This window comes from Streptomyces sp. NPDC048420 (assembly GCF_040651535.1).
Classification (GTDB): Bacteria; Actinomycetota; Actinomycetes; order Streptomycetales; family Streptomycetaceae; genus Streptomyces.
Genome location: NZ_JBEZKG010000033.1, coordinates 1 through 57,671, shown reverse-complemented (window position 1 = coordinate 57,671; position 57,671 = coordinate 1). Strand labels below are relative to the sequence as shown.

Here is a 57,671-nt window from a genome sequence, read left to right as displayed (position 1 = left end):
CGGACCAGTAGTCCTGCCAGCGGACCAGATGGTCGGCCCGCCAGGACAGTCCGAGGAGTTCACCGAGCGCCTTGGAGCCGGCGGCGAGCGCCTTGGTGGCGTTCTTGTTGGCGGTCAGGATCTGGTTGCGCGGGGTGGCCTGCGCGGCGATCTCCTGCTGCCACTCGGCGGAGGCTGCGGCGACCTCCTTGCCGAGCACCCTGTTCGGGTCGACCGGGGTGCGCCAGGCGCAGGACGCGAACCGGGACTTCAGATCCTCTACGGCGATGCGGTACTCGACGCTGCCCGGCTCGGGCGCGGTGCGCGGGAAGCCGCCGTAGGACAGGAAGAGCCGGGCGTTGTCGGCGGCCGTCGGCTCCATCGACCAGTTCACCAGGTGGTCGTAGGCCTGGTGTTCCTCGTACTCCTGATTCCAGTCGGGCGCCTTCGGGTCGGGGTCGCCCCCGTACAGCGGGTCACCCAGGTCCTTGACCGCCTTGACGGTGGCCTCGTCGGCCTCGGGGGTCAGGTCGCGGTAGAAGTCGCCCTCCGACTTCCAGAACTGCTCCCAGATCCACTTGGAGATGCCGGTCTGCTGGAAGAAGTTCGGGCGGTCGTCACCGCTCGTACCGGGTGGCCATTCGAAGTCGGCGACCGACTTGAAGCCACCAGGCGTGGGCAGCCCGGAGATCTCGAAGTCCCGGATGTGGTCGTAGAGCACGGTGCCCTCCTTGTCGGCGGCGTCCCTGTCCTGCTCGAACGCCGTCGACAGCGGAGTGTCGTTCCAGTACTCCCGGTTCGCCGCGGTGTGCAGCTTGTCCGGCGTCTGGTTCAGCCCGCCCTGCGCGACGCCGAACATGGCGGGTCCGCCCATCCGCAGCACCTCGCCCAACAGGCACTGGTCCTGCCGGAGTTGCTCGGCGGCCTTGGCATCGAAACCGTCGTAGCTGTCGGCGCTGTCGGCGCTGTCGGCCACGGAAGCCATGTCGTCGGCCGCATACCGGCTGATCAGGTCCGGCTGTACGGCGGCCGACCCGATCAGGGCCACGGCGACGGCGGATGTCAGCAGTGGTGTGAGCAGCCCGGATCTCGTTCGGGCATGCGTGAAGAGCCGAGGTCTCGGCATGGTGGTGTCCTCCCCCTGGCGCCCTGGGTCGGAGTGGTCGGCTCCGCACGGCGCGGCGCTCACCTTAGACATAGGCGTCGGGTACAGGACAAGAGTTTCCTGGGTTACATGTGAGCAACATGTGAAAGCCGGGGCATGACGAAGGCCCCGCTGCCATCAAGCAGCGGGGCCTTCGCCCACATGGGGTTGTCCCCGAGGGGACGAGTGGAGATGGCGGGAATCGAACCCGCGTCCAACGGTGCAGAATCAGGGCTTCTCCGTGTGCAGTTCGCTGCGATTTTCTCGGCCCCGGCGATCACGCGAACAAGTCGCCGACGGGCCCAGTCACTGTTTGGTTTCCCATCGAACCCCGTGACCGGGCTCGATGGTTTAGTCCCCTAGATTATGCCAGGGTCCGGGTCGGGAACACCCCCGGGCTGACACCCGTTAGGGCCTTCGCTCACTGCTTATTAGGCAGCGAGGGCGAAGACGCGGGAATCGCTCTTGGAATTGGCGATTATTGGTTGCGACATATGGTTAACGAGATCATTGCCGCTTCCTCGACACGCTTCCCCTGCTTCAACAGCCGCTGTCGAAACCGATCATCCCCATGTTGTTTTATCAAGGCACATCGGCCAGTGGCCGGTGTTGACACCATCGTACGTGACCAACGCACGTCGATGCCACCGTATTCCCCGGGGCTACACGCCCCGCTGCTTCCGCTTCGCCGCGGCGATCGCGCGGTCCGACTCCCGCCGGTCCTGCTTCTCGCGCAGCGTTTGCCGCTTGTCGTACTCCTTCTTGCCTCGCGCGAGCGCGATCTCGGCCTTGGCCCGGCCGTTGATGAAGTACAGAGAGAGGGGCACGATCGTGTGACCCGTCTCCTGGGCCTTCGTCTCCAGCTTGTCGATCTCCTCGCGGTGCAGCAGCAGCTTGCGCTTGCGGCGCGCGGAGTGGTTGGTCCAGCTGCCCTGGTGGTACTCCGGGATGTGCGCGTTGTGCAGCCACGCCTCACCCCGGTCGATCTGGACGAAGCCGTCGGTCAGCGAGGTCCGGCCCTCACGCAGCGACTTGACCTCGGTGCCGGTGAGCACGAGCCCGGCCTCGTAGGTGTCGACGATCGCGTAGTCGTGCCGCGCCTTCTTGTTCTGGGCGACAAGCTTCCGCTTGCCCCCCTTCTCCCCGTCCCGGGCCTTACCGCCCCCGCCACCCTGCTTCGGCTGGGACTCCTTCGGTACGTACATTCCCTTGCTCATAGTGCTGCCCATTTTCGCACTAGTGAGGGGGTCCGAGGCCAGCCCTTAATCAAGCGGCGAGGAGACCCACCTATAGGGGCGCGGGGAACTGCGCGACAAGCCACGACGCTGCCGCACCCGACAGCCGACCGCTCCCGGCACTTCCCTAGTCGCCCAACCCCCCAAGCACCGTCTCGGCCTGCCGAAGAGCCCCCTCGTCGGCCTCCAGGTCAGGCGTGATCCCCCGCCCGTCGACCCCCCGCCCCGACGGAGTCCGGTAGTGCCCCACAGTCAGTTCAGCCACAGACCCGTCCGGCAGCCGGCTGGGCATCTGCACGGAGCCCTTGCCGAAGGTCCGGGATCCCACGACCACGGCTCGCCCACGGTCCTGGAGAGCCCCGGTGAGCAGCTCCGCCGCGCTCATCGTCCCCCCGTCGACAAGAGCGACCAACGCCCGGGTCGTATCCCCACCGGGCTCCGCGTGCAACGCCTGCTGCGACCCGTCCACGTCGTACGTCGCCACCAGCCCCCCGTCGAGGAAGACGGATGCCGTGGTGACGGCCTCGGTGACCAGCCCACCGGAGTTCCCGCGCAGGTCGAGGACGATCCCCCCGCCGGCCGGAGCCTCGCGCACGGCGTCCCGCACCTCGTCCCCGACTCCCTTGGTGAACGAGTCGATCTTGATGACGGTGATCCCGCCGGCGAGTTCTCGAACGGTGACCGAGTCCGTGGACAGCCGCGCACGCCGTACGGTCTCCGTCCACGCGCGCGTGCCCCGCTGCAGGCCCAGCTTCACCGCCGTACCGGCGGCCGCGTCCGTGGCGTCACCGCGCAGTAAGGAGACGACCTCGGTGACGGGCCGCCCGTCGGCGGAGGTGCCGTCGACACTGCGCAGCAGATCGCCGCGGCGGATCCCGGCGGCGGCCGCGGGCGAGTCCGAGCTCACCTTGGTCACTTCGATACGGCCGTCCCGCTCGCGCCGCGCCCACAGGCCGACGCCGGTGTACTGGCCGTCAAGGGCCTCCTCGAACTCCTCGTACTCGCCTTGGGAGTAGACGGCCCCCCAGCGGTCCCCGCTGCGGCTGACGGCACGCTCGGCGGCCTCCATGGGGGACTGGCCCTGGGCCATGGCCTCCTCGGCGGCCTTGGCCACGTCCTCGTGGTGATCCGCGGAAAGGGCCGAACGGGCCTGCTCCGACGAGGACTTCCGGTCGGTGCCGTCGGCCTCGGGGAAGGAGCCGGTGGCCGCGCCGGCCACCAGGACGCTCGCGAACACCAATGTCAGGGCCGCCCCGCGGCGGATGCGGCGGGGCTGACAAAACAGGTCTCGGCCTGACATGCCGGTGAGTCTAGGACAACGCAAGAGGGCCGCACGGCCGGTTGACCGTACGGCCCTCTTGGCATGCGTCACACCTTCAGGTACTTGCGCAGCGCGAAGAACGCGGCCAACGCGGGCATCAGCACGCTCGCGGCCAGGATGAGCGGCAGCTTCGTCAGTACGGCGTCCCAGCCCACGAAGTTGATGAGGTTGAGCTTCGTGGCCAGGGCCATGCCGTGGTCGACGGTGAAGTACCGGCCGACGACCAGGAAGACACAGGCGAGCCCGCCGCCGATCGCCCCGGCGACGGCGGCCTCCATGATGAACGGCGCCTGGATGTAGAAACCGGAGGCGCCCACCAGCCGCATGATCCCGGTCTCCCGCCGACGGCTGAACGCCGAGACACGCACCGTGTTGACGATCAGCAGCAGGGCGACGATCAGCATGAGCGCCATCACGCCGAGCGCGGCCCGGTTCATCAGGTTCAGCATCGTGAAGAGGTTGTCCAGAATGCCCTTCTGGTCCTGCACGGACTGCACCCCGTCACGCCCGTTGAACGCGGTCGCGATGACCTGGTACTTCTCCGGGTCCTTCAGCTTGATCCGGTACGACTCCTGCATCTGGTCCGGCGTGAGGGAGGCGGCCAGCGGGGAGTCGCCGAACTGCTCCTTGTAGTGCTTGTAGGCCTCGTCCTGGGACTCGTGGACGACCGTCTCGACGACCGACATCTTCTTCAGGTCGGAGAGGATGTCCTTCTTCTGGTCCTCGGTGACCGCGCCCTTGGCGCAGTTGGGGTCCGACTCGGCGTCGCTCTTGTTGCAGAGGAAGATCGAGACGTTGACCTTGTCGTACCAGTAGCCCTTCATGGCACCGACCTGGTCGCTCATCAGGAGCGACCCGCCGAACAGGGCGAGCGACAGGGCGACGGAGACGATGACGGCGAACGTCATCGTCAGGTTGCGACGGAGACCGACACCGATCTCGGAGAGTACGAACTGGGCGCGCATGGCGTCTTCTTCAGGCCTTTCCGGGGACTCTACGAACGGCGGTCAGTGCTGGTAGCCGTAGACGCCGCGTGCCTGGTCGCGGACGAGGCGGCCCTTCTCCAGCTCGATGACGCGCTTGCGCATCTGGTCCACGATGTTCTGGTCGTGCGTCGCCATCAGCACGGTCGTGCCCGTCCGGTTGATCCGGTCGAGCAGCTTCATGATGCCGACGGAGGTCTGCGGGTCGAGGTTGCCGGTGGGCTCGTCGGCGATCAGCAGCTTGGGCCGGTTCACGAAGGCCCGCGCGATGGCCACACGCTGCTGCTCACCGCCGGACAGCTCGCCGGGCATCCGCTCCTCCTTGCCGCCGAGCCCGACGAGGTCGAGCACCTGCGGCACGGACTTGCGGATCTCGCCGCGCGACTTGCCGATGACCTCCTGCGCGAAGGCCACGTTCTCGGCGACGGTCTTGTTCGGCAGCAGCCGGAAGTCCTGGAACACTGTCCCCAGCTGGCGGCGCATCTGCGGCACCTTCCAGTTGGACAGGCGCGCGAGGTCCTTGCCCAGAACGTGCACCTGCCCCTGGCTGGTCCGCTCCTCGCGGAGCACCAGTCGCAGGAAGGTGGACTTTCCGGAGCCGGAGGACCCCACGAGGAACACGAACTCGCCCTTCTCCACTTCCAGGGAGACATCCCTGAGTGCGGGGCGGGTCTGCTTGGGGTAGACCTTGGATACGTTGTCGAATCGGATCACGGATGCACCACGGTAGGCCGGGGGTAGATGAGCGTGACCATACGCGAACCGGGTGCGCGAGCGCAGGCGTCGGTTCGGGTTGTGTATCGGATGGGCGGTTTTGTACCCACCTGGCAAACCCCCCTTCGGCAGCGCACAGGCGGCCCTCAGAGGAACCTGGCACAGTAGGGAAGGGAACGTTCTGCTGTCCGGGAGCGTTCTCCAGTACGGAACCGTCGGCAAGAAGGGTGACGCGCATGACGTACGACCGCCTGGTGTGCGCAAACTGTGCGGCGCCCGTGAGCGAGGGCCGGTGCCCCGTGTGCCGCGCGAACCGCCAGCGCCTGCAGCAGGAGAACCTCTTCGCGGGCCTGAACCCGATGACCCTGATCGCCCTGCTCGCCGTCCTGATCGCGGCGGTGGCTCTGCTGGCGCACCAGACCGCGTAGGCGGCACCCCGAGGGCCGCGAGGGCCGCGAGGGCCCCTGCGAGCACCCCAAGGACACAGGAAGGGCCCGGAGCGAACCCGCTCCGGGCCCTTCGCCGTACGGCATGCGCACGTTAAGCAGATGTGCGACTACCGGGAGTCACCTAGGCGGCAGCGCCACCACGGCCGCCCGCGAGGCGCGGCAGGATACGGAAGCCGATGCCACCGGCGATCATCGTCGCGGCACCGATCACCAGGAAGGCGGTCTGCCCGGCACCGGTCTCGGCGAGCTGCGCGCCACCCGTGCCCTGGGCGGCGGTGTCGGACGTGGTGTCCGCGCCGCTCTCGGTGAGGGCCGAGGAGCCCTCCTCCTGGGTGGAGGTGTTGGAGCCGCCGTCGGGGCTGGTGTTGCTGTTGCCGCCCCCGGCGTTGCCGTTCCCGTTGCCATTCCCGTTGCCGTTGCCATTCCCGTTCCCGGTGCCCGGGTCGGTCGGGTCCTCGGGCTCGGTGGGCTCCTGGGTGGGAGGCTCCTCCGGGTCCGTCGGCTCCTCGGTGACCGGCGGCGTCTCCGGGTCGGTCGGGATGCCGGGGTCGGTCGGGGTCCCCGGGTCGGTGGGCTCGTTGGGCTCGGTCGGGATGCCGCCGCCCGGGTCACCGGGGTTGCCCGGGTCACCGGGGTCGCCGGGGTTGCCCGGGTCGTCGTCACCGAGGCCGGTGTCGACGTTCACGCCGACCCCGCTCTCGCCGACGCTCACACCGATCTCCAGCGCGGAAGCGGCGCCGGCAGCGGTCAGCGAGGCACCGGCCGCGATCACGGCACCGGCGGCTATGCGCGCGATCCGGATCCGCGTCTTCTTCGTCATGTGGTTGCTACCCCCAGTAGCTCATCGTCAATGAGGCGGCGCTCGGGGCCGTGATCGACGGAGGAAGGTAGCTGTACTCAAATCCCCCGGTTCACATGCGCCCCAGAGATACGCATGCCGCGCTTTACCTTTCCCATTTTTCAAAGCATCGTCAAGGGCGTTGCGGGCGCGATGTCCGGGTTGGCGCTCTTTGCCGGGGAAAGCGGTCTGTGAGTGTGATGTAAAACCCAGACATAAAGCAAACTGCCGCCCGAGGGCGGCAGTTGCGAAGGGGTTGTCAAGTCGACAAAGTTACTTCTCCTGCTGCTTGCGCCAGCGAATTCCGGCTTCGATGAAGCCGTCGATCTCGCCGTTGAACACAGCCTCGGGGTTGCCGACCTCGAACTCGGTGCGCAGGTCCTTGACCATCTGGTACGGGTGCAGGACGTACGAACGCATCTGGTTGCCCCAGGAGCTGCCGCCGTCCTTGAGGGCGTCCATCTTGGCCCGCTCCTCCTGGCGCTGCCGCTCCAGCAGCTTCGCCTGGAGGACGTTCATCGCGGTCGCCTTGTTCTGGATCTGCGACCGCTCGTTCTGACAGGAGACGACGATGCCGGTGGGGAGGTGGGTCAACCGCACCGCGGAGTCGGTGGTGTTGACACCCTGTCCGCCGGGCCCGGACGAGCGGTACACGTCCACGCGCAACTCGGACTCGTCGATCTCGATGTGGTCGGTCTGCTCGACCACGGGCAGGATCTCGACACCCGCGAAGGAGGTCTGACGGCGGCCCTGGTTGTCGAACGGCGAGATCCGGACGAGCCGGTGGGTGCCCTGCTCGACGGAGAGCGTCCCGTAGGCGTACGGCGCCTGCACGGCGAAGGTGGTCGACTTGATGCCGGCCTCTTCGGCGTACGACGTCTCGATGAGCTCGGTCTTGTAGCCCTTCTGCTCCGCCCAGCGCAGGTACATCCGCTGCAGCTTCTCCGCGAAGTCGGCGGCGTCGACGCCACCGGCCTCGGCACGGATGTTGACCAGCGCCTCACGGGAGTCGTACTCGCCGGACAGGAGGGTCCGCACCTCCATCTCGTCGAGCGCCTTCTTGACGGCGGTGAGTTCGGACTCGGCCTCGGTACGGGTGTCCGGGTCGTCCTCCTCCTCGGCCATCTCGAAGAGCACGGCGAGATCGTCGATCCGCCCGCGCAGAGCCTCGGCCTTGCGCACCTCCGCCTGGAGGTGGGACAGCTTGCTGGTGATCTTCTGCGCCTCGTCCGGGTTGTCCCACAGGGACGGCGCGGCCGCCTGCTCCTCGAGCACGGCGATGTCTGCCCTCAGCTTGTCGAGGTCCAGAACGGCCTCGATCGACTCCATGGTCGAGGAGAGGGACTTGAGCTCTTCGGATACATCGACGACTGCCACGCCCTCCAGCCTAACGGCTGTGGCAACCGAGCTCGCCCGCCAGGCCACGTGATCCGTTCAGCCCCTCCGGCGTTTGAGGAGCGGGGGTCGAAGGGGGCAGCACCCCCTGGGAACGGGACGGGTAGGGGCGGCGGGGGCGAAACACCCGGGCGGTCACCCCCACCCACCCCGCCTCACGGCGAAACCGGCGCCGAATTCTTCGTGTCCTGAGGAGACGCCCCCGCATCGTCCCCCGACGTCGCCGCCCACACCCCGGCCCCCGCCGCGGCGACCAGCAGAACCGCCGCCACCCCCACCACCAGCCGACGCCGCCGCGTGGTAGCCCGATGCCGGGCGGACCCCGGCCGAGGCGCCCCGGCGGGCCGAGGCACCCGAGCAGTCCCCCGCGCACCCCCGGCCAGCTCGTCCGGCCCCGGCACCCTCATCGACGTATGCGTGTCCCGATTGGAGTCGGCGGGCTTGGCCCCCGGCACCAACGGCACAGCTCCCCGCCGCACCGGCCGCCCGGAGGCAACGGGCTCCGCGGAGGCGTCCGCGGCCGCGTCCTCCGCGCCCTGCTCCTCCGCCGGCTCCGCATCCGGCTCGTCCACGTCCAACGGCGGCATCCCGGCCAGCAACGGCAACAGCTCCCGCAACCGCGCGCCCAGCTCGGAGGCGCGCAACCGGGACGCCGGCGCCTTCGCCAGACACTGCACGATCAGCTGCCACAGCTCGTCGGGGATGCCCGGCAGCGGCACCACCGTCTCCGTCACATGCCGGCGCAGCACCGCCCCCGGATGTCCGCCCCCGAACGGCGTGAACCCGGCCAGCAGTTCGTACAGCACGGTCGCGAGGGCGTAGATGTCCACGGACGCGCGCGGCGGCAGCCCCTCGACGATCTCGGGCGCCAGATAGTCCGGCGTCCCGATGATCTTCGTGGCCTTGGTCCGCCGCGGCGAGTCGATGAGCTTGGCCACACCGAAGTCGGTCAGCAGTGCCGGATGGGACCCACCGGGCCCCAGTGGCCCCTGCATGTCCAGCAGGATGTTCTCCGGCTTCACGTCCCGGTGCACGACCCCCTTCGCGTGCGCCGCGGCCAGCCCGTCCGCGACGTCCGCCACGATCGCCGCCGCCGCCTCGGGCGCGAGCCGCTTCTCCCGGTCGAGCCGGGTGCGCAGATCGGTGCCCCGGACCAGGTCCATGACGAGCGCGAGGTCGTTGCCGTCGACCACGAGGTCGCGAACGGAGACCACGTGGGGGTGCTCCAGGCCGAGCAGCGCCGTCCGCTCCTGCACGAAGCGCCCGACGAGCTCCTGGTCGGACGCGAGGTCCTCACGCAGCAGCTTGACGGCGACGGGCCCCTCGGGACCCTCACCCAGCCACACCGTGCCGGCGCTGCCCCGCCCCAGGATCTGGTTGGCGGTGTACCGGCTGCCGATCTTCCGTGCCAAGACTGCTCCTACAGACGCGTGTGCCGATGCTGCGCCATCTGGGGGACGACCCCCAGACCCCCAGCCGATAAAACTACGCGTCGGAAGAGCCAACCTTCACCACGGAGACGGAAATCACCCGCCGGGTGTCGACAAATCCCCAGAGTCGCTACTGCCCCGAGGAGTTACCGCCCAGATCACTGATCCACCCGCTCACCGTGTCGATCATGTCGCCGAGTTGCTGCCAGTAGCTCTTGCCGGTGCCGATCCAGTCCTGGAGCGGGCTCAGCTCCCAGATCAGCCAGCTCGCGACGAACAGGATGACGATCGTGAACAGACAGCCCTTGAGGCAGCCGAGCCCGGGGATCTTCATCGGGTTGGCGCTGCGCTGCCGCGGCTGCCGGGGCTCGCGCGCGGGCCTCTGGGGCTCCTGCGGGGGCGCGTACCGCTGCGGCTGGGGCTGCTGCTGACGGCCGTAACCGCCCTGCGGCGGACGCTGTTGGGGCCGCTGCTGCTGAGGCTGCTGCTGTTGGGGCCGCTGCTGCTGCGGCCTTGCGACCTGCCGCTGGGGGCGGCGGCGCAGCGGGTCCTCGTTGGGGTCGAGGTACTGGACCTGCGTCTGTTCGTTGCGGTCCCGGGCCGCGCGCAGCTGGTTCTGCCAGGGGTGCGGGTCCTCGGGCCCGCCGGGCTGCTGCCCGTGCTGGCCGGGCTGGCCCTGCTGCCCGTACTGCCCCTGCCCCGGCTGCCCGGGCGGCATCGGCGGCATGACGGCCGTCGGGTCGGCCGCGCCGCGGTTCGTCGGGAGTACGGCGGTGGGGTCGGCGGCGCCGACGGGGCTGCCGGGGCCGGTGTGCGGGAGGAAGCTCGTCGCGGCGTTCGGGTCGAAGGCGCCCGCGGCGCCCGCGCCGTGCGGCAGCACCTGCGTCGGGTCGGCGGCACCGGGCGCGTCCGGGACGGCCGCCGGGGCCGGGTCGGGCAGCAGTAGCGCGCCGACGTTCTCCGCCGCGGCGATCTGCGCGGAACTCGCGTGCACACCGATGCCCTCGGCGACGACACGCAGCCCGCGCGCGAGGTTCTCGGCGCTGGGGCGCCGGTCCGGGTTCTTGCTCAGGCAGCGCTCTATGACCGTCCACAGCGGGTCGGGGACCGTGGAGGGGCGGCGCGGTTCGGCGCTCAGGTGCTGGTGCAGGACTTCGAGCGCGGAACCGCCGGCGAACGGCGGTCGGCCGGTGACCAGCTCGTACAGCAGGATGCCGGCGCCGTAGATGTCCACGGCGGAGGTCTGCGGGCGGCCCTCGGCGGACTCGGGAGCGACGTACGCGGGCGTGCCGACGAATTCCTGGGTCCGGGTCAGGCCCGGGGAGTCCGCGAGACGCGCGATGCCGAAGTCGGTCAGGAGCGGGTGCATCTGGCCGCCGTACTGCCGCAGCAGCACGTTGGCCGGCTTGAGGTCGCGGTGGACCACCCCGTCGGCGTGGCTGGCGGCGAGCGCGTCGGCGATCTGGGCGGTGATCAGGGCGGCGCCGACCGGGCTGAAGGGGCCGTTCTCGCGCAGGTAGCGGTGCAGGTCGGGACCCTCGACGAGGTCCATGACCAGGGCGAGCAGATCGCCCTCGACGACCAGGTCACGCACCCGCACGATGTTCGGATGGGTCAGCCTGAGGAGCACGGACCGCTCGCGCAGGAACCGCATCACGATGTCCGGGTCGCTCGCGAGCTCCTCCTTGAGGACCTTGATCGCGACGGTCTCGCCGGGCTGTCCCGGTACGGCGGCCTCGGCGCCCGCGGTCTCCCGCTGGCGGGCCCGCCACACGGTCCCCGTGGCACCGCGTCCGAGCGGCTCCTCGAGGAAGTACTTGCTGCCTACCGGCCGCACGTCTGCACTCCCTGCTGCTTGCTGTCGTTCCGACCCACTGTAGTGCCGCTCCTCCAGGCACTACGTAAGCGTTGCCAAGCATGTTCGAAGGAAAGACGCTCCGCCCGGGTCTTCCGGTTGCCGGAGGTTGACGTGACCGATCTCAAGTGATCGTCGGCGCTGCACTGGTCAGGCACTTTTGGGGGCAGAGCTGACCAATCAAGATCACTTGCCCTCGGGCGGCGGGCGCGTTGTCAGTGGCAGGTGCGAGGATGCCTACCGTCAAGGCCGACGAACTTGGGCGCGTGCTTTTCCGCGAACTCGTCCGCGCAGAAGGGACCGCTGACGGCGATGCAGATCCGGCTGACCGTCGTAGACCCGCTGGGCCCGCCCGACCGGGCCCCGGGCCGCGCCGCGAGCTGCGACGTGCTGGTCACAGCTCCCGTCGGCACAGCGCTGGCCGCGGTGGCGACGGCCCTCGCCTCGGCGGTCGCCGGTGAGGGGGGCGGCTCCCGCGCGGGCGAGACCGAGCGCGGCGGCGGCGCGGTCGTGCTGTACGCGGACGGGGAGCGGCTCGACACCCAGCGCTCCACCTTGGGCGAGCCCCCGCTGGTCGACGGCGCGATCCTGTCCCTGGGGGCCCCGGCGGCCCCCGAACCGCACCCCGAGCTCGACGAGGCCCCCACCCAGCTCCATGTGGTCGCGGGACCCGACGCCGGCGGCGTCCACCTGTTGCACGGCGGCCAGATCCACATCGGCCGCTCCGCCGACGCCGACGTCCCCCTGGACGACCCCGACGTCTCCCGGCTGCACTGCGCGGTCACGGTCGGCGCCGACGGCCGCGTCTCGGTCGCCGACCTCGACTCCACGAACGGCACGACGCTGGACGGCACTCGGGTCGGCACCCGGCCGGTGCGGTTCCCTCCGGGGGCGCTCCTGAGGATCGGCGAGTCGGTCCTCCGGCTGGCCCCGAGCGGCGGCCGGCGGCTGGGGACGGAACCGGACGGGGAGGGGCATGTGCGGGTGGCGCCCGGGGATGCCTCGTCCCTGCCGGACGCGGGCCCGGAGGGCGTGACGCCGGGCGGTGTCGGCCCGGGGCGCGTGGCGCCGGGAGGCTCGGCGGAGACCGGTGCCGCCGCGTATGCGTCGGGCGGCGAAGGGCCGGGGCGTCCGGGACGCATGGCGCAGGGAAGCGCGAGGGAGCGCGGAGGGGCCGCGTACGCGCCTGGCGGCGAGCAGTCGGGCGGCAGAGGCGAGCCCGGCGACACCGCGCATGTGCCGGGCGCGAGCCGCGGGCGCAGGGTCTCGGGGCGTGCCGCAGGTGTCGAGGTCGGCAAAGCCGCGTCGGGCTCGGGCACCGGCCCCGCCTCGGACGCGGCCGACGGTTCGGCACGCGCGCGCGTGGACCGTGACGGCGGCGGCACCCAGGCCCGGCAGCCCACCGACCGGACCCACCACACCTACGGTTCCGCCGGCTGGGGCGCGTCCGGCGGGGCTCCCGCCGGAATGGGGGCGCAGGGCCACGACCCTGTCGAACCGCCGGTCGTCGTACCGGGGCAGGGCGGCGCACCGCGGATCGAGACCCGGGGGGCCGGTGGCGACACCGGCGGCAGGCGTGCGGACAGCGGCCGCGGCACAGGCGCAAGCCCCGGCTCCGGCTCCGGCGGGGACACCCACGCCGGCCCGTTCGGGGTCGGTTCCTTCGACGCGCCTCGCACCGCCGACACCCCCTCGCCGCCCCGGGCCGTACCGCCCGCTCCCACCGACTCCGACGCCCAGGGAACCGGCGGCCGCAAAGGCACCCCCCTGCGCGGGACCGACGTACCCCAGGGTGTGCGGCGGCGTGGCGGGCTCTCCGCGTGGGCCCGGCGCCTGACCGGTGGCCGGGGTGAGCAGGAGGCGGCCGGGCGCGAGCCCTACGACGAGAGGCCGGCGCCCGCTGCCGCGGTCCCGTCGGCCGCGGCGGCCCAGGTGCCCGAGGTCTGGCCGGACCCGGCGGCCCTGCTGCTGACGGCGCTGGGCCCGGGTGCCCGCCTGTGGGAGCGCGGGCCGGGGCATCCGGAGGCCCTCACCGTGCGGCTCGGCACCGCCGACCGGGCGGCGCCCGACGGGTCGGGGCTGTTGCCGGCCGTTCCGGTCACCGCGGATCTGCGCGAGGCCGGGGCGCTCGGGCTCGCCGGTCCGCGCGCGCGGCTGGCCGGGCTGGCCCGCGCGGTGCTGGCGCAGCTCGCCGCCCTGCACGCGCCCGAGACCCTGGAGATCGTCCTGATCAGCGCGGACCGCTCCCGGCCCGCGAAGGAGCGCACCGCCGAGTGGTCGTGGCTCGGCTGGCTGCCCCATGTCCGCCCGGGACACGGCCAGGACTGCCGCCTGCTCCTGGCCCACGACCGCGAACAGGCCGCGGCCCGCACCGACGAACTCCTCCGGCGCCTGGACGACCACCTGACCGACGCGCAGACGGCCCCGGCCGGCAGGGCGATCCCGGCGGCCCGTTCGGCCACCTCGCCGGACCGCCCGAAGAGCCCCCGACGGCCCTCCTGGGCCCGGGACGACGCGGAGGACGAATCGCGCGGCGGTTTCCCCGGGCCGTACACCGTGGTCGTCGTGGACGGCGATCCCGGCGGCGCCGACCTGCGCAAGGCGGTGGCCCGACTCGCCGCGGAGGGCCCCCAGGCCGGCATCCATGTGGTGTGCCTGGCCGAGACGGCCCCGGCCTCCCCCGCGTCCCCGGTGACGGACACCTACGAGGCCGCGTGCGCGGCGGCCCCGACGTTCCGCGAGTGCGGCGCGGTCGGCCTGCTCAGCGGGGACGTGGCGACCGCGTTGCGGCTGATGCGGGTGGCACGGGCGGGAATTCCGGCGGGCGCGGGCAGTCCGGCGGGCGCGGGTGGCAGCGGGCCGGCGGGCGCGGGTGACAGCGGGCCGACGGGTGCGGGCAAGGAAGCCGGGCCCTTCGGGAGCGGACCTGACGTGAAAGCCCCCCGCCCCGCGACTGACGCGGCGCACACAGATCCGGCGGACGCTCACGCCCTCCACCCCACCACCGAGACCGGCCGGCCCACCCCCGTGGGCCACGGCACGGTCGCCGCCGTGGACGCCGTCTCCGCCGCCTGGGCGGAGCGGTTCGCGCGGGCGCTGGCGCCCTTGCGGACGGACGGGGCCGTCGGCGGGCGGCACGCGCGCGTGTCCTCGCCGTTGCCCCAGGCGGCGCGGCTGCTGGACGAACTGGGGCTGGCGAGGGCCACCCCGCCGTCGCTGATGACGCGCTGGGCGGACGCGGCGGACGACCAGGAGTCCCTCGGTGGACGGGCCTGGGCGGTGCTCGGGGCGGGTCCGCGCGGCCCGGTCTGCGCCGACCTGGTCGCCGAGGGCCCGCATCTGCTGATCGAGGGCCCGCCGGGCAGCGGCCGTACGGAACTGCTGCGGGCCGTGGTCGCCTCGCTGGCCGCGGCCGAGCGTCCCGACCGCCTCAGCGTCGTCCTGGTGGACGGCCGGGACAGCGTCGGCGGCGGCGGCCACGGCGAGGGCCTGCGCGTGTGCACCGACGTACCGCATGTGACCACCCACCTCACCGCCAACGACCCGGTACGGATGCGGGAGTTCGCCCAGTCCCTGAGCGCCGAGCTGAAGCGGCGCGCGGAGCTGCTCGGCCGCTCCGACTTCGCGGAGTGGCACACCGGACGGGAGCTGTCGGGCCGTATGGTCAGGCAGCGCACGGCGGCGCCCCGAGGCACGTCGGGCACGCCCGCGGGCAGCCACGGCGCCGACCCGGCAGACGCAGACCTGGACTCCCCGCCCAGCTCCACGATCCGGCTGCGCCCCGCCGCGGCCCGCCGGCAGACGGAGACGGCGCCCCCGCTCCCCCGCCTCGTCGTGATCGTGGACGACCTGGACGCCCTGGTCTCCCCGCCCCTCGGCTCCCCGGGCAGACCGGCCGCCGGCTCGGTCATACGCGCGCTGGAGGCGGTGGCCCGGGAGGGCGAGCGTCTGGGCGTCCACCTGGTGGCCGCGGCCGGTCCGGGCGGCCGTACGGCGGAGTCGGAACCGGCCCGCCGGGCCACCCTCCGCGTCACCCTGGACACCCCGGCCGCGGGCCCGGACGAACCGGCCCCCGGCCGAGGCCGTCTGACCTGGTCGGACGGCCGGGTGACCGCCTTCCAGGCCGGCCGGGTCACCGGCCGCATCCCCCGTACGGCGACCCTGCGTCCCACGGTCGTCCCGCTGGAATGGGAACGCATGGGCGATCCCCCGACCCGCCGCCCGGTCCGGGAACTGGGCAACGGCCCGACGGACCTGGCCCTGCTGGCCAGCGCATTGGAACGGGCTGCGAGGGAAGTCGCAGCGACAGAGGTGCCGTCGCTGCTTTAGCCCAACGGGGCCGCATCTCTTCAGCGGCGTGCCACAACGCGCCCGTACTGGTCACGAGGCAGCAACGATCGTCCGCTTGACAGCCGACGCGCTCTTGCCGACCCCGTTCTCCCGGCGTAGACCAGTTCGCACGGGACACCCTCAACGTTCGACGAGGAACGAGGAACGGGGACGTGATGCGCAGCATGAGCAGCACAAACCGAAAGCCCAGGGCAGCGAAAACCGCGGCCGCCGCCCTCGCGGCCGCCCTCGCCCTCTCGCTCACCGCCTGTGGCGGGGACGACGACAAGAGCAGCGACACCGGCGCGACGGGCGCCAAGGAGACCGGCACCAGCGTCACCCTTCCCAAGCTGAACGGCGAGAGCCTGGAGGTCGCCGCCGTCTGGAGCGGCGCGGAGCAGGCCAACTTCAAGAAGGTCCTCGCGGAGTTCGAGAAGCGCACCGGCGCGAAGGTCTCGTTCGTGCCCGCGCAGGACCCGATCATCAACTTCCTCGGCTCGAAGGTCGCGGGCGGACAGCCGCCGGACATCGCGATGCTGCCGCAGCCCGGCGCGATCAAGCAGGCCGTGGACAAGAAGTGGGCGAAGCCCCTTGGCGCGGAGGCCAAGGCCGAGCTCGCGAAGAACTACTCGCAGGGCTGGCAGGACATCGGCAAGGTGGGCGGCGAGCAGTACGGCGTCTACTACAAGGCCGCCAACAAGTCCCTGATCTGGTACAACGCCAAGGTCTTCGAGAACGCGGGCGCCACCGAGCCGAAGACCTGGGACGAACTGCTGACCACCGCGCAGACGGTCTACGACTCGGGCGTGACCCCGTTCTCGGTGGGCGGCGCCGAGGGCTGGACCCTGACGGACTGGTTCGAGAACATCTACCTCTCCCAGGCGGGCCCGGAGAAGTACGACCAACTGGCCAAGCACGAGATCAAGTGGACGGACCCGTCCGTGAAGGACGCGCTGACCACGCTGGCCCAGGTCTGGGGCAAGAAGGACTACATCGCGACCGGCGCCCTGCAGACGGACTTCCCGGCCTCGGTGACCCAGACCTTCACCGGCGGTGACCAGCCCAAGGCGGCGATGGTCTACGAGGGCGACTTCGCGCAGGTCAACATCCAGACGGCCAAGGCGAAGGTCGGTACCGACGCGAAGGTGTTCCCGTTCCCGAAGGTCGGTGACACCGCTCCCGTGGTCTCCGGCGGCGACGCGGCCGTGATCCTGAAGGACTCCAAGGCGGCGCAGGCCCTTGCGACCTTCCTGGCCTCCCCGGACGCGGCGACGATCCAGGCCAAGCTGGGCGGCTATCTCTCGCCGAACAAGAGCGTCGAGCTCTCGGCGTATCCGAACGCGGTGCAGCAGAAGATCGCCAAGGCCCTGATCGACTCGGGCGACGACTTCCGCTTCGACATGTCCGACCAGGCCCCGCAGGCCTTCGGCGGCACGCCCGGCAAGGGTGAGTGGAAGGCGCTCCAGGACTTCCTGACCAACCCGAAGGACATCGCGGGCACGCAGGCCAAGCTGGAGGCCGACGCGGCGGCCGCCTTCGGGAACTGACGCGATGACGTCGGCCACGGCGGCAGGAGGCCCTCCGGCCCCTGCCGCTCCCAAGTCGCGCAAGAGCGTGACCGGCACACGCAGGACCGTGGCAGTGCTGTTCCTGCTGCCCGCCCTCGTGCTGCTGGGCGCGCTCGTGGTCTACCCGATCGGGTACTCGCTGGTCCGCAGCTTCTACGACCAGTCCGGCGACGGGTTCGCCGGAATCGACAACTACAAGGCGCTGTTCACCGACGACGGCATCCGTACGGCACTGAAGAACAACATCATCTGGGTGGTGTTCGCGCCGACGATCGCCACCGCGCTCGGTCTGATCTTCGCGGTGCTGACCGAACGGGTGCGCTGGGGAACGGCGTTCAAGCTGGTCGTCTTCATGCCGATGGCGATCTCGATGCTGGCGGCGGGCATCATCTTCCGCCTGGTCTACGACCAGGACCCGGACAAGGGGTTCGCGAACGCGGTGTGGGTGGGCGTGCACGACACGTTCGCGCAGGCCTCGGCATTCCCGAAGGCCCACCCGGGCCGGGATTCGCCGCTGGTGGCCCAAGGGGGCGGTTTCGTCACCAAGGCGACCGTCCACACCGGGGGCACGGTCACCCTGCCCCTGGTGGGCGTCGCCCCGGACCAGATGCCGGGCGACGCCAAGAAGGCCGTGGCGCCGCAGGCGGACCCGGGCCGGATCACCGGGACGACCTGGCAGGACTTCACGCGCGGCAAGGGCGTCGGCAAGCTCGGCGGGGTCGACCCGTCCGAACTCGGCTACCCCGGCATGAAGATCGAGGCGGTCAAGGACGGCAAGGTCGTCGAGACGGCGAAGGCCGGCGACGACGGCACGTTCTCCTTCTCCGAGAAGGCCGACGGGGCCCGACTGCGGCTCCCGGCGAGCAACTTCAAGGAGGCCTACAACGGGCTCGACTGGCTCGGCCCGTCGCTGGTGACTCCGGCGATCATCGGGTCGTACATCTGGATGTGGGCCGGTTTCGCGATGGTGCTGATCGCGGCCGGGCTCGCGGGCATCCCCCGCGAACTCCTGGAGGCGGCCCGGGTCGACGGCGCGAGCGAGTGGCAGGTCTTCCGCAGGGTCACGGTGCCCCTCCTCGCGCCCGTCCTCGCGGTCGTCGCCGTGACCCTGATGATCAACGTCCTGAAGATCTTCGACCTGGTCTTCATCATCGCCCCGGGCTCCTCGCAGGACGACGCGAACGTCCTCGCGCTTGAGCTGTACCGCAAGGGCTTCGCCGAGGACCAGCCGGGCATCGCGAGCGCCATCTCGGTGTTCCTGCTGCTGCTGGTGATCCCGGTGATGTGGTTCAACATTCGTCGGCTCAGGCGGGAGGTACGGCGATGACCACGCAGGCCGAAAGGTTTCCGGAGACGGCACCGGCCGACGGGACGAAGGTGAAGCAGTCGCTCGGTTCACGGCTCGTCGAGCGGGTCAGCGGCGGCGTGATCAGCGTTTTCCTCGTGGTCGTCGGTCTGTTCTGGCTGGTGCCGACGATCGGGCTGCTGATCTCCTCGTTGCGCACCCCCGAGGACCTCACCGCGAGCGGCTGGTGGAAGGTCTTCAGCAAGCCCTCTCAGCTCACCTTCGACAGCTACGACAAGCTGCTCCAGAACAGCGACATCACCAGCTCCATCGTCAACACCGTGCTGATCACGGTCCCGGCGACGCTGCTCGTTATCGTCATCGGCGCGCTCGCGGGCTACGCGTTCGCGTGGATGGAGTTCCCGGGCCGCGACTGGTGGTTCATGGGCGTGGTCGGTCTGCTGGTGGTGCCGGTGCAGGTGGCGCTGATCCCGATCGCCGAACTCTTCGGCAAGATCGGCCTGTTCGGCAACATCTTCGGGGTGATCCTCTTCCATGTGGGCTTCGGCCTGCCGTTCGCGGTGTTCCTGCTGCGGAACTTCTTCGCGGAGATCCCCCGTGAACTCCTGGAGGCGGCCAGGCTCGACGGCGCGGGTGAACTGCGCCTGTTCACACGGGTGGTGATGCCGCTCGGCGGGCCCGCGATCGCGAGCCTGGGCATCTTCCAGTTCCTGTGGGTGTGGAACGACATGCTGATCGCCCTGGTGTTCACGGACGCCGACAGCCAGCCGATCACGGTCGCCCTGCAGACCCAGATGCGTGCCTTCGCCGACAATGTCGACGTCCTGGCCCCGGGCGCTTTCATCTCCATGGTGATCCCGCTGATCGTGTTCTTCGCGTTCCAGCGGCAGTTCGTGTCCGGCGTGATGGCGGGCGCGGTCAAGTAGCCCGCACGGAAGCCGACTTGAGGGGGCGGGCCGGCACCGGCCCGCCTCTTCGCGTTCGCCCGAATGCCGTACGGAACGTAACCAAGCGCCTTCTTGGGGCGTTCCCGGGCAGACCGCCCGCGCCGACCCTTGGATGTGCCGTGCCCAGGTTCAGTGTCATCGTCCCCGCGTACAAGGTCCAGGCGTACCTGACCGCCTGCCTGGAATCGGTGCTGTCACAGTCGTACGAGGATCTGGAGCTGATCGCGGTCGACGACCGCTCCCCGGACGCGTGCGGGGCGATCGCCGACGAGTGCGCGGCCCGCGATCCGCGTGTCCGGGTGCTCCACCTGGCGCGGAACCAGGGCCTCGGCCCCGCCCGCAACGCGGGGATCGCCGAGGCGACGGGCGACTACCTGGTGTTCCTCGACGGCGACGACACCCTCGCCCCGCACGCGCTGCGGGCGATCGCCGACCGGCTGAAGGAGACGGGCGAGCCGGACGTCCTGGTCTACGGTCACGCGCTCGCCCACTGGTCGGGCGGGACGGCCGGCGACACCTCGGCGGGAGTGCTCACCGAGCAGGGCCAGGCACCGTTCCGCCTGGAGGACCGCCCGGGGCTGCTGCGGGCGCCGACGGCGGCCTGGAACAAGGCGCACCGCAGGGAGTTCGTCGAACGCGAGGGCCTCACCTTCCCGTCCGGCCACTACGCGGACACGTCCTGGACCCACCCCGCCCTGATGACCGCCGAGTCGATCGCCACCCTGGACCGGGTCTGCGTCCACCACCGGCAGCGGCGGCGGCGCGGGATGCTCGGCGCGGTCGGCCACTTCGATGTCTTCGACCAGTACGACAGGGTCTTCGCGTACGTCGACTCGCGCCCCGAACTCGCCCAGTGGCGGCCGGTGTTGTTCCGCCGGATGGTCGACCATCTCTGGACGGTGTTCACCGAGCCGGACCGGCTCGCGCGCGGCAACCGCGCCGAGTTCCTGCGGCGGGCCCGCGACCACTACCGCGCCCACCGCACCCCGGGCCACCCGGTCCCGGTGCGCTCCCGGCTGCGTCACACGGTGATCCGGCTGGCGCTGTACCGCACCCACCGTTTCATGGCACTGGCCCAGCGGATCGGCCACCGCACCACCAGGCCGGTCGTCCACTTCGCGAAGTCCCTACACACAGCCGCGCTGCGGCTGCACTACCGCGTCCAGCTCCGCCTCCCCCTGCGTGAGGACCGCGCCGCGTTCGCCGCGTACGGGGGCCGCGGGCACGGCTGCAACCCGGGCGCGCTGGAGGAGGCGTTCCGCACCCTCGCCCCGCACATCCGCACCGCGTGGATCGCCCACCCCGAGCACCACCACACCGTCCCGACCGCGACCCGCCGGCTGCGCCCGGGCACGGCCGCCTACTGGACGGCGCTCGCCCGCTCCAAGTACCTCGTGAACAACACCGACTTCGACCGCCGTCTGGTCAAGCGCCCCGGCCAGGTCCTCGTCCAGACCCAACACGGCACGCCCCTCAAGCACATGGGCCTGGACCTCCAGGAACGCCCGGCGGCGGCACGGGACTTGGACTTCGAGCAGATGCTGAGCGGTGTCGACCAGTGGGACTACCTGCTGTCCCCCAACCGCCACACCACCCTGACCTGGGAGCGGGTCTACCCCGGCGACTACACGGTCCTCCCCTACGGCTACCCCCGCAACGACGTGTTCCAGCGGGCGACTTCGGAGGACGTACGGCGACTGCGGGAGTCCCTCGGCATCCCGGAGGGCACGGTCGCGATCCTGTACGCGCCCACCCACCGCGACTACCGCCGCACCCAGCGCCCCACGCTCGACTTCGACCGCTTCCTGCGCCGTCTGGGCCCCCGCTTCGTCGTCCTGGCCCGCGCCCACCACCGGTACGGCGGCCCCCTGGCCTCCCCCGCGACGGCCCGGGTCATCGACGTCACCGACCATCCGAGCGTCGAGTCCCTGTGCCTGGCGTCGGACGCCCTGGTCACCGACTACTCGTCCCTGATGTTCGACTACGCCAACCTGGACCGGCCGATCGTGATCTACGCCGACGACCGGGAGGCGTACGAGGCGGCCCGCGGCACCTACTTCGACCTGCGGTCCTTCGCGCCGGGTGCGGTCGCGCGCAGCGAGGACGAACTGACCGACATCTTCGCCACCGGCCACTGGCGCGGCTCCCGCTCCGCCCAGCTGCGCTCGGCGTTCCGCGAGCGCTTCTGCCCGTACGACGACGGCCGCGCCGCGGAGCGGGTCGTACGCCATGTCGTCCTGGGCGAGACGGGGTTGCCGCCGGTGGTGCCACTGACGGAGCGTCACCCGGTGCCGTCGGCGGCGGCTGCGCTCGACCGGCCACCGCTGCCGACGGTGCCCCGCCCCGCGACGAACACGCCGATCACCGAAACCCTCTAGGGGTCCCGCATGCCGTCCAGCCCGTCGCATCCCACCCCGACCCGGCCGTCCACGTGGCGCCCAACGGGACGCCCGCGCCCTTAGAGGGGCGCGGGCAGTGAGTTGGCTTTTCGGACTGCCGAGTTGGCTTTCCGGACCTACTCGATGACGAGCTCGACCTCGATGTTGCCGCGGGTGGCGTTGGAGTAGGGGCAGACCTGGTGGGCCGACTCGACGAGCTTGCGGCCGGTCTCGGCGTCCACGGTGTCGGGCAGCTCGACGCGGAGGGCGACCTTGAGAGCGAAGCCCTCGCCCTGCTTGCCTATGCCGACCTCGGCGGTGACGGCGGCGTCACTGACATCCACCTTGGCCTGGCGGCCGACGACACCGAGGGCACTGCCGAAACAGGCGGCGTAACCGGCGGCGAACAGCTGCTCCGGGTTAGTGCCCTCTCCGTTGCCGCCCATCTCCACCGGTATGGAGAGGGCCACGTCGATCTTGCCGTCATTGGTGACGGCACGTCCCTCGCGTCCGTGGGTGGCGGTGGCGACTGCGGTGTAGAGCGCGTCCATGGAAATCCATCCCTCTGGGGTGCTGGGGTCAGTCCTGTCGTTGCCACAAGTAGAGCACACAATTCAATTGTGCACAACTAAATCGCGAGTAAGAGTTACCCTTGGGGACATGACCACGCCCGCGACGGACTGGCTCCGGCTCGACCAGCAGATCTGCTTCTCCCTCCACGCCGCGTCCCGCGCCTTCAACGGCGTCTACCGCGGGATCCTCAAGGACCTGGGGCTCACCTACCCCCAGTACCTGGTGATGCTCGTCCTGTGGGAGCACGGCGATCTGCCGGTGAAGACGCTCGGCGAACATCTGCGCCTCGACTCCGGCACCCTGTCCCCCCTGCTCAAACGGCTGGAGGCGGCCGGCCTGGTCCGCCGCGAGCGCAGCACCCGCGACGAGCGCTCGGTCGAGGTGCGGCTGACCGACGAGGGGACGGCACTGCGGGAGAACGCCCTTCAGGTGCCCCGCCGCATCGCCGCCGCGACCGGCTTCGACGTCGACGAGATCCGCGACCTGCGCGCCCGGCTGGACCAGCTCACCTCGATGCTGGACACGGCGGCGCGGATCGAAGCCGCGGGCAACCACTGACGCTTACCGAAAACCAGCGCCGCTTTAGGGCTGCTTCAGGGCTTCCACGGCATATACCCCTCTACGATCCGCCCTGATGACACATCCACGTGCCGCCCTCGCCGCCGCCTGGCTCGCCACCCGCGCCCTGATGCTGTGGCTGCTCACCTATCGCGGGTGGGACGTCGTCGGACGCGAGGTGTGGCAGCTCTACCACCACTGGTACGGCGTCCTCGCGCACGGCGCCTTCCCCGTGCACGACACGCTCTGGCAGTACCCGCCGGGCGCCGGCCCGCTCCTGCTCTCCCCCGGGCTGCTGCCGGGCCTGACGTACTTCCAGGCCTTCGTCGCACTCACCCTCGCCGCCGACGCGGTGGTCGCCCTGGCACTCACCCGCGCGGGCAGCCGCCCCGGCCGCACCCTGCTCGGCGCCACCGTCTGGGTCGGCGGCCTCCCGCTCCTCCTGCACCTCCCGCTCGCCCGCTACGACGTCCAGGTCACCGCCCTCGCGGTGCTCTCCCTCCTGGCCTCCGCGCGCTCCACGCGTGTGTGCGGAACGCTCGCCGCGCTCGGCGCCCTGGTGAAGGTGTGGCCTGTCCTGCTGCTGACAGGCCTCCCGAAGGGCCGGGCGACCAGATCGGCGTGGACCGCGGCCGCGGTGACGGGCACGACGTCCCTGGCCCTCCTCTGCACCCTCTTCGACCACCCCTTCGCCTTCCTGCGCCAACAGGGCGGCAGGGGCGTGCAGATCGAGTCGTTCGGCGGCACGGCACTCGCCCTGGCGCGGCACGCCGGCTGGCCGGGGAAGGTGCGCTACCAGTACGGGGCGCTGGAGTACACGGGACCGTACGTCCCGACGGTCGCGCACGTCTCGCTCGCGCTGAGTGCCGTGTCCCTGGGCCTTCTGCTGCTGTGGCGGGTACGGGCCCGGCTCTGGGGTGAAGCCACGCCCTATGACACAGCGCTCAGCGCCGTGCTGTTGTTCACCGTCACCAGCCGGGTGATCAGCCCCCAGTACATGATCTGGCTGCTGGGCCTGGCCGCCGTGTGCCTGACCTCCCGGCACACCACCCAACGCCCGGTGGCCGCGCTGGTCGTGGCGGCGACGGCGGTGAGCACCCTGGTCTATCCGGTCCTCTACGACGAGGTCATGGACGCCACCTGGACGGGCGTCGCGCTGATGCTGGTGCGCAACGGCCTCCTGGGCGCGGCCGCCGTGCTCTCCTTCACGCGCGTGTGGCGCTCGACGGTTATACCTCCGAAATCGCACATGTCACCCGGTTCACGCGCCGCCACCCCGGTGGCACCCGCGGGTCCCGCCCGCCTGGTTCACTGATACGCGGCCAAGGGCCGACGAACGACACGGGTCAACCGACGAGGGGACGGCCGTACATGACCTGGCTGATCACCGGCGGCGCCGGCTACATCGGGGCGCACGTCGTGAGGGCGATGACCGACGCGGGCGAACAGGCGGTCGTGTACGACGACCTGTCCACCGGCATCGCCGCGCGCGTGCCGGCCGACGTGCCCCTGGTGACGGGCTCCACGCTGGACGCCGAGCGGGTCGCACACACCCTGGCCGACCACGAGGTCACCGGCGTGGTCCACCTGGCGGCGAAGAAGCAGGTCGGCGAGTCGGTGGACCGGCCGCTGCACTACTACCGGGAGAACGTCGAGGGCCTGCGCGTCCTCCTGGAAGCGGTCACGGCGGCCGGGGTCCCCTCCTTCGTCTTCTCCTCCTCCGCGGCGGTGTACGGCATGCCGGACGTCCCGCTCGTGACCGAGGAAACCCCCTGTGTGCCGATGTCCCCGTACGGCGAGACGAAGCTGGCCGGCGAGTGGCTGGTCCGCGCCACGGGCCACGCGACGGGCATCTCCACAGCCTGCCTGCGCTACTTCAACGTGGCCGGCGCGGCGAGCCCCGAGCTGGCCGACACCGGCGTCTACAACCTCATCCCGATGGTCTTCGAGAAGCTCACGGAGAACGCCGCCCCACGCATCTTCGGCGACGACTACGACACCCCCGACGGCACCTGCGTCCGCGACTACATCCACGTCGCCGACCTGGCCGAGGCACACGTGTCGGCCGCCCGCGCCCTCCAGTCCTCCCCCGGCCGCGACCTCACGGTCAACATCGGCCGCGGCGAGGGCGTCTCCGTCCGCGAGATGATCGACCGCATCAACGCCCTCACCGGTTACAACCGCCCCCCGACAGTCACCCCCCGCCGCCCCGGCGACCCGGCCCGCGTCGTCGCCTCCGCCGACCTGGCCGCCACAGAACTGGCCTGGAAGGCGAAGCGCGACGTCCAGGACATGATCGTGTCGGCGTGGGAAGGGTGGGTGCGGTTGCATCCGGAGGCGGGTCGGGGGTAGGGGCACGGCGGCGGGCAGGCTCGGCGGTTCGCCTGTGTCCGACGGCTCGGGCGGGCTCGGCGGCCCCGAGGCTTCACGGCCCCCGCCCGGTCACTGCGGCGCCTCCTGCACCTCAGGCAGTCACGCCATCCAAACCACCCGACCCGCTGCTTGGTCCAACCCGACGCGGCCCCGCCGACTTGGAACCCGGTCCGCGCGGGGACGGCCGGCGTGGCACAGAGCCGTCCCACCCCGGCCGAGGCTTGGTGGCCGTCGGCCCCCGGCCCGCGCGGATCGCCGTGGAGGCTGGGCATTAGCCTGCGCGGATGGTCGTTCGCCGCGTCACCCGCGTCACGGCCAAACGACCGCTGTCGCCGCTCCGGCGGGACGGACTGATCGCCCCGTGGAGAACCGCCGCCGGGTCCACGTACTCGCCCCGAACTCCTGGACCGGCCGACGGCCCACTGAGGCTCAGAGCGCCTTCAGTGCCTCCGTCGTCGCCCGGGCCAGCGCCGCGAGGTACCCCTTCGGCAGCTTCGGGCTGCGGATCACCACCGAGCGCCAGTACAGCGGGCCGGAGATCAGATCGAGGGCCAGTTCGTCGTTGAAGCCGGAGCGGAGCTCACCGCGCTGCTCCGCCGACGTGATGATCTTGCTGGCGACACCCTCCTGCCCCTTCTGCAACGCGTTCTGCAGGGCTTCGGCGATCTCGGGATTACGGGCCGCCTCGGCCTGGAGGTCCGGGATGATCTGCGAGGCCACCGGGTGCCGCAGCGCCCGGGACGTCACCTCGTACAGCATCCGCAGGTCGTCCTCCAGCGAGCCCGTGTCCGGCACCGGCAGGCCCAGCACCGCGATCTCCGAGACGACATCGAGGACCAGGTGCAGCTTGGACCGCCAGCGACGATAGACCGCGGTCTTGCCGACGCCCGCGCGGCGCGCGATGCCCTCGATCGACATCCGCGCGTATCCGACGGCCGCGAGCTCCTCGAAGACGGCCGCCCGAATGGCTTCCGTCACATCCTCGCGGAGTACGGCGGCCCCTGCCGGGGCACGGCGGCGCGGACGGGTCTGCGGCGCGTCGGCGTTGGTCGTCATGCGGTCCAGCATAGGGCGTAGCGACGAAACGGTGCCGTTCCGACGCGGGTCGTTACGACGAAACGGTCTCGTTCCGGCGAAGGCCGTGACGACGATACGGTTACGTTCCATCGTCATTCGTCACGACGAAACGGTTGCGTTCCGACGCTGAATCGTCCTACGCTCACGTTGCGACGATACGGTCCCGTCCCGACGTAAGAAAACGTGAAGAGTCACGTAAGGAAACGTCAGGTGACGAACCCACCCGCCGCACGCGCCCCACCTCCACCCCCCGAGCGAAAGCAGCGGATGTGAGCCAGGTCCTCGACACACCGCCCCCGACAGCGGCCCCGACCGACGACGACCTCGCGGCCCTGGCCGCCCGGCACGGCCTCACGGTCAGCGGTGCCCGTCCCTCCCTGCCCGCGTACGTCCGCCAGTTGTGGGCCCGGCGTCACTTCATCACCGCGTTCGCCACCGCCAAGCTCACCGCGCAGTACAGCCAGGCGAAGCTGGGCCAGGTCTGGCAGGTCATGACCCCGCTGCTGAACGCGGCGGTGTACTACTTCATCTTCGGCGTGCTGCTGGGCACCAAGCGGAACGTGCCGGACTACGTCCCGTTCCTGGTCACGGGCGTGTTCATCTGGACGTTCACGCAGAGCTCGATCATGGCGGGCACCCGAGCGATCGCCGGCAACCTCGGCCTCGTGCGCGCCCTGCACTTCCCTCGGGCCGCGCTGCCGATCTCGTTCGCCCTCCAGCAGCTCCAGCAGCTGCTGTTCTCGATGGCCGCCCTGGTCGTGATCCTGCTCTGCTTCGGTGTCCCGGTCGCCGCGTCCTGGCTGCTGGCGATCCCGGCGCTGGTACTGCAGTCCACGTTCAACGCGGGCGTCTCGATGATCATGGCGCGGATGGGCGCCAAGACACCGGACATCGCGCAGCTCATGCCGTTCATCCTGCGCACGTGGATGTACGTCTCCGGCGTGATGTGGAGCATCGACAAGCTGGCCAAGGGCCACCACGACTGGCCGTCCTGGGTGGTTCCCGTCCTCCAGGCCAACCCGGCCGCCGTGTACATCGACCTGATGCGCTACTCCCTGATCGACAGCTTCCACGCGAGCCAGCTGCCGCACCACGTGTGGGCGATCGCGGTGGGCTGGGCGCTGGTCGCCGGCGTCGGCGGCTTCATCTACTTCTGGAAGGCTGAGGAGACGTACGGCCGTGGCTGACATCGACAACGACCTGGTCCCCACCGTCGTCGCCCACGGCGTCGACATCATCTACCGCGTCAACGGCACCGGCGCCGGCAAGGGCTCCGCCACCGCCGCCCTCAACCGCATGCTGCGCCGGGGACAGGCCGAGAAGGCGGCGGGCGTCCGCAAGGTGCACGCCGTCAAGAACGTCTCCTTCGTCGCGTACAAGGGCGAGGCGATCGGCCTGATCGGCACCAACGGCTCCGGCAAGTCGACCCTGCTCAAGGCGGTCGCGGGCCTGCTCCCGGTGGAGAACGGCCGTATCTACACCCACGGCCAGCCCTCCCTGCTCGGCGTCAACGCGGCCCTGATGAACGACCTGACCGGCGAGCGCAACGTCTATCTCGGCGGCCTCGCCATGGGCATGTCCCGCGAGCAGGTCAGGGACCGCTACGAGGAGATCGTCGACTTCTCCGGCATCAACGAGAAGGGTGACTTCATCACCCTCCCGATGCGCACCTACTCCTCCGGTATGGCGGCCCGGCTGCGCTTCTCCATCGCCGCCGCCAAGGACCACGACGTCCTCCTCATCGACGAGGCCCTCGCCACCGGCGACCGCTCCTTCCAGAAGCGTTCCGAGGAGCGCATCCGCGAGCTGCGCAAGCACGCGGGCACGGTCTTCCTGGTCAGCCACAGCAACAAGTCCATCCGCGACACCTGCGACCGCGTGCTCTGGCTGGAGCGCGGCGAACTGCGCATGGACGGCCCGACCGACGAGGTGCTGGCTGCCTACGAGGACTTCACGGGCGGCCCGGACAAGGACAGGGCGAAGGCCAAGGCGGCCGCCTGAGCCACGGCCCCTGCTCTACGACGACGAGGGCGCCCGGGACTTCACGGTCCCGGGCGCCCTCGTCGTCGTACCCCTATGAATGCTGCCGCAGCAGCGTCCGCATCGTGCGCATCGCCACCGACAGGTTGGCGAGGTCGAAGGCGTCCGAGCCCTGGATCTCCTCCAGGGTGGTGCGGGCCCGGCCCAGGATCGGGGCGTTCTTCTCCTCCCAGGCCTTGAAGCGCTGCTCGGGGGTGGACGTGCCGTTGCCCACCGCCAGCACGTCGGCCGTCAGCGACGAGTGGGCCGCGTACAGGTCCTCGCGGATGGAGGCGCGGGCCATGGACTGCCAGCGGTCGGCGCGGGGCAGCTCGATGATGCGGTCCATGAGCTGGGTGATGTGGAGGCGGTCGGCGAGGTCGTAGTACACCTCGGCCACGTCCATCGGGTCCCGGCCCATGCGGTCGGCCACCGAGACGATGTCCAGCGTCGGGAAGGCCGAGGAGAATCCGGCCACGCGCGTGGCGAGTTCGTCCGGGACGCCGGCGCCGGTCAGCTCGTCGTAGATCTTCTGGTACCACTCCAGGTCGGCGCCCCGCAGCAGCTTCGGCAGCTGCGACCACACCAGTTCGACGCGGTCGTCGAAGAACTCGACGGTCTCGGCGAGCTGGAGCGGCTGCGGCCGGTTGTTGAGCAGCCAGCGCGTGCCGCGTTCGACGAGGCGGCGGGAGTGCAGCCGGATGCGGGTCTGTACGGCGGCCTCGACGCGGTTGTCGAGCGACTCGACGCCGTCCCACACGACGCCGGAGCGGAAGATCGCGCGGGCCACGGTCTGCGCCCGGACGATCTCCTCCAGCGACGCGCCGGTCTCCTCGCGGAGGCGGTGCAGATAGGTCGTACCGCCGGTGTTGACCGTGTCGTTGACCAGGACGGTCGTGGTGATCTCGCGGTGCAGCGGGTGGTTGTCGATGTACTCGGGGAACTTCTCGCGCAGCGCGGCCGGGAAGTACGTGTGCAGCAGGCCGTGCAGGTACGGGTCGTCAGGGAGCGAGGTGTGCAGCAGTTCCTCGGCAACCGTGATCTTGGTGTACGCCAGCAGGACGGCCGTCTCCGGGCTGGTCAGGCCCTGTGCGGTGTTCAGCCGCTCGCGGATCTGACGGTCGGTGGGCAGGAACTCCAGGGCCCGGTCGAGGTGGCCCTCACGCACCAGGTGGCGCATGAAGCGCTGCTGGGCGTGGAGCATGTCCTTGGACTGGGCGAGGGCGTTGGCGATCGCGGTGTTCTGCGCGTAGTTGTTGCGCAGGACCAGGCGGCCGACCTCGTCGGTCATCTCGGCGAGCAGCTTGTTGCGCTGCTTGACCGTCATGTCGCCCTCGGTGACCAGGCCGTTGAGCAGGATCTTGATGTTCACCTCGTGGTCGGAGGTGTCCACGCCCGCGCTGTTGTCGATGGCGTCGGTGTTGATCTTCCCGCCGTGCAGCGCGAACTCGATCCGGCCGAGCTGGGTCAGGCCCAGGTTGCCGCCCTCGCCGACGACCCGCACGCGCAGGTCGGCGCCGTCGACGCGGATCGGGTCGTTGGCCTTGTCACCGACGTCCGCGTGGGTCTCGGTCGACGCCTTCACGTAGGTGCCGATGCCGCCGTTCCACAGCAGGTCCACCGGCGCCTTGAGGATCGCCTTCATCAGGTCGGCCGGGGTCATCTTGGTGATCTTGTCCTCGATGCCGAGGGCCTCGCGGACGTGGGCGTTGACCGGGATGGACTTGGCGGTACGGGGGAAGATTCCGCCGCCCGTCGAGATCAGCTCGGTGTCGTAGTCGGCCCAGCTGGAGCGCGGGAGGTCGAAGATGCGGCGGCGCTCGGCGTAGGAGGTGGCCGCGTCGGGCTTCGGGTCGATGAAGATGTGCCGGTGGTCGAAGGCGGCGACCAGGCGGATGTGCTCGCTCAGCAGCATGCCGTTGCCGAACACGTCACCGGACATGTCGCCGATGCCGACGACGGTGAAGTCCTCGGACTGGGTGTCGAGGGCCAGCTCGCGGAAGTGCCGCTTGACGGACTCCCAGGCGCCGCGGGCGGTGATGCCCATGCCCTTGTGGTCGTAGCCGGCCGAGCCGCCGGAGGCGAAGGCGTCGCCCAGCCAGAAGTTGTACGACTCCGCGACCCCGTTGGCGATGTCCGAGAACGTCGCCGTGCCCTTGTCGGCCGCGACCACCAGGTAGGTGTCGTCCTCGTCGTGCCGCACGACGTCGGCCGGGGGCACGACTTCGCCGGCCACCATGTTGTCGGTGATGTCGAGCAGCGCCGAGATGAACATCTTGTAGCTGGCGATGCCCTCGGCCAGCCAGGCGTCCCGGTTCACGCTCGGGTCCGGCAGCTGCTTGGCGACGAAGCCGCCCTTGGCGCCGACCGGCACGATGACGGTGTTCTTCACCATCTGCGCCTTGACCAGGCCGAGGATCTCGGTGCGGAAGTCCTCACGCCTGTCGGACCAGCGCAGGCCTCCGCGCGCGACCTTGCCGAAGCGCAGGTGCACGCCCTCGACGCGCGGCGAGTAGACCCAGATCTCGAACGCCGGGCGCGGGGCCGGGAGGTCGGGGATGGCCTGCGGGTCGAACTTCATGGAGATGTAGTCGTGCGGCAGGCCGCCCGCGGCCTCCTGGAAGAAGTTCGTCCGCAGGGTCGCCTTGATGACGGTCAGGAAGGACCGGAGGATCCTGTCCTCGTCCAGCGAGGCCACCTGGTCCAGGGCCGCGTCGAGCTCCTCCAGGAGGGCGTCGACCAGTTCGTGCCCGGCGCGCTGCCGGTCCGGCGACATCCGCGCCTCGAACAGGGAGACGAGCAGCCGGGTGGTGTGGACGTTGTTGCGGAGCGTGTCCTCCATGTAGTCCTGCGAGAACGTGGAGCCCGCCTGGCGCAGGTACTTGGCGTACGCCCGCAGCACCATCGCCTGGCGCCAGTTCAGACCGGCGCTGAGCACCAGGGCGTTGAAGCCGTCGTTCTCGGCCTTGCCGGTCCAGGTGGCGGAGAAGGCCTCCTGGAAGCGCTCGCGGCCGTCGTCGCCGAGATAGTCCCCGCCGCCGTTCTGCGACTTGGGCATGCGCAGGCCGAAGTCGTAGATCCAGGCGACGCTCCGGTCCGAGCAGCGCAGTTCGTAGGGCCGCTCGTCCATGACCTCGACGCCGAGCCGGTTGAGGACCGGCAGGACGGCGGACAGGGAGATGGCGTCGCCCTTGCGGTAGATCTTGAAACGGCGCTCCTCGGGGGCGGCGCCCACCGGCTCGTACAGGCTCAGCGCGAAGGAGTTCTCCTCGGTGAGCCGCTCCACGTGGACGAGGTCGGCGACCGCGGAGCGCGGGGTGTGGTCGGCCTTGTAGCCCTCGGGGAAGGCGTTGCCGTAGCGGCGGGTCAGTTCGGCCGCGCGCTCCTCGCCCAGCTCGGCGTTGAGCGCCTCGACCCAGCCGTCGGCCCAGGAGCGGGCGGCCTCGACCAGTCGGGCCTCGATGCGCTCCTTGTCGCCGTCGCTGAGCTGCGGCAGCTCGGTGCCCTGCGGGACGCGGACCACGAAGTGCAGCCGGGACAGGATCGACTCGGTGTTCCAGGCGGTGAAGTCGACGCTGATGCCGTCGAGTTCCTCCTTCAGGATGTCGATGATCCTGAGGCGCACGCCGGTGGTGTAGCGGTCGCGGGGCAGGTAGACGAGGGCCGAGTAGTAGCGGCCGTACTCGTCCTGGCGCAGGTAGAGCCGCAGCCGGCGCCGCTCCTGGAGGTACAGGACGGAGGTGGCGATGGACTCGAGCTCGTCAGCCGGGGTCTGGAAGAGCTCGTCGCGCGGGTAGGTCTCCAGGATCTGGAGCAGGTCGCGCCCGTCGTGGCTGTTGGGCGAGAAACCAGCCCTTTCGAGCACCTCGTCCACCTTGCGCCGAATGACCGGAACCCGGCGCACCGACTCGGTGTAGGCGGCGGAGGAGAACAGACCGAGGAAACGCCGCTCGCCGACGACATTGCCGTCCGCGTCGAACTTCTTGACCCCGATGTAGTCGAGATACGACGGCCTGTGCACCGTCGCACGGCTGTTCGCCTTGGTCAGCACGAGCAGCTTGTGCTCACGTGCCTTCGCGCGCGCGTCGGCGGGCAGCCGCTCGAAGGACGGGCTGACCGGGTGGCCCTCCTCGCCGGCGTGGTGCGGGTCGGAGCGCAGGATGCCGAGGCCGGTGCCGGGGACGGCGGCGAGGGAGTCGTCCGCCCGGAGTTGGTACTCCCGGTAGCCGAGGAAGGTGAAGTGGTCGTCGGCCAGCCAGCGCAGCAGCTCGCGGGCCTCCTCGATCTCCATGTCGCGCAGATCGGTGGCGACGGGCTCGGCGGGCAGTTCGTCGGCCATCCGCAGGGCCGCGTCCCGCATCTTCTCCCAGTCCTCGACGGCCTCCCGGACGTCGGACAGGACACGCAGCAGGTCGTGGGTGATCTGCTTGAGGTCGGCGCGGTCGGTCTCGCGGTCGATCTCGACGTGGATCCAGGACTCGGTGTGCGCGTCGTGCGGGAGGTCACCGGCGGCGGGCGGGGCAGTGAGGATTTCGATCAGCTTGCCGGTGAGGTCGCGCCGGACGACGACCTGGGGGTGGATGACGACATGGATGCCGCGGCCCTGCCGGGTCAGCTCATTGGTGACGGAGTCGACGAGGAAGGGCATGTCGTCGGTGACGACCTCGACGACCGAGTGGGTGCACATCCACCCGTTCTCCTCCACCGTGGGCGTGTGGACCCGCACATTGGCCGTGCCCTGCGGGCGGTTCTCGCCCAGCCGGAAGTGCGAGAGCGCGGCTCCGTAGACATCGATCGGGTCGCGGGAGGTCAGGTCCTCCGGGGCGGTGTGCAGGTAGTAGCGCTGGAGGAACGCGAGCACGGTCTCGCTGTCCGGGGTGTCCGGAGTGCGCGGGGTGTCCTCGTCGGTCGTCCCAGTCGGTAGGTGCCCCCCGACCGGGCTGTTCTCAGCTACCCGTGCAGCCCTCTCGAGCAGCTCGGCCTTGGCTTCGTCCAGCTTGGTCTGCATTGTCCTCTGACTCCTGTCGCGCGCCGTTGCGTGACGTAGAAGGAAGTACGGTCTCTTCCCCTGCGGCTCGACGCCACGGCCCGGGGTCTCCGGTCTGCTCCGACGCTATGCCGCAAGGTGAGATGAGCGGGGGGATATCAGCCATTCTCGACACGCCCGCCAGGTGTGACGCTGCTCTCTGCCGCGCCGCTGACGAGGGTGTACTCGGCGTCATGAGGGCCCCTACGACCCCGTCCCGCCCGCGAGGACCAGCGGCCGCCGCCCGGCCACGGAGGTGTTCCGTGCGCACCGGGCGCGGGGCGGGGGCCACAGCGCCCCCGCGAACTATCGCGCTGATCACGCCACCAAGGCTATCGCTCCTTACAGGGGGGTCGTCATGAGCCGTATGTGTACAAAACCAGGGGTGGAAGTTTGACACTCTGCACAGTGCCCCCATCGCATCCAGACCATGACCTTCTCCCCTCCCTTTCGCGCGCCCCCTTGGCAAGCACGTCCCGCCGGTGCACTTTGCCGACATGACCGCAAAAATCCTCATCGTCACCGGTGACGCAGCAGAGTCACTGGAGGTCCTGTACCCCTACCAGCGCCTGCGCGAGGAGGGCTACGACGTCCACATCGCCGCCCCCGCCCGCAAGAAGCTCCAGTTCGTCGTCCATGACTTCGAACCCGGCTTCGACACCTACACCGAGAAGCCTGGCTACACCTGGCCCGCCGACCTGGCCTTCGCCGAGGTGGACCCCGGTCAGTACGCCGCCGTGGTCGTGCCCGGCGGCCGGGCCCCCGAGTACCTCCGCAACGACCCCGAGCTCCGCAAGATCCTCAAGTCCTTCTTCGACGCGGACAAGCCGGTCGCCCAGATCTGCCACGGGCCCCTGCTCACCGCCGCGGTCGAGGGCCTGCGCGGCCGCCGCGTCACGGCGTACCCCGCGCTGGAACCCGACATGCAGTCCGCCGGCGCCGCCTTCCAGGACGCCGAGGTGGTGGTCGACGGCACGCTGGTCTCTTCTCGTGCCTGGCCGGACCACTCGGGCTGGATGCGGGAGTTCTTGACGGTGTTGAGGGCGAAGGCACCGGTTACTTAGCCGACGGGGGTGGTGCCGCGGCGGGCTGCCCCATCTGCGGGCAATCGTGCCGAAGGGCGGCACAGGTGGGCGCAGCGGCACCCTGCCGACGCGGGCAAGCGCCACCCCTGCTCCGCCCAGCCCCCACGCCGGGCACGGCTCAAGCACCGGCACCACCTGTCACGCGGCTATTCGCTCGGCCTCCGCGACCGCCTCCGCCAGGGTGTCCACCACCGGCACCCCCACCTCTTCGAGGCTGGCCCGGCTGTGCGATCCCCCGGTGTACAGCACGGCCCGCGCCCCCACCCGCATGGCCGCCACGGCGTCATCCGCGGCGTCCCCGATCACCACCGTACGAGCCGCCTCCACCCCCACCAGGGCAGCGAGATGCCGCTCCATGTGCTCCGCCTTGCTGCCCCCGGACGGCCCGGTCCGCCCGTCCACCCGCACGAAGTGCGCCTCGATCCCGAACCCCCGCACCAGCGGCAGCAGTTCGTCATGCACGTACATGCTGAGGATCGACTGACTGCGCCCCGCCGACCGCCATCCCGCGAGCAGCTCGACCGCCCCGTCGGTCAGCCCGCACCCCACCCGGTGCTCGGTGTAGTACCGATGGAAGGTCTCGTCCATGAGCTCCCACTCGGCGTCGGTGGGTAGCCGCCCCAGCAGGCGCTCGTAGAACTTCGGCACCGGCACGCAGTACAGCGCCCGGTACCGCTCCATCGTGATCGACTCCAGCCCGAGCTCGCCGAATGCCGCGTTCGTCGCCCCGATGATCGCGTCGTTGTCGTGGAACAGCGTGCCGTTCCAGTCCCAGACGATGTGCGCCCCTGTCAGCTTCCCCATGCCAAAAACGTACCCGCCCCCACTGACAATCAAGAGATCAGCAGGTCAAGCCGGGCAAAGTCGCAGCTCGGAGCAGCCCAGGACGGGGCTCGGCCACCGGCCCCAACGAGTCGGGACGGGACTCAGCCACCAGCCCCGCCCCACCGAATCGGGACCGGACTCAGCCACCAGCCCCGCCCCACCGAATCGGGACCGGACCCTGCCACCAGCCCCGCCCCACCAAACCGGGACGGGACTCAACCGACCAGCCCCACCAGGTTCGGGATCTCCTGCGTCGCGTACCACAGCAGCTCGTGGTCCTCGGCCCCGTCCACGACGAACTGCGCGTCGTCGTCCCCACCGTCCGCGGCCTCCAGCGCGTCCACGGCGGCGGTGACATCGTCCTCCGCGTCGTCCGAGTCGACGTGTACCGCGGCCGCCTTGGCCAGCTTCACGCCCCCGGCAACCCGCACCTCACCCAGCGCCGCCGGGTCGAGCGCCCGGTCGGGATCGGCGACCGCCGCCCCATCGGCCACGTCGACGGCCACCACGACCCGGCGCCGCACGACACCGGCGTCCGCCGCGAGCAGCCGCAGCGAGGCCAGCGCGGCCCGGTTCAGCGCCGCGTACTCCAGTTCCTCGATGTCGTCGGAGAGATACCACTCGCGCAGGCCGGGCGTGACGGCGTAGGCGAGGAGCGGTCCGGCCCCCAGCTCACCCGTCTTGTACGCCTCGGCGAGACCGGAGAGGGTCAGGGGGACGTAGACGCGCATGGCTGGCCGCTTTCGTGGTGGGAGAACGGGCTCGGAGGGGCTCCGCAAGGGCCTTCAGGATACGTGCGGGCGTCCCCTTTCGAGTCCCTGCCCCTACCCCGGCAGCCGTCCACTCCGGGCCCCGAATTCACCCGCCCCACCCCCGAGGACATGGGCCCGCGCGCCCTCCTATCACTCTGATAGGTGAACATTCCGGCCCTCCGCTCCGGACCGCCGCTTCCTTGCAGCCGCGGCCCTTGGCCCCGTACAAGATCCCCAACCGCAAAGTTACTGCCCGGTACCTCCGGGCTCGCAGAACGGGGATGCCATGAACAAGGTCATGACCAGGGCTCAGCACCACTCCGGCGCCCGCCCACCGGCCCGCCGCGACTCCCGCCGCCCGGGCGGCACCCCGCCTCGCACGCCCGGCGGCACCACGACCCGCACGGCGCCGGGTGACGGCCGCCCACCGGGCTCCCCCGGCAACGGCCCCCGCGCCCGCACGGGCCCCACGGACAGCCGCCCGCTCAGCGCCCCGGCCACGAACGCCACGGCCGGCGCACCCGTGACGCGCGGCGTCGCCGCCAGTTCACCCTCGACGCGCAACGTCACGGCCGGGGCGACGACGAGCGCCACGACGGCGCTCCCCAACGGAGAGGTAACCGGGCCGTCCCCCGCCTCAACCGGTGGAGCGACCAAGGTGCTCTGCGCACCTCCCGGCACAGCCACCCGGCCGCATCGCGCCCCCGCCGCAACCCCGGTCGTCCCACCCCAGACCCCGCGCCGTCCGCCCGTCCCCCAGCCCCGCCCCACCGACCTCTTCGCCGACCTCCTCCTCGCCGTTCTGAGCGGCCAGCGACCCGTCCACTCGATGCTCCGGCACACCGCGGGCCGCGCCTACGACGAACTCGCCCGGCTCGCGGAACAGGGCCCCCTGCGTGCGCGCGGCACCCGCCCGGTCGTCCGGGACATCGGTTACTACGTCCCCCGCCAGGGCGCCGTGGAGGCCTTCGCCCGCATCGGCGCCGGCGACCAGTTGCGCGCCATGGCCTTCCGCCTGGAACAGGGTCGGGACCTCCGCTGGCGCTGCACCGCGGTCGAACTGGGCGGTCCCCGGGCTCCTCACCCGGACGACGACTGACAGCCGCTCCGAGCAGCCCTGGAGGCCCTCATAGCGAAGGGCCGGGCCACCCTCAGGTGACCCGGCCCTTCCTGAGCCACAGCGCCGCAGAGCGCCGTCGCATCACTCGCTACGGCGCCTTTCGCGCCGTAGGCACTACTTCTTGCGCCGCCCCCGACCACGGGACTGCTTGCGCCGCTCCGCGCGCGTGAGGCCGTCCGCCTCGGAGCGCACAGGCTCGTCGTCGTCGGCGAACTCGCCCTCGATGACACCGCCCTCGCCGTCCACGGTCGGCGCGGAGAAGTGCAGGTCCCTGCGCTGCGGGGCGTCGAGCCCCTTCGCGCGGATCTCGGGACGGCCACCGGCCTGCGCCGGAACGACGTCCTGCTTGTCGAGGGACGGCTTCTCGTCCTCGACCGGGACCTCCTCGACCTGCTGCTCGACCTGGACCTCCAGGTTGAACAGATAGCCGACGGACTCCTCCTTGATGCCCTCCATCATGGCGGTGAACATGTCGAAGCCTTCGCGCTGGTACTCGACCAGCGGGTCCTTCTGCGCCATCGCGCGCAGGCCGATGCCCTCCTGGAGGTAGTCCATCTCGTAGAGGTGCTCGCGCCACTTGCGGTCCAGGACCGACAGCACGACCCGGCGCTCCAGCTCACGCATGATCTCGGAGCCGAGCTGCGCCTCACGCGCCTCGTACTGTTCGTGGATGTCGTCCTTGATGGACTCGGAGATGTACTCGGCGGTCAGGCCCGCGCGGTCGCCGGCCGCCTCCTCCAGCTCCTCGACGGTGATCTTCACCGGGTAGAGCTGCTTGAAGGCACCCCACAGCCGGTCGAGGTCCCAGTCCTCGGCGAAGCCCTCGGCGGTCTCCGCGTCGATGTACGCGTCGATGGTGTCGTTCATGAAGTGCTGCACCTGCTCCTGCAGGTCCTCGCCCTCCAGGACACGGCGCCGCTCGCCGTAGATGACCTCGCGCTGCCGGTTGAGGACCTCGTCGTACTTCAGGACGTTCTTACGGGTCTCGAAGTTCTGCTGCTCGACCTGCGACTGGGCGGACGCGATCGCGCGCGTGACCATCTTGTTCTCGATCGGGACGTCGTCCGGGACGTTCGCCATCGACATCACGCGCTCGACCATCTGGGCCTTGAACAGACGCATCAGGTCGTCGCCGAGGGAGAGGTAGAAGCGGGACTCACCGGGGTCACCCTGACGGCCGGAACGACCGCGCAGCTGGTTGTCGATACGGCGCGACTCGTGCCGCTCGGTACCAAGGACGTAGAGCCCGCCGAGGTCCTTGACCTCCTCGAACTCCGCCTTGACCGCCTGCTCGGCCTTCTCCAGTGCGGCGGGCAGAGCCTGCGCCCACTCCTCGATGTGCTCCTCGGGGTCCAGGCCACGCTGGCGCAGCTCCGCCTCCGCGAGGTCCTCGGGGTTGCCGCCGAGCTTGATGTCGGTACCACGACCGGCCATGTTGGTGGCCACGGTGACGGCGCCCTTGCGGCCGGCCTGGGCGACGATCGTCGCCTCACGGTCGTGCTGCTTGGCGTTCAGCACCTCGTGCTGGACACCGCGCTTGGACAGCTGCTGCGAGAGGTACTCGGACTTCTCGACCGACGTCGTACCGACGAGGATCGGCTGGCCCTTCTCGTGCTTCTCGACGATGTCGTCGACGACCGCCTCGAACTTCGCGACCTCGGTGCGGTAGATCAGGTCCGACTGGTCCTTGCGGATCATCGGCCTGTTGGTCGGGATCGGGACGACGCCGAGTTTGTAGATCTGGTGGAACTCGGCGGCCTCGGTCATCGCCGTACCGGTCATGCCGGACAGGCCCGGCATCTCCTTGCCGTCGTGGTCGTGGCGCTTGTAGAGGCGGAAGAAGTTCTGCAGGGTGATCGTGGCGAGGGTCTGGTTCTCGTCCTTGATGTCCACCCCTTCCTTCGCCTCGATCGCCTGGTGCATGCCCTCGTTGTAGCGGCGGCCGGCGAGGATACGGCCGGTGTGCTCGTCGACGATCATGACTTCGCCGTCCATGACGACGTAGTCCTTGTCCTTCTTGAAGAGCTCCTTCGCCTTGATGGCGTTGTTCAGGTAGCCCACCAGAGGGGTGTTCACCGACTCGTAGAGGTTGTCGATGCCCAGCCAGTCCTCGACCTTGCTGACACCGGCCTCGTGGATGGCGACCGTGCGCTTCTTCTCGTCGACCTCGTAGTCGCCGGTCTCCTCGATGCCCTTGAGCGGGTTGCCGGCCTCGCCCTTCTTCAGGCGCGTGACCAGCTTGGCGAAGTCGCCGTACCACTTGGTGGCCTGGTCGGCCGGGCCGGAGATGATCAGCGGCGTACGGGCCTCGTCGACCAGGATGGAGTCGACCTCGTCGACGATGGCGAAGTTGTGGCCGCGCTGGACGAGTTCGTCCTTGGACCACGCCATGTTGTCGCGCAGGTAGTCGAAGCCGAACTCGTTGTTCGTGCCGTAGGTGATGTCGCAGGCGTACTGCGCACGACGCTGGGCCGGCGTCATGTTGGCGAGGATGCAACCGACCTCGAGGCCCAGGAACTTGTGGACGCGGCCCATCATCTCGGAGTCGCGCTCGGCCAGGTAGTCGTTGACCGTGATCAGGTGGACGCCCTTGCCGGACAGCGCGTTCAGATACGCCGGCAGCGTGCCGACGAGCGTCTTGCCCTCACCGGTCTTCATCTCGGCCACATAGCCGAGGTGGAGGGCGGCGCCGCCCATGATCTGCACGTCGTAGTGGCGCTGGCCGAGCGCGCGCTTGGCCGCCTCACGCACCGTGGCGAACGCCTCGGGCAGCAGGTCGTCCAGGGTCTCCCCGTCGGCGTACCGCTGCTTGTACTCGTCGGTGAGGGCCCGCAGCTCGGCGTCGGAGAGGTCGATGAAGTCCTCTTCGATGGAGTTGACCTGGTCCGCGATGCGGTGCAGCTTGCGCAGGATCTTGCCTTCGCCTGCACGCATGATCTTCGAGAGGACGGACACGGGGGTTGGTCTCCTTGCCGGTCGGGCCTGGGACGGTCGGTTTCCATTTGACTTACTGAGCAACGGCCATCGTATGCGAGGACCCGGCCACGTCGGGAGCCTGCCGGGTAGGCCGACTGTCGGCTCCTTCAAATCTGCTTCAAAGGGGACAACGGACGAGGAACGCCGATGGTGCCGCACCCCGCTCACGAATTGCGCGAATTGTGATCACCCGCTCACTCACAGCAAATGCGATGGCGCCTTCACGAACACCTGAGCAGAATCGGCCGATGGAACCCGTCGCGCTGACCACAGACCGACTTCTCCTGCGCACGCCCACTTCGCAGGACACCGAAACCGTCCTCGCGGCCGCCCAGGACCCCGACATCCTGCGCTGGACCACGATCCCCTCGCCGTATCTGCCCGAGCACGCCCGGAGCTTCACGGAGCAGTTGGTCCCGGAGGGCTGGGTGAACGACACGATGTTCACCTGGGGCCTCTTCCTCCCCGAAGGGGAGGACCTCGTGGGGATGCTGGGTCTGTCCATGCGCTCGTCCGGCATGGCCGAGATCGGCTACTGGGGCACCAAGGAACACCGCGGCAACGGCTATGTCACCGAGGCCGTGCGCGCCGTCTGCCGCTGGGGCTTCTCCGAGCTGTCGATCGACCGCGTGGAGTGGCGCGCGGAAGTGGGCAACCAACCGTCCCGCGCGGTGGCGGAGCGTGTCGGCTTCGTCGTCGAGGGCCTCCTGCGCGCGGGGCTCGTCCACCAGGGCGTACGCCGGGACTGCTGGGTGGGCGCCCTGTTGCCGTCGGACCTGGGCCTGGCGTCGACGACGCCGTATCTCCCGGCTCCTCGGTAGATCCGCAGCTCATCTCGCGTTGTCAGTGCCGGGCCCTATCGTTCGGACCCATGACGACCCCGCCTCCCACCACCGACCTCTCGGCCGACGAGGCCCGCCGCATCGTGCTGCGCGCCCAGGGTTTCCTCGGCACCCCCGACCGCCGGGCCGGAGTCCGCGGCGTCCTCCGCCACCTCGGCGCCGTCCAGCTCGACACCATCTCCGTCCTCGCCCGCTCCCATGAGCTGATCCCGTACGCCCGTCTCGGCGCGGTGGGCCGCAAGACGGTGGAGAACGCCTACTGGACGGACACGCACGCTTTTGAGTACTGGTCGCACGCGGCATGCATCCTCCCCATCGAGGAGTGGCCCCACTTCGCCTTCCGCCGCCGCGCCTACCGGAGCCGCCCGCACTGGAACCACCAGCTCCCGGACGGCACCTACGACCAGGTCATCAAGCAGCTCCGCACCGAAGGCCCCCTGACCGCCACGGAGTTGGGCGGCGCGAAGAAGACCAGCGAGTGGTGGGACTGGTCCGGCACCAAGGTCGCGGTCGAGCGTGCCCTGATGTACGGCGAGGTGGTCTGCGTGGAGCGCCGCGGCTGGAAACGCGTCTACGACCTGGCCGAGCGCGCGGTTCCCGCCGAACTGCTCCACGACGAACTGGCCGACGCCGAGTGCCTGCGCCGCCTGGTCCGTCTCGCCGGCCAGTCCCTGGGCGTCGGCACCCGCGCGGACATCGCCGACTACCACCGCCTCAAGGGCGAGCAGGTCGAGGCGGTGATCGCCGACTCGGGGCTGGTGCCGGTCACGGTCGAGGGCTGGTCCAAGCCCGCCTGGGCCGACCCCGCGGCCCTGGAGACGCCCCCGCGCGGCCGCCACCGCACCACCCTGCTGTCCCCGTTCGACTCCCTGATCTGGGAACGCGCGCGCACGGAGCGGATCTTCGGCTTCACCCACCGCCTGGAGGCCTACGTCCCCAAGCCCAAGCGGGTCCACGGCTACTTCGCGATGCCGGTGCTGGCCGGCGGCCGTCTCGTCGGCCGCGTGGACCCTGCCCGCGAGGGCGGCACGCTGGTGGCCAGGCAGGTCACCCTGGACGGCCCGAAGGCGGTTCCGGCGGTGGCCCAGGCCCTGGTCGAGGCGGCGAGCTGGGTCGACTGCACGGACATTCGGGTCGAGCGGGTGGAATCGCCGGAGCTGCGCGAGCCCCTGACCAGGGAACTAGCGAATCTCTAGGATCTTCTCCCGCATCGCGTAGACCACCGCCTCCATCCTGGAGTGCAGCTGCAGCTTCTCCAGGATGTTGCGCACATGGTTCTTCACGGTGTTCTCGGAGATGAACAACTCCTTGGCGATATCGCGGTTGTTCATGCCCGTCGCGACGAGCTTGAGGACTTCGAGTTCCCGATCCGTCAGCCGCGGGGCAGGAACCAGCCGCCGCTCATCGGTCCGCTGGATCATGGACTTGAACTCGGTGAGCAGTTTCGACGCCATCGAAGGGCTGATCTGCGACTGTCCGTCGGCCACCGCGCGAATGGCGGTGGCCACCTCGTCGGTCGAGATCTCCTTGAGGAGATATCCGGTCGCGCCCGCCTTGATCGCGTCGTAGAGGTCGGCTTCCTCATCGCTGATCGTCAACATGATGATCTTGGCGCTGGGTGCCACTTCCTTGATGGAGGTGCACGCCTCGATCCCGCCCCGCTTGGGCATCCGCACATCCATGAGAACGATGTCCGGCAGCAGGTCGGCGGCCTTGTCCACGGCCTCCGCGCCGTCGCCCGCCTCCCCGACGACCTGGATGTCCTCCTCGGCCGCGAGCACGATCTCCAGTCCGCGCCGGAAGAGCGCGTGGTCGTCCACGACCAGAACCCTGATCGGCTCCTTGCGTGGTGAGCCCGCGTCCGCGCCCATGCTGACGACGCCGTCGCCGGCGTCCTCGCCGTGCAGCGGTCCGAAGCTGTCCGCCATCGTTCCTCCCCCTGAAGGCTGTGGCTGGTCCTGTGCCATCGCCAACCCAAGGCAACGGCCCACCGGTTGGGCCGGTGCGGCCATGATTCCATGCCCGGACGACAGTGAGGTGACAGAGCGGGGCGCGAAGTCGTCGCACGCGGGTGCCCCTGGGGGCGCACACGCGCTCCAGGGGCACCGGCTCAGCTGTCATCCGGGAGGGTCAGCTCCCCGTCGTGCCGCCGGGCGCGGGAGAGTGCGCCTGGGCGACCATCGGGTCCGTGCTCAGGTGGATGACGCCGTAGTCGTAGGCGTGCCGTCGGTAGACGACACTCGGTTCCTTGGTCTCGGAATCGACGAACAGATAGAAGTCGTGCCCGACCAGCTCCATCTCGTAGAGCGCCTGGTCGAGGGACATCGGAGAGGCGACGTGGGTCTTCTCACGGACGATGAGGGGGCCTTCACCCTTGATCTCCAGCGAGCCGATCTTCTTGGTGGGCACACCGTCCGACTCTTCGTCGTGGACGGCCTGTCCGTTGCCGTTGAGCGTCGCCGCGTCCGGGACGTGGTCGGCGACCTCAGCAGCCGTGAGCCGCCGTGCGCCCCTGCGTGTGTGGCGCTTGTCGTGCTCCTTGCGCAGCCTGGCGTCCAGCTTCTCTGCCGCCAGGTCGAGTGCCGCGTACGGGTCGCTGGCTGCCGCTTCCGCCCGGATCACCGGACCGCGGGAGCGGAGCGTGATCTCCACTCGGTCACAACGGTCGGCCTGTCGGGGGTTCGGCTCCTTGGACACCTCGACGTCGAGGCTGATCACCTTGCCATCGAGCTTCTGGATCTTCTCCAGCTTCAGCTTCTCGGCCACGTGCTTGCGGAACCGCTCGGGCACCTCGGTCTTGCGGCCCTTGACGACGATGTCCACGCAGAACTCCGTTCCCGGATCGCTCCGCCTCGATGCGGAGCATCTCCCTTTTGCACCAGGCTCCGGTGAGCCCCGGAACCTCGGACTCGGTGACTTCCACCTCCTCCCCCGCGGGCAAGATCTCCATTCCACCGTCGCGGGTGATGGTGGAAATCCCGCGGCACGGCATTCGGATTTGCGAGGTGTGGCCTGCGCCTTTCTCTCACAACCGAACATATCTCGCCTGGACGGATGTCGTCACCCTCTACCGCGGCGTACCTCCGTTCAGGTGAAATGACCCTCTCGTAACCAGCAACGATGCAACTTGACAGTCAGTTCCGGTTTATTCCGAAAGAATCCGGCGAGGCCGCGACCACAGCTGCGCAGATCACGTCACGGACGGCAACGGCGCCCGCCGACGTCACCGAGCGGCACTCCCGGCCCGTGTCCTCCTCCGTCACTGCGACCATCTGTTCCCCCATGCTTTCCCGAGTTGCGGCGGTGTACACGACGCCGGCCGCCTCGCCTCCGCATCCGGCCATCGCCAGGCCACCCCGACGCCCACTTCCGTCCCGCCGGTGTTCCCCATGACGTCCACCCGTACCCCACTGCCCTCGACCACTCGGCTCTCCGGCGTCCGACTGCACACGCTCACGCCCGCACCAAGCACCCGACTCCGACTCCGACTCCGACTCCGACTGCCGATGCTCACGCCGTACGCCTGCCTCCGGCGGCCGCTGCCCACTCCGCACGCCCATCTCCCCCTCCCGACGTCCGCGGCCTGCACCCACCCCCTGCCGAGCACCGTGCCCACCCATCTCCTGTTGCCGTTGATCACGGTGTCCGGCCGTCATCCGTTCAGCCCGGTACCCCGCGTTCTCCCGCCCCCTCGCCTCCCGGACGGCCCGGGCCGCCTCGGCCAGAGACGCGCCGGTCGTCATCAGGTCGTCGACCAGCACGACCAGCCCCTCTCCCAGCAGCCGCCCACCACCGGGGACCACGGTCAGCGCGCCCGCGAGATTGTCCAGCCGCTGCCGGGAGTCGAGCCCCGACTGGTCGGCCACGCCCCGCCGCTGCCGCAGTACGGCCACCACCCGTGCCGGCATCCCCGCCCGCCGCAGCTCCCCGGCCGCCATGAGCGCGATCCGCCGCGCCGGATCATGCCCCCGAGCCCGCACCGCCCGCCGCGCGGACGGCACAGGAACGAGCAGCACCGGCACCTCGAGCGCTCCCCCCGGCCACCCACCGCCGACCACGGCACCCGGCGGCAACTCACCGACTCCGGCAGGCTGCACCTCACTGACCCGCCCCTCGGCCCCAGCCCTCCGCTTCTCGCACTCCCGAGTCCACCCCGGCACCGATCCCCCACCGCCCGCCTCACAGACCTCCCACACACTCCTCCACACGGCCCCTGCCAAAGTCGTCCCGAGCGGCCCGGCCAGCGCCAGCGCTCCTCGTTCCTTGTGGGCCAGCAGCACCGCCCGTACCGAGTCCGCATACCGAGCCGCCGCGTGCACGACCGGTAGTCCGGGCGGCTCCGGCACCGGTCGCACCCGGCGCGGTGCGGCCCCGCTCAGGGCGGCACGGCACTCCGGACAGAGCACCGTGCGAGGCCTCCCGCAGCCTCCGCACTCGGCCGGCAGCACCAGATCGGTGAGGTCCTGCCACCACCCCCGCATGACCACCACTGTGCCAACGCCGAGGCCGACCGGCCACCCCTGTGGATAACTCCCTGTGGAAAACTCTGCCCCCCGCACGACCAGCAGTTCCCAGCACAAATCCCTGCCCCATGCAGTGAATCGACCCGGGTCGGCGCAGCCCGCCCGGCACGCCCGTCAGACCCCGCGGTACGAAGAACCCGGCCCGCCCCCGCCCAACGGCGAATCCCTCACCCACCGCAGAACAGGAGCGGCCGCCCCCGCCAGGGTCTTCCCCGGCAAAAGCGGCCGCTTCCGACAGCGCGGATCCAGGACCTCACCCCGGATAGACCGGCGCCGTCCCGTCCGCGTCCACCTTCTGCCACTGCGCCCCCGACGGCAGCCGTACGATCCCGTCCTCGGAGTACGCCACCAACGGCATCTCGTCGTCCTCGGACGCGGCGATCTCCTTCACGCCCGTCAGCGCGGTCGGCGGCGGCCCCTCCGGCGTGGACCCGTCGACCTGGACGTACCGCGTCTGCTGCACACCGCCCTGTTCGCGCCCGACCACCACGAGCCTGCTGTCGCCGGCCCAGGACATGGTCGTGACCTCCTCCAGATCCGGTGTCGTGGAGCGCAGTTCCCGCACCGAGACGCTCTGCGCGTCCCCGATCTTCCCCTCCCGCTCAATGCGGCCGACGAACAGCGACTGCTTGCCGCCCTTCTCCACGACGAGCGCGATCCGCACCCCGTCGGCGGCCACCCGAAGATCCTTGATGCGCCCGTCAAGCCCGGGAGTCGCCACCGTCAACGGCTCACCGGCGCCCTCCTTGAACAGCAGCAGCCGTGGATCGGCGGGGTTCCGGTCGGCCACCCACAGGTCGCCCTCGGTGTCCCAGCTCGGCGTCGTCAGCCGGTCCTGGGCAGTCTTGCCGCTACTGACCAAGACCGGCTCCCCGAGCGATCCGCCCGACACCAGCGACCCGACGTACAGCGTCTTGCCGTCGATGCCGACACCGGCCGCCATGTGCTCGTCACGCGAGACGGCCACCGACGCCAAATCCTTGTCGCCCTTGCCCAGCGCGCCGGGAACCGGTACCGGCACCGGCTTCGCGCTGCTGCCTTCCGGATGGGCCTGGGTCCGAACCAGCTTGTGCTGTCCGTCCACGAAGTACAGGAACTCGGGGCTCTCGACCGACCCGCGCGTGGCGACGCCGTCGGCATCACTCTCGTCGGCGGAACACAGCGGCTTGCCGCCCACCTGCAGTGCGACGGTCTCCACCGCAGGCGCGAGGTTCCGCAGCGTGAACAGCAACTGTGCCGCCATCGCCTCACACTGGTCCGGACTGACGTTCTTGACCTTGTTGTTGAGTGGCACCGTCAGCGTGTTGCGGTCGTCCGGGGCCAGCGGGGGAATGCCCTTCTTCAGAGCCGTACCGGTGGGAAAACTCGTCCTGACGACCGGGTCGAGCCAGCTGGTCGGCCCGCTGAGCAGCGATTCCACCAACTGCGTCATGGGGTCCACCCGTTCACGCACATACACCGGATCGGCGACCGCCACGGTCTGCGGAGACGTCACCGCCTGGGTGTTCGAGGCGAAGTAGTACTTGTTGACGGCCACGTAGTTGCGCTGGAAATCCGACTGCCCCATGACGACTCCCGGCGGAGGGCTGTCGATCCGCCACTGCTTGGTCTTCTTGTCGTGCACGAGGTGCACGGTCTCCTGGTAGGTACCGGAGGCCGGCGAGTACGACTGCTGCGCGTCCACCTCGGCCACCCTGGTGCCGGACAGCGTGAACGACGTGTCGCCGTTCTGCTCCTGCTCCCGGCCGACGGGGCGCACGATGTCCGCCCTGGGCCCGTCGTCGAGGACGGTGGTGGACAGCCTCGGCTGCCAGTGCTTCGCCGCACCTGCGGTCAGATACTGACGGGCCGTCTCGTAGTTCGGATCGTCGCTGGTCAGCGCCTCCAGAAAGCCCTGCACGATGTCCGTGGGCTCGGCGTCCTCCTGCGGCGGCATCGCGAAGACCCGCACCTGCGTGTCCTGCCGAGGCGTGGAGTCGACCCCCCGCAGGTCCCCGCTGTCCGGCATGGAGGCACATCCCGCCAGCAGTACGACCCCACAGGCGGCGTATGCCGCCGCCCGCCCCGGCGCGCGCCGGCCGCTCCCCTCGCGGTCAGCGTCCACGGAATGCCTCCCCCTGCTGTTCGTACGACTCCTCCGACCCGGCGCCCGGGCGGCTCGCCGTCCCGGAGCCGGGCCCGTCCGCGGCGGCCGTACCGTCCCGTCGTCCGTTCGAGGTCGGTCGGGGCACCACGCGCGCGCCGTTGCCGGGCAGCGCCGCCGGATCGGCCGTGGGTGTCACGCCGACCGACCTGGGCGCTATCGGGTCCCGCGCGGTCACCTGGTCGCCCGTCGGCTGGACCGGTACGGTGGCCGCCTTGTCCCCGCCCCCGCGCGGCAAGCCGGCGTCATTAAGTCCACGGTTACGGCGTGAGTCCTTGGGCTCCAGCGGTATCGGCGAGCCCCTCAGCGGCTCGTCGGCCGTCCTGGGCAGCGTCAGCCGGAACTGCGAACCGCCGCCCGGCTCACCCCACGCCTGCAGCCAGCCGCCGTGCAGCCGTGCGTCCTCCAGGGCGATGGACAGTCCCAGGCCCGTACCGCCGGTGGTACGCGCGCGTGCCGGGTCGGCCCGCCAGAAGCGGCTGAACACGCGTGTGGCCTCGCCCGGCTTGAGCCCGACGCCGTAGTCGCGCACCGCGATCGCGACCGCCCCGCCCGCCGAGGCCAGCTTGACGACGACGTCCTTGCCCTCGCCGTGCTCAACTGCGTTGACGACGAGATTGCGCAGCACCCGCTCCACCCGCCGGGCGTCCGCCTCCGCGACAACAGGCTGCTGGTCGCCCACGATCCGTACCGTGGTGCCCTTGCGCTCGGCAAGCGGGGCGGCCCCGCCGACCACCCGCCGCACGACCTCCCTGAGGTCTATCGGCTCCGCCTCCAGCGCCGCCGCGCCCGCGTCGAAGCGGCTGATCTCCAGCAGATCCGCGAGCAGCGTCTCGAAACGGTCCAGCTGGTCGGCGAGCAGCTCGGCCGAACGCGCGGTCATCGGATCGAAGTCCTCGCGCGCGTCATGGATGACGTCTGCGGCCATCCGTACGGTCGTCAGCGGCGTCCGCAGCTCGTGCGACACGTCCGAGACGAACCGCCGCTGCATCCGCGACAGGTCCTCCAGCTGCTGGATCTTCAGCTGAAGGTTCTGCGCCATCTTGTTGAAGGCCTCACCGAGCCGGGCGATGTCATCCTCACCGGTGACCTTCATCCGCTCCTGCAGCCGCCCCGCGGACAGCCGCTCGGCGATCCCGGCCGCCATCCGCACCGGCGTGACGACCTGCCGCACCACGAGCCAGGCGATGGCTCCGAGGAGTACGACGACGAAGAGCCCGGCGGTTGCCAGAGTGCCCTTGACCAGGCTGAGCGACTTCTCCTCCTGCGTGAGCGGGAAGAGGTAGTACAGCTGGTACGGGTCGCCGTTGGGGTCGTTGACCTGCTTGCCGATGACCAGGGCCGGCTCGGACTCCTGGTCGGCGTCGTAGACGATGCGGGTGTAGCTCTGTGCGGCCGCCGTACTGTCGTCGACCTTCGCCCGCAGGTCCTCGGGCACGCTCGCCGTCGGATCGACGTCACCGGAGGCACGCGGCCCGCGCCCGCTTCCGCTGTCGCCGCCCACAGGCAGGGTCACCACGTCGAAGGCACCCTGACCACCGCTGGAGAGCGAGTAGACGAGGTTGCTCATCCACTCGATGACGTTCTGGTCGGACTGGCCGTCCGCCGTGGCCCCGTTGTCGGTCCCGGCCCCGGCCTCGTCCGACTTCTGCTTGGCCACCGCGAACCCGCCGGTGGCCTGGCTCTGCGACGCCTTCACCTTGGCGTCGAGCAGGCCGTTGCGCACCTGACCGATGACGACGAAGCCGAGCAGGAGCACGACGCCGAGCGACATCAGCAGGGTCGTGACAACGACCTTGAGCTGGATGTTGCGCCGCCACAGGCGCATGACCGGCAGCAACGGCCGGCGCACCCACCGCATGAACAGCCTCAGGACCGGGCTGCCCTGGACTCCGCCCTGCAGCAGCCCTCCTTCGAGGAACCGCCCCCAGCGGGAGCCGGCCCTGGTCCGCCCGACAGGCCGCCCCGTACCCGCCCCGGTCCGCCCGGGCGACGAAGCGGCACTGTCTCCGGACATGTCAGCTGGGTCCTGCCTTGTAACCCACACCACGGACAGTCACCACGATCTCGGGCCGCTCCGGGTCCTTCTCGACCTTGGAGCGCAGCCGCTGTACATGCACATTCACGAGCCGGGTGTCGGCGGCATGCCGGTAACCCCACACCTGCTCCAGCAGCACCTCACGCGTGAACACCTGCCACGGCTTGCGCGCGAGCGCGACCAGCAGGTCGAACTCCAGCGGTGTCAGCGCGATGGACTGCCCTTCCCGCTTCACAGAGTGCCCGGCCACATCGATGACCAGGTCCCCTATGGCCAGTTGCTCCGGCGCCGGCTCCTCCGACCTCCGAAGCCGCGCCCGGATCCGGGCCACCAGCTCCTTCGGCTTGAACGGCTTCACGATGTAGTCGTCGGCGCCGGACTCCAGCCCCACGACGACATCGACGGTGTCACTCTTCGCCGTCAGCATCACGATCGGCACCCCGGACTCCGCCCTGATCAGGCGGCACACCTCGATACCGTCCCGTCCGGGCAGCATCAGATCCAGCAGCACCAGATCCGGCTTGGCCTCGCGGAAAGCGGCCAGCGCCTTGTCACCGTCGGCTACGAAAGACGGCTCAAAACCTTCACCACGCAGCACGATGCCCAACATCTCGGCAAGTGCGGTGTCGTCGTCGACGACAAGGACTCGTCCCTTCATAAAGACATCATCCCATTCTCGTAACATCGGCGAAGGCAGTGGTGAGACAGGTCACCGACCAGTGACCTTAGTCGTACTGGAGTGTCACTGTCTGCCCTCGTCCGCCGCCGCCGATGTCATCCACCGATGTCAGCCGCCTGCCACCTGCCGCGCGTCGGCACACAGCCCGGCGAGCGCCTCGGTCGTCACCGGCGAGACGACACCCTGCTCCGTGACGATCGCCGTCACCAGCTCCGGCGGCGTCACGTCGAAGGCCGGGTTGTACGCCTGGGTCCCCAGCGGCGCCACCGGAATCCCGCCTCCCGCCTCGGCCCCCGCCACCGGCACCTGGGGCGCCACGATCTCGGTGACCTCGTGCCCTGCCCGCTGCTCGACCTCGATCGACGCCCCGTCCGGCGTGTCCGGATCCACCGTGGTCACCGGCGCCACCACGATGAACGGCACATGGTGATACCGCGCGAGCACCGCGAGCGGATAGCTCCCCACCTTGTTCGCCACCGAGCCGTCGGCCGCGATCCGGTCGGCCCCGATCAGCACCGCGTCCACCTCCCCGGCCGCGAACAGGGAACCCGCCGCGTTGTCGGTCAGCAAGGTGTACGCCATCCCGCTGCGCGCCGCCTCGTACGCCGTCAGCCGGGCGCCCTGCAGCAGGGGCCGGGTCTCGTCCACCCACAGCCGTCGCAACCGCCCAGCCCGATGAGCCGCCAGCGCCACGGCGAACGCCGTCCCCTCACCGCCGGACACCAATGAACCGGTGTTGCAGTGCGTCAGGATCCGGTGCCCGCCACCCGGCAGCAGCTCGTCCAGCAGCGCCAGCCCGCGCTCGGCCATCTCGGCACTGGCCGCGGCGTCCTCACGGTGCAACGCGCGCGCCGCCGCCAGGGCAGCCCCGGCCGCCTGCTCCTGATCACCGCTCCTGCCGAGCTCGGCCCGGTAGGCGGCCTCGGCTCTGCGCACCCCGACAGCGAGGTTCACCGCGGTGGGACGCGCGCCCGCCAGCACGGTCGCCGCCTCGTCCACGTCGAACCCGCGCGCGGCGGCGAGCGCGACCCCGTACGCCCCCGCGATGCCGAGCAAGGGCGCCCCGCGCACGGCGAGCGAACGGATGGCCTCCACCAGCGCGGACGCGTCCGTACAAACCAGTTCGACCTCCTCGGCCGGCAGCCTCGTCTGGTCGAGAAGCACCAGGACGGGGCCTTCGGGTGGCTCCTCCCAGCGGATCGCCGGTATCTCGGTGGGCTTGTTGTCCTCGCCGGATTGCACGTACTGATCAGCCATGCGGTCAGTCTGCCCCTTGTCCGGCGGAGTATTGAAGGTGTGCAGCCCGTACCGCGGCTGGTCCTTCGCCCACCACCCCATGGCACGATGGCTGCCAACCTGCCGCCGCGACCGCGGACGGGCACCGTGAAGGAGCGACGATGAAAGACACTCCGGGCTGGGCCTCGCCCGGATCCGCCCCGTCCGACGGGCACGAGCCCGGCACGTCCGGTTCCGCCGAGCCCGCCGACCGGCCCGACCCCGCGCAGCAGCCTGAGGAGACCCCGCAGGAGGCCGGCTCGAAGTGGTCCCAGGAGCAGCCGCCACCCGGTCAGTGGTCGGCGCCGACAGGCTCCGCCGCTCCCGGCCAAGCCCCTCCGCCCCCACCGCCCGGCCCGGGCTGGGGATCCCAGCCCCCCGCCGGCCCGCCCGGAGGCTACGGCTCTCCCCCGGGTTGGGGCGGCGGTCATGGAAGTCGCCCCGGATACGGCGGCTGGGGCGGGCCCCCGCCCGCGGCCAAACCCGGCGTGATCCCCCTGCGCCCTCTCGGCGTGGGCGAGATCCTCGACGGCGCTGTCTCCACCATGCGCACCTACTGGCGTACGGTCCTGGGCATCTCCCTGACCGTCGCTGTCGTGACCGAGGTCCTCGTCATCCTGCTCCAGGGCTTCGTCCTGAACGACACCGCCGGCACCGAGGCTCTCAACGATCCGAGCGCCAGTGCCGAAGAGCTGACCCGTGCCATGGGCGACGCCATGCTCGGCACCGGCGTCGTCTTCCTGATCTCCCTGATCGGCACCGTCGCCGCGACCGCGCTGCTCACCACCGTCACCAGCCGGGCCGTCCTCGGCAAGCCCGTCACCACCGGTGAGGCCTGGCGCGACGCCCGCCCGCAGGTGCCCAGACTGTTCGGCCTGATTTTCCTGCTGCTGCTCATCACCTTCGGCGTGCTCCTCGTCGGTGCACTGCCCGGCATCCTCGTGGCCGCCGCGGGCTCGAACGGCGGCGGTATCGCCCTCGCCGTCCTGGGCGTCATCGGAGCTGGTGTCGTCGCACTGTGGCTGATGATCCGCTTCTCGCTGGCCTCGCCCGCGCTGATGCTGGAGAAGCAGAGCATCGTGAAGTCGATGAGCCGTTCCACCAAGCTGGTCCGCGGCTCCTGGTGGCGAGTCCTCGGCATCCAGCTGCTGGCCGCGATCATCGCTAACATCGTCGCCGCGATCGTGGTCATCCCCTTCACCTTCCTCGCCGCGGCGCTGAGCGGCGAAGGCGTCAGCGGCTTCGTCAACGGCACCGGCGACCTCGGCTGGACGTTCCTCATCGTCAGCGGCATCGGCTCGGTGATCGGCTCCATGATCACCTTCCCGATCACGGCGGGCGTCACCGTGCTCCTCTACATCGACCAGCGGATCCGCCGCGAGGCCCTCGACCTCGAACTGGCCCGCGCGGCCGGCGTCCAGGGCTACGGCACCGGCCCCACTCCCGGGAGCTGATGCGGTGAACCTGCCGGGGGGAGTGCTCACCATGCTGCGCGCCGGCGACACATCCGTGCTGTCCATTGCACGGTCGGCCGACGAACCGCCTCTGACGATCCCGCGTGATCCCGCGCGGGAGGCGGCCCGCCGCGAGCTGTCCAAGCGCATGTACCACGAGAACGACCCCAGCTGGTTCCAGCGCGCCCTCAACGCGTTCTGGGACTGGGTCGACAAGCTGTTCAGCGCCGCTTCGTCCGCGACACCGGGAGGACCGCTCGGCCTGGTCGTCGTCATCGCCGCCGTCCTCCTGGTCGTCGGCGCACTGTGGTGGCGCCTGGGCAGCCCGCGCCGCGGTCCGGTCTCCTCCGCCGCCCTGTTCGACGACCGCCCCCGCAGCGCCGCCGACCACCGCGTGGCCGCCGAGGCCCACGCCGCCCAGGGCCACTGGAACCAGGCCGTCCAGGAACGCATGCGCGCCATCGTCCGCTCACTGGAGGAACGCGCCCTCCTCGACGCCCGCCCCGGCCGCACCGCTGACGAGGCCGCCGCGGAAGCGGGCCGTGCCCTGCCCTCCCACGCGGACGGACTGCGATCCGCGGCCCGGGACTTCGACGACATCACATACGGCGGCCGGGCCGCGACCGAGCAGTCGTACCACCGCATCGCCGAACTCGACCGCGACCTGGAGCGCACCAAGCCGGTGCTCACGAACAGTACGAACAGCACGATCAGCGCCGACGGAAGCCACAGCGCGGACCACACGGACCACAACGTCCGCCGGGGAGCCGCCGAATGACCACCGAGGCCACTCTCCCGTCCACCTCGGTCTCGCCCACCACCCGCCAGGTCTGGACCCGCGCCCGGGGCGTCGTGCTCGCCCTCGTGCTCCTCCTCCTCGCTGCCGTGGCGATCGCGGCGATCCGCTCCAACGAACTCCACGGCAACCTCGACCCGCGCTCCGCCGACCCCTATGGCAGCCGCGCCGTCGCCGAGCTCCTCGCCGACCGGGGTGTCGACACGCGCGTGGTCACCACCCTGGACGAGGCACGCGCAGCGGCCGACCCGGACACCACGCTCCTGGTGGCCGTCCCCGACCTCCTGACCCACCGCCAGCAGAGCCGACTGCACTCCGCGACCGCGGGCTCCGGCGGCCGCACCGTCCTCGTCGCCCCCGGCAGCTGGTCCGTCGAGCGCCTGGCCCCCGGCGTCGTGGCAGACCCCGCCACCAGCCTCGACTCGACGCTCTCCCCTGACTGCGCCCTGCCGGCCGCCCGGCGCGCGGGCACCGCAGACACCGGCGGCATCCGCTACACCGTCACCCGCCCCGGCAACGACGAGTGCTACCCCAGCGACCGTCTGGCCACCCTGGTGCGTGTCCCGGCGGCCTCCGGGGACGGCGACACAGTAGTGCTCGGCGCGCCCGACATCCTCCACAACGACACCCTCGACGAGCAGGGCAACGCCTCGCTCGCCCTCCAACTCCTCGGCTCCCGCCCCCATCTGGTCTGGTACCTCCCCTCACTCTCGGACTCCGCCACCGACCCGGGCGAGGAAAAGGGCTTCCTCGACCTGCTCCCCTCGGGCTGGCTCTGGGGCACGCTTCAGCTCTTCTTCGCGGCAGCACTCGCCGCCCTCTGGAGGGCACGCCGTCTCGGCCCGCTCGTGCCCGAAAAACTCCCCGTGGCGATCCGCGCCTCCGAAACCGTCGAAGGCCGCGCCCGCCTCTACCGCAAGGCCAACGCCCGCGACCGCGCGGCCAACGCTCTTCGCTCGACCACCCGCACCAACCTCGCCCCCCTCGTAGGCGTCCCCGTCGCCCAGGCACACGCACCCGAAGCACTACTCCCCGCCCTGTCCGCCCAGCTCCACAACGACGGAGACGGACAGGCCCTGCACTCGCTCCTCTTCGGCCCGCCGCCCGGCGACGACGCAGCCCTCATCTCCCTAGCCGACCAACTCGACGCCCTCGAAAGAGAGGTACGCCGTTCATGATGGACCCGACCACTGACAACGCCGGGACCACCGGGGACCCGGGCACCGCCCGGGCCTCCCTGGAAGCCCTGCGCGCCGAGATCGCCAAAGCCGTGGTCGGCCAGGACCCCGCCGTGACCGGTCTCGTCGTCGCCCTCCTCTGCCGCGGACACGTCCTACTAGAAGGAGTCCCTGGGGTCGCCAAAACGTTGCTCGTCCGCGCCCTCGCATCCGCACTCGAACTCGACACCAAGCGCGTCCAGTTCACCCCCGACCTCATGCCAAGCGATGTGACCGGCTCCCTGGTCTACGACACCCGCTCCGCCGAGTTCTCCTTCCAGCCCGGCCCGGTCTTCACCAACCTCCTCCTCGCGGACGAGATCAACCGCACCCCACCGAAGACCCAGTCGTCCCTCCTGGAAGCCATGGAGGAGCGTCAGGTCACGGTCGACGGCACCCCGCGCCTCCTCCCCGACCCGTTCCTGGTCGCCGCGACCCAGAACCCGGTCGAATACGAGGGCACCTACCCCCTTCCCGAAGCCCAGCTGGACCGTTTCCTCCTCAAGCTGACGATCCCGCTCCCCTCCCGCCAGGACGAGATCGACGTCCTCACCCGCCACGCCGAGGGCTTCAACCCCCGAGACCTCCAGGCAGCCGGACTACGCCCGGTGGCCGGTCCGGCCGACCTGGAAGCAGCGCGAGCAGCAGTCGCCAAGACAACGGTCTCCCCCGAGATCACCGCTTACGTCGTCGACATCTGCCGTGCCACCCGCGAGTCCCCGTCCCTCACCCTGGGCGTCTCCCCGCGCGGCGCCACCGCCCTTCTCGCCACCTCGCGCGCGTGGGCGTGGCTCACGGGCCGCGACTACGTCATCCCCGACGACGTGAAGGCCCTGGCCCTCCCCACCCTCCGCCACCGCGTACAACTCCGCCCGGAGGCCGAGATGGAGGGCGTGACAGCCGATTCCGTCATCAACGCGATCCTCGCCCACGTCCCGGTCCCCCGCTGATGGCCCTCACCGGACGCGCCGCGCTCCTCGCAGCCCTGGGCTCCGTCCCAATCGGCATCTGGGAACCCAGCTGGGCTGGGATCCTCGCCGTCAACGCCCCCTTGGCGGTGGCCTGCGCCTGCGACTTCGCCCTGGCGGCTCCCGTACGACGGCTCGGCCTGAATCGCTCCGGCGACACCTCGGCCCGCCTGGGCGAGACAGCCGACGTCACCCTCACGATCACCAACCCGTCCGGCCGACCCCTCCGCGCCCACATCCGCGACGCCTGGCCCCCCAGCAGCTGGAGGCCCGGCACAGAGGTAGAAGCCTCCCGACACCACGTGGCAATCCCCGCCGGCGAACGCCGCCGCATCACCACCCGTCTACGTCCCACCCGCCGGGGCGACCGCCAGGCCGACCGAGTGACGATTCGCTCCTACGGCCCCCTCCGGCTCTTCTCCCGCCAGGGCACCCACAAGGTCCCCTGGACGGTCCGCGTCCTGCCTCCGTTCACCAGCCGCAAGCACCTCCCCTCCAAGCTCGCCCGGCTACGCGAGCTCGACGGCCGCACCAGCGTCCTCACCCGCGGCGAAGGCACCGAATTCGACAGCCTGCGCGAATACGTCCCCGGCGACGACACGCGTTCCATCGACTGGCGAGCCACCGCCCGCCAGACCTCGGTCGCCGTACGCACCTGGCGCCCCGAACGCGACCGCCACATCCTCCTGGTCCTCGACACCGGCCGCACATCAGCAGGCCGTGTAGGCGACGCCCCCCGCCTCGACTCCTCCATGGACGCGGCCCTGCTCCTGGCGGCACTCGCCTCCCGCGCCGGCGACCGCGTGGACCTGCTGGCTTACGACCGTGGCGTACGCGCCCTTGTCCAGGGGCGAACCGCTAACGACCTGCTCCCCTCTTTGGTCAACGCAATGGCCCCCCTGGAACCCGAACTCGTCGAAACGAACGCCCGCGGCCTCACGGCCACAGCGCTCCGTACGGCCCCTCGCCGCTCCCTGATCGTGCTGCTCACCAGTCTGGACGCCGCCCCGATCGAGGAGGGCCTGCTCCCCGTTCTCCCTCAGCTCACCCAACGCCACACGGTCCTACTGGCTTCGGTGGCGGACCCGCACATCGCCGGCATGGCCAGAGCCCGCGGAAACACCGAGTCGATCTATGAAGCAGCAGCCGCGGCCCAGGCACAGACAGAGCGCCAACGCACAGCAGAGCAGCTCCGTCGCCATGGAGTGACAGTCGTCGACGCGACGCCGGACGACCTGGCCCCGGCGCTGGCTGACGCATATCTGGCGCTGAAGGCAGCAGGGCGCCTGTAAAAAACTCAAGGGGACGCCTCGCGCCCCCTTGAGAAGGGACCTGAAACGCAGAAAGGCCCACACCTTATGGTGTGGGCCTTTCTATCTAAAAGGAGTTCGGCGGTGTCCTACTCTCCCACAGGGTCCCCCCTGCAGTACCATCGGCGCTGTAAGGCTTAGCTTCCGGGTTCGGAATGTAACCGGGCGTTT

The 57,671-nt window shown here is 70.4% G+C and carries 41 protein-coding genes, 1 rRNA gene, 1 other RNA gene and 1 pseudogene (1 of these 44 running past the window's edge); 20 read left to right on the top strand and 24 right to left on the bottom strand.

Annotation, left to right across the window (positions count from 1 at the left end):
* The 6 genes from AB0D34_RS40840 to ftsE form a co-directional block, all read right to left on the bottom strand.
* On the bottom strand, window positions 1–1,105 hold the beginning of the coding sequence (locus AB0D34_RS40840; protein ID WP_362671675.1) for a ricin-type beta-trefoil lectin domain protein. The gene continues 3,389 nt to the left of window position 1, outside the view; 1,105 of the gene's 4,494 nt are visible here — the first part of the coding sequence; its start codon is at window positions 1,103–1,105; the stop codon falls past the left edge of the window.
* Window positions 1,106–1,307: 202 nt separating this feature from the next.
* Window positions 1,308–1,694, bottom strand: a transfer-messenger RNA (tmRNA) gene (gene ssrA, locus AB0D34_RS40835).
* A gap of 91 nt (window positions 1,695–1,785) precedes the next feature.
* Complete coding sequence (smpB, locus tag AB0D34_RS40830) at window positions 1,786–2,328, bottom strand: SsrA-binding protein SmpB (RefSeq protein ID WP_362671714.1); 543 nt, start codon at window positions 2,326–2,328, stop codon at window positions 1,786–1,788.
* 157 nt (window positions 2,329–2,485) lie between these two features.
* Window positions 2,486–3,658: a S41 family peptidase gene (locus AB0D34_RS40825; protein ID WP_362671672.1), complete on the bottom strand. Its 1,173-nt coding sequence runs from the start codon at window positions 3,656–3,658 to the stop codon at window positions 2,486–2,488.
* A gap of 68 nt (window positions 3,659–3,726) precedes the next feature.
* Entirely contained in the window at window positions 3,727–4,644 is a 918-nt protein-coding gene (gene ftsX / locus AB0D34_RS40820; protein ID WP_356597219.1) for a permease-like cell division protein FtsX, read from the bottom strand.
* Window positions 4,645–4,686: 42 nt separating this feature from the next.
* On the bottom strand, window positions 4,687–5,376 hold the full coding sequence (gene ftsE, locus AB0D34_RS40815; RefSeq protein WP_362671669.1) for a cell division ATP-binding protein FtsE: 690 nt from the start codon (window positions 5,374–5,376) through the stop codon (window positions 4,687–4,689).
* A 236-nt stretch (window positions 5,377–5,612) separates the two neighbouring features.
* Between ftsE and AB0D34_RS40810 the strand changes: the two genes are divergently transcribed.
* Window positions 5,613–5,804: a hypothetical protein gene (locus AB0D34_RS40810; RefSeq protein ID WP_362671666.1), complete on the top strand. Its 192-nt coding sequence runs from the start codon at window positions 5,613–5,615 to the stop codon at window positions 5,802–5,804.
* A 142-nt stretch (window positions 5,805–5,946) separates the two neighbouring features.
* Here the strand turns inward: AB0D34_RS40810 and AB0D34_RS40805 are convergent, their stop codons facing one another.
* The 4 genes from AB0D34_RS40805 to AB0D34_RS40790 form a co-directional block, all read right to left on the bottom strand.
* Window positions 5,947–6,645 (bottom strand): hypothetical protein, encoded by a 699-nt coding sequence (locus tag AB0D34_RS40805; RefSeq protein ID WP_362671664.1) that lies wholly within the window; start codon window positions 6,643–6,645, stop codon window positions 5,947–5,949.
* Between the two features lie 291 nt (window positions 6,646–6,936).
* Window positions 6,937–8,040 carry a peptide chain release factor 2 gene (prfB, locus tag AB0D34_RS40800; protein WP_362671661.1) on the bottom strand — a complete coding sequence of 368 codons (1,104 nt, stop codon included), beginning with the start codon at window positions 8,038–8,040 and terminating at the stop codon, window positions 6,937–6,939.
* A 173-nt stretch (window positions 8,041–8,213) separates the two neighbouring features.
* Window positions 8,214–9,470: a serine/threonine-protein kinase gene (locus AB0D34_RS40795; protein WP_362671658.1), complete on the bottom strand. Its 1,257-nt coding sequence runs from the start codon at window positions 9,468–9,470 to the stop codon at window positions 8,214–8,216.
* Window positions 9,471–9,618: 148 nt separating this feature from the next.
* Window positions 9,619–11,325 (bottom strand): serine/threonine-protein kinase, encoded by a 1,707-nt coding sequence (locus AB0D34_RS40790; protein ID WP_362671655.1) that lies wholly within the window; start codon window positions 11,323–11,325, stop codon window positions 9,619–9,621.
* A gap of 330 nt (window positions 11,326–11,655) precedes the next feature.
* Between AB0D34_RS40790 and AB0D34_RS40785 the strand changes: the two genes are divergently transcribed.
* The 5 genes from AB0D34_RS40785 (at window position 11,656) to AB0D34_RS40765 (ending at window position 21,871) form a co-directional block, all read left to right on the top strand.
* Window positions 11,656–15,672: an FHA domain-containing protein gene (locus AB0D34_RS40785; RefSeq protein ID WP_362671653.1), complete on the top strand. Its 4,017-nt coding sequence runs from the start codon at window positions 11,656–11,658 to the stop codon at window positions 15,670–15,672.
* A gap of 176 nt (window positions 15,673–15,848) precedes the next feature.
* Window positions 15,849–17,219, top strand: coding sequence for an extracellular solute-binding protein (locus tag AB0D34_RS40780; protein ID WP_362671651.1), 1,371 nt, complete (start codon window positions 15,849–15,851; stop codon window positions 17,217–17,219).
* A gap of 4 nt (window positions 17,220–17,223) precedes the next feature.
* Window positions 17,224–18,567 (top strand): sugar ABC transporter permease, encoded by a 1,344-nt coding sequence (locus AB0D34_RS40775; RefSeq protein WP_362671649.1) that lies wholly within the window; start codon window positions 17,224–17,226, stop codon window positions 18,565–18,567.
* Window positions 18,564–19,472 (top strand): carbohydrate ABC transporter permease, encoded by a 909-nt coding sequence (locus AB0D34_RS40770; RefSeq protein ID WP_362671646.1) that lies wholly within the window; start codon window positions 18,564–18,566, stop codon window positions 19,470–19,472. Before AB0D34_RS40775 ends, AB0D34_RS40770 begins: the two co-directional genes overlap by 4 nt.
* Window positions 19,473–19,612: 140 nt before the next feature.
* Window positions 19,613–21,871: a CDP-glycerol glycerophosphotransferase family protein gene (locus tag AB0D34_RS40765; RefSeq protein WP_362671644.1), complete on the top strand. Its 2,259-nt coding sequence runs from the start codon at window positions 19,613–19,615 to the stop codon at window positions 21,869–21,871.
* Window positions 21,872–22,008: 137 nt separating this feature from the next.
* On the opposite strand, the gene AB0D34_RS40760 is transcribed toward AB0D34_RS40765, so the two are convergent.
* Window positions 22,009–22,422 carry an organic hydroperoxide resistance protein gene (locus AB0D34_RS40760; protein WP_362671641.1) on the bottom strand — a complete coding sequence of 138 codons (414 nt, stop codon included), beginning with the start codon at window positions 22,420–22,422 and terminating at the stop codon, window positions 22,009–22,011.
* Window positions 22,423–22,531: 109 nt separating this feature from the next.
* Here AB0D34_RS40760 and AB0D34_RS40755 point away from each other — a divergent pair, with 109 nt between their 5' ends.
* The 3 genes from AB0D34_RS40755 (at window position 22,532) to galE (ending at window position 25,354) form a co-directional block, all read left to right on the top strand.
* Complete coding sequence (locus tag AB0D34_RS40755) at window positions 22,532–23,002, top strand: MarR family transcriptional regulator (RefSeq protein ID WP_362671639.1); 471 nt, start codon at window positions 22,532–22,534, stop codon at window positions 23,000–23,002.
* Between the two features lie 76 nt (window positions 23,003–23,078).
* Complete coding sequence (locus tag AB0D34_RS40750) at window positions 23,079–24,317, top strand: glycosyltransferase 87 family protein (RefSeq protein WP_362671637.1); 1,239 nt, start codon at window positions 23,079–23,081, stop codon at window positions 24,315–24,317.
* A gap of 56 nt (window positions 24,318–24,373) precedes the next feature.
* Window positions 24,374–25,354, top strand: coding sequence for a UDP-glucose 4-epimerase GalE (gene galE, locus AB0D34_RS40745; RefSeq protein ID WP_362671634.1), 981 nt, complete (start codon window positions 24,374–24,376; stop codon window positions 25,352–25,354).
* A gap of 450 nt (window positions 25,355–25,804) precedes the next feature.
* Here the strand turns inward: galE and AB0D34_RS40740 are convergent, their stop codons facing one another.
* Window positions 25,805–26,431 carry a TetR/AcrR family transcriptional regulator gene (locus tag AB0D34_RS40740; RefSeq protein WP_362671632.1) on the bottom strand — a complete coding sequence of 209 codons (627 nt, stop codon included), beginning with the start codon at window positions 26,429–26,431 and terminating at the stop codon, window positions 25,805–25,807.
* Between the two features lie 290 nt (window positions 26,432–26,721).
* Here AB0D34_RS40740 and AB0D34_RS40735 point away from each other — a divergent pair, with 290 nt between their 5' ends.
* Both AB0D34_RS40735 and AB0D34_RS40730 read left to right on the top strand, forming a co-directional pair.
* Window positions 26,722–27,639: an ABC transporter permease gene (locus AB0D34_RS40735; RefSeq protein ID WP_362671630.1), complete on the top strand. Its 918-nt coding sequence runs from the start codon at window positions 26,722–26,724 to the stop codon at window positions 27,637–27,639.
* Entirely contained in the window at window positions 27,632–28,453 is an 822-nt protein-coding gene (locus tag AB0D34_RS40730; RefSeq protein WP_362671627.1) for an ABC transporter ATP-binding protein, read from the top strand. The genes AB0D34_RS40735 and AB0D34_RS40730 overlap by 8 nt, the downstream gene beginning before the upstream one ends.
* Window positions 28,454–28,526: 73 nt before the next feature.
* On the opposite strand, the gene AB0D34_RS40725 is transcribed toward AB0D34_RS40730, so the two are convergent.
* The gene (locus tag AB0D34_RS40725) at window positions 28,527–33,479 is read right to left on the bottom strand and encodes an NAD-glutamate dehydrogenase (protein ID WP_362671625.1); all 4,953 of its coding nucleotides are present in this window, start codon (window positions 33,477–33,479) and stop codon (window positions 28,527–28,529) included.
* Window positions 33,480–33,994: 515 nt separating this feature from the next.
* Here AB0D34_RS40725 and AB0D34_RS40720 point away from each other — a divergent pair.
* Window positions 33,995–34,561 (top strand): DJ-1/PfpI family protein, encoded by a 567-nt coding sequence (locus AB0D34_RS40720; RefSeq protein ID WP_362671622.1) that lies wholly within the window; start codon window positions 33,995–33,997, stop codon window positions 34,559–34,561.
* Window positions 34,562–34,720: 159 nt separating this feature from the next.
* On the opposite strand, the gene AB0D34_RS40715 is transcribed toward AB0D34_RS40720, so the two are convergent.
* Window positions 34,721–35,386: an HAD hydrolase-like protein gene (locus AB0D34_RS40715; protein WP_362671619.1), complete on the bottom strand. Its 666-nt coding sequence runs from the start codon at window positions 35,384–35,386 to the stop codon at window positions 34,721–34,723.
* 236 nt (window positions 35,387–35,622) lie between these two features.
* A complete protein-coding gene (locus tag AB0D34_RS40710; RefSeq protein WP_362671617.1) occupies window positions 35,623–36,138 on the bottom strand; it encodes a hypothetical protein in 516 nt (171 codons plus the stop codon).
* Between the two features lie 307 nt (window positions 36,139–36,445).
* On the opposite strand from AB0D34_RS40710, the gene AB0D34_RS40705 reads away from it, so the two are divergent.
* Complete coding sequence (locus tag AB0D34_RS40705) at window positions 36,446–37,258, top strand: Rv3235 family protein (RefSeq protein ID WP_362671615.1); 813 nt, start codon at window positions 36,446–36,448, stop codon at window positions 37,256–37,258.
* 135 nt (window positions 37,259–37,393) lie between these two features.
* Here the strand turns inward: AB0D34_RS40705 and secA are convergent, their stop codons facing one another.
* On the bottom strand, window positions 37,394–40,234 hold the full coding sequence (gene secA, locus AB0D34_RS40700) for a preprotein translocase subunit SecA (RefSeq protein ID WP_362671613.1): 2,841 nt from the start codon (window positions 40,232–40,234) through the stop codon (window positions 37,394–37,396).
* A gap of 269 nt (window positions 40,235–40,503) precedes the next feature.
* Between secA and AB0D34_RS40695 the strand changes: the two genes are divergently transcribed.
* Together AB0D34_RS40695 and AB0D34_RS40690 are read left to right on the top strand one after the other, a co-directional pair.
* Window positions 40,504–41,076, top strand: a complete 573-nt coding sequence (locus AB0D34_RS40695; RefSeq protein ID WP_362671610.1) for a GNAT family N-acetyltransferase — start codon at window positions 40,504–40,506, stop codon at window positions 41,074–41,076.
* 50 nt (window positions 41,077–41,126) lie between these two features.
* Window positions 41,127–42,293 carry a crosslink repair DNA glycosylase YcaQ family protein gene (locus AB0D34_RS40690; RefSeq protein ID WP_362671607.1) on the top strand — a complete coding sequence of 389 codons (1,167 nt, stop codon included), beginning with the start codon at window positions 41,127–41,129 and terminating at the stop codon, window positions 42,291–42,293.
* Here the strand turns inward: AB0D34_RS40690 and AB0D34_RS40685 are convergent.
* The 7 genes and pseudogenes from AB0D34_RS40685 to mtnA form a co-directional block, all read right to left on the bottom strand.
* Window positions 42,279–43,025: a response regulator transcription factor gene (locus tag AB0D34_RS40685; protein ID WP_362671604.1), complete on the bottom strand. Its 747-nt coding sequence runs from the start codon at window positions 43,023–43,025 to the stop codon at window positions 42,279–42,281. The two genes, AB0D34_RS40690 and AB0D34_RS40685, sit on opposite strands and share 15 nt — an antisense overlap.
* A 202-nt stretch (window positions 43,026–43,227) precedes the next feature.
* On the bottom strand, window positions 43,228–43,920 hold the full coding sequence (gene raiA / locus AB0D34_RS40680; RefSeq protein ID WP_362671602.1) for a ribosome-associated translation inhibitor RaiA: 693 nt from the start codon (window positions 43,918–43,920) through the stop codon (window positions 43,228–43,230).
* A gap of 869 nt (window positions 43,921–44,789) precedes the next feature.
* Window positions 44,790–45,578: pseudogene (locus tag AB0D34_RS40675) on the bottom strand (ComF family protein); the annotation flags it as partial.
* 295 nt (window positions 45,579–45,873) lie between these two features.
* Window positions 45,874–47,724: an LpqB family beta-propeller domain-containing protein gene (locus tag AB0D34_RS40670; RefSeq protein WP_362671599.1), complete on the bottom strand. Its 1,851-nt coding sequence runs from the start codon at window positions 47,722–47,724 to the stop codon at window positions 45,874–45,876.
* The gene (gene mtrB, locus AB0D34_RS40665) at window positions 47,714–49,780 is read right to left on the bottom strand and encodes an MtrAB system histidine kinase MtrB (protein ID WP_362671597.1); all 2,067 of its coding nucleotides are present in this window, start codon (window positions 49,778–49,780) and stop codon (window positions 47,714–47,716) included. The genes AB0D34_RS40670 and mtrB overlap by 11 nt, the downstream gene beginning before the upstream one ends.
* Before the next feature lies 1 nt (window position 49,781).
* Window positions 49,782–50,459, bottom strand: a complete 678-nt coding sequence (gene mtrA / locus AB0D34_RS40660; protein WP_005486885.1) for a two-component system response regulator MtrA — start codon at window positions 50,457–50,459, stop codon at window positions 49,782–49,784.
* A gap of 129 nt (window positions 50,460–50,588) precedes the next feature.
* Window positions 50,589–51,737: an S-methyl-5-thioribose-1-phosphate isomerase gene (gene mtnA / locus AB0D34_RS40655; RefSeq protein WP_362671594.1), complete on the bottom strand. Its 1,149-nt coding sequence runs from the start codon at window positions 51,735–51,737 to the stop codon at window positions 50,589–50,591.
* Window positions 51,738–51,877: 140 nt separating this feature from the next.
* On the opposite strand from mtnA, the gene AB0D34_RS40650 reads away from it, so the two are divergent.
* Genes AB0D34_RS40650 through AB0D34_RS40630 form a run of 5 tightly spaced genes read left to right on the top strand, consistent with a single transcriptional unit; the run spans window position 51,878 to window position 57,482 of the window.
* Window positions 51,878–53,209, top strand: a complete 1,332-nt coding sequence (locus AB0D34_RS40650) for a glycerophosphoryl diester phosphodiesterase membrane domain-containing protein (RefSeq protein ID WP_362671591.1) — start codon at window positions 51,878–51,880, stop codon at window positions 53,207–53,209.
* 31 nt (window positions 53,210–53,240) lie between these two features.
* Entirely contained in the window at window positions 53,241–53,987 is a 747-nt protein-coding gene (locus AB0D34_RS40645; RefSeq protein WP_362671711.1) for a DUF4129 domain-containing protein, read from the top strand.
* The gene (locus tag AB0D34_RS40640) at window positions 53,984–55,183 is read left to right on the top strand and encodes a DUF4350 domain-containing protein (RefSeq protein ID WP_362671589.1); all 1,200 of its coding nucleotides are present in this window, start codon (window positions 53,984–53,986) and stop codon (window positions 55,181–55,183) included. The genes AB0D34_RS40645 and AB0D34_RS40640 overlap by 4 nt, the downstream gene beginning before the upstream one ends.
* Complete coding sequence (locus tag AB0D34_RS40635) at window positions 55,183–56,172, top strand: MoxR family ATPase (protein ID WP_362671586.1); 990 nt, start codon at window positions 55,183–55,185, stop codon at window positions 56,170–56,172. Before AB0D34_RS40640 ends, AB0D34_RS40635 begins: the two co-directional genes overlap by 1 nt.
* Entirely contained in the window at window positions 56,172–57,482 is a 1,311-nt protein-coding gene (locus tag AB0D34_RS40630; RefSeq protein WP_362671583.1) for a DUF58 domain-containing protein, read from the top strand. Before AB0D34_RS40635 ends, AB0D34_RS40630 begins: the two co-directional genes overlap by 1 nt.
* A 94-nt stretch (window positions 57,483–57,576) precedes the next feature.
* On the opposite strand, the gene rrf is transcribed toward AB0D34_RS40630, so the two are convergent.
* A 5S ribosomal RNA gene (gene rrf / locus AB0D34_RS40625) occupies window positions 57,577–57,671 on the bottom strand; the annotation flags it as partial.

Excerpts from the sequence above, each read along its gene's own strand:
- smpB (WP_362671714.1), bottom strand. The coding sequence starts at position 2,328 with ATGTACGTACCGAAGGAGTCCCAGCCGAAGCAGGGTGGCGGGGGCGGT.
- AB0D34_RS40825 (WP_362671672.1), bottom strand. The coding sequence starts at position 3,658 with ATGTCAGGCCGAGACCTGTTTTGTCAGCCCCGCCGCATCCGCCGCGGG.
- ftsX (WP_356597219.1), bottom strand. The coding sequence starts at position 4,644 with ATGCGCGCCCAGTTCGTACTCTCCGAGATCGGTGTCGGTCTCCGTCGC.
- AB0D34_RS40810 (WP_362671666.1), top strand. The coding sequence starts at position 5,613 with ATGACGTACGACCGCCTGGTGTGCGCAAACTGTGCGGCGCCCGTGAGC.
- AB0D34_RS40805 (WP_362671664.1), bottom strand. The coding sequence starts at position 6,645 with ATGACGAAGAAGACGCGGATCCGGATCGCGCGCATAGCCGCCGGTGCC.
- AB0D34_RS40785 (WP_362671653.1), top strand. The coding sequence starts at position 11,656 with ATGCAGATCCGGCTGACCGTCGTAGACCCGCTGGGCCCGCCCGACCGG.
- AB0D34_RS40780 (WP_362671651.1), top strand. The coding sequence starts at position 15,849 with ATGCGCAGCATGAGCAGCACAAACCGAAAGCCCAGGGCAGCGAAAACC.
- AB0D34_RS40775 (WP_362671649.1), top strand. The coding sequence starts at position 17,224 with ATGACGTCGGCCACGGCGGCAGGAGGCCCTCCGGCCCCTGCCGCTCCC.
- AB0D34_RS40770 (WP_362671646.1), top strand. The coding sequence starts at position 18,564 with ATGACCACGCAGGCCGAAAGGTTTCCGGAGACGGCACCGGCCGACGGG.
- AB0D34_RS40760 (WP_362671641.1), bottom strand. The coding sequence starts at position 22,422 with ATGGACGCGCTCTACACCGCAGTCGCCACCGCCACCCACGGACGCGAG.
- AB0D34_RS40755 (WP_362671639.1), top strand. The coding sequence starts at position 22,532 with ATGACCACGCCCGCGACGGACTGGCTCCGGCTCGACCAGCAGATCTGC.
- AB0D34_RS40750 (WP_362671637.1), top strand. The coding sequence starts at position 23,079 with ATGACACATCCACGTGCCGCCCTCGCCGCCGCCTGGCTCGCCACCCGC.
- galE (WP_362671634.1), top strand. The coding sequence starts at position 24,374 with ATGACCTGGCTGATCACCGGCGGCGCCGGCTACATCGGGGCGCACGTC.
- AB0D34_RS40740 (WP_362671632.1), bottom strand. The coding sequence starts at position 26,431 with ATGACGACCAACGCCGACGCGCCGCAGACCCGTCCGCGCCGCCGTGCC.
- AB0D34_RS40725 (WP_362671625.1), bottom strand. The coding sequence starts at position 33,479 with ATGCAGACCAAGCTGGACGAAGCCAAGGCCGAGCTGCTCGAGAGGGCT.
- AB0D34_RS40720 (WP_362671622.1), top strand. The coding sequence starts at position 33,995 with ATGACCGCAAAAATCCTCATCGTCACCGGTGACGCAGCAGAGTCACTG.
- AB0D34_RS40715 (WP_362671619.1), bottom strand. The coding sequence starts at position 35,386 with ATGGGGAAGCTGACAGGGGCGCACATCGTCTGGGACTGGAACGGCACG.
- AB0D34_RS40710 (WP_362671617.1), bottom strand. The coding sequence starts at position 36,138 with ATGCGCGTCTACGTCCCCCTGACCCTCTCCGGTCTCGCCGAGGCGTAC.
- AB0D34_RS40705 (WP_362671615.1), top strand. The coding sequence starts at position 36,446 with ATGAACAAGGTCATGACCAGGGCTCAGCACCACTCCGGCGCCCGCCCA.
- AB0D34_RS40695 (WP_362671610.1), top strand. The coding sequence starts at position 40,504 with ATGGAACCCGTCGCGCTGACCACAGACCGACTTCTCCTGCGCACGCCC.
- AB0D34_RS40690 (WP_362671607.1), top strand. The coding sequence starts at position 41,127 with ATGACGACCCCGCCTCCCACCACCGACCTCTCGGCCGACGAGGCCCGC.
- AB0D34_RS40685 (WP_362671604.1), bottom strand. The coding sequence starts at position 43,025 with ATGGCGGACAGCTTCGGACCGCTGCACGGCGAGGACGCCGGCGACGGC.
- mtrB (WP_362671597.1), bottom strand. The coding sequence starts at position 49,780 with ATGTCCGGAGACAGTGCCGCTTCGTCGCCCGGGCGGACCGGGGCGGGT.
- mtrA (WP_005486885.1), bottom strand. The coding sequence starts at position 50,459 with ATGAAGGGACGAGTCCTTGTCGTCGACGACGACACCGCACTTGCCGAG.
- mtnA (WP_362671594.1), bottom strand. The coding sequence starts at position 51,737 with ATGGCTGATCAGTACGTGCAATCCGGCGAGGACAACAAGCCCACCGAG.
- AB0D34_RS40650 (WP_362671591.1), top strand. The coding sequence starts at position 51,878 with ATGAAAGACACTCCGGGCTGGGCCTCGCCCGGATCCGCCCCGTCCGAC.
- AB0D34_RS40645 (WP_362671711.1), top strand. The coding sequence starts at position 53,241 with ATGCTGCGCGCCGGCGACACATCCGTGCTGTCCATTGCACGGTCGGCC.
- AB0D34_RS40640 (WP_362671589.1), top strand. The coding sequence starts at position 53,984 with ATGACCACCGAGGCCACTCTCCCGTCCACCTCGGTCTCGCCCACCACC.
- AB0D34_RS40635 (WP_362671586.1), top strand. The coding sequence starts at position 55,183 with ATGGACCCGACCACTGACAACGCCGGGACCACCGGGGACCCGGGCACC.
- AB0D34_RS40630 (WP_362671583.1), top strand. The coding sequence starts at position 56,172 with ATGGCCCTCACCGGACGCGCCGCGCTCCTCGCAGCCCTGGGCTCCGTC.